Genomic DNA, 57671 nt, shown 5'->3' on the forward strand with positions numbered 1-57671 from the left:
CGCTCGAGCAGGCGCGAGCGCAGCTGCGCCGGTGGGGCTATAGCGACGGCGAAGACCCAGTGGTGGCGAAGAACTAGCTGTAGTCGTGGCCCAAGCGGAGCGCGGCGCGCCGAGCGCTTTGATAGCGCTCCTCGAGCGCGGCGGCACGACGATCGGTGATCGCCAGCAAAGACTCCAGTTGCGGGATCGTATCGTGGGTTTCCAGCTTGGAGTTCAGGCGATTAAGGAAGCGCTTGGCCGTGGAGTACTCGTGGTGGAACTCTTCAATGTCTGGGTCCGTGCAATCGGGATCGGCCAGCGCCGGGCGCTGCAAGGTGCGATCGGCAATGGAATCGGTGTCCGTGCCGGTGAGAAAGCGCTCGTATTCGCTGATGGTGTCTTGAATATCCTCCGCGGAATAGCGGATGGAAGAGACCACGGCGGCGGTATCCTTGCTATCGGGGCGATTGCGCAGGGTATACCACACCACGCCGGAGACGAGCAGCACCAAAATGATGCCTTCGAAGCGCAGGAAGACGATGAGGGCGACACAACACACCAGCAGTATGTAGTGGGTCCAGTCGAGGGACGGCCAATGGTTTCGCACTGCGCTCCTTTCTGTTCTCGCGGCGGCGAGTAGCTCACTCGATTATGGGGGACATGGGGGCAACGAGTCGTGCTGGCGAATTGTTCCCCTGCCTCCGCCCAGCCGGTTAGTGGCTGCCGCAGCCTCCCGAGCCACAACCGCAGCCGCCGCCGGAGCCGCAGCCGCCGCCACTGGGGGCGAGGATGGATGCGGTCAGGGACACGCGCCCGGCGATCACCGAGCCGGGTGTGGGCAGATCGGAGTCGGCGGGCAGGCACAGATCCATGGGGAAGGGAGAGGAGACGCGCACATAGATGAAGCGCTGGCCGGTCAAGGCATTGGTGCGGTACTCCGAGTGAGAGACCTGGAAGGCGATCTGGGCGGCCGAGTCGGGCGGGGTCGAGCCATCCCCGGCGGCGATCACCTCGGCGCCGTGGGAGAGGACCGTACCGAGCTTCAGCCCAGAGCTGGAGGCGATATAGCTATCGGGATCGCTGAAACCGGCCAAAGAAATCCCCAGAGCGGTAATGGATAGCTCTTGGAAACGCTGCTGGCCGTCCTCGACGAGCAGCGGCCCCTGGGCGATATTGGCGGTGAGGGTGGTGATGGGCTCGTCTTGATCATCGAGCACCTCGATCTGGCCGAGTACATCGTTGACCATGGTGACATGACCGCGCGCCACGAGCGGGGAGAGGAAACCCGCATAGGTAGAGAAGGGCTCGGCGGCCAGAATGTTGATCTGGGCGCCGGAGGCGTCGGTGAACTGCACAAGCTGGCCATCGCCGACCTCGCCGGTGACGGCGAGCTGGTTGGAGGAGATAGCAGCCTCTACTGCGTCCTGCCACTCGGGGAAGTCCATGCCGATACTTTTAAGGTCACTGGTCATGAGACTCATGGTAGGCAAGGACACAACGAGATAAAAATACAGCCCACGGTATTTTCCCTAGATAATCCGTGGATTTCTGTGGTAATAACCACAGCTCAGTATGACCTGCGTTTTCCCTCTCAGAGGGTGGGGTAGAAGCGAGTGGCGAGGCGGGGGCACCCACGGGTCCGCGGGCGGCAGCGGGGCAGTGCGGGAAGGGGTGTGAGGACCGTTATGTCCCGCATCGACTGTGATCCATTAATGCTGGGTAGGTGAGGCATTACTCACTGAGAACATTCTCATACTTGGCCAGCATAGCCTTGGCTTGGCGTGTGGCGTTAGGATTAAATAGTTCACCCTTTGAAACGGATAAGAGGTTATCTATGATTGCAATTCTCGCCGAGATGGAGAAAGGTCAGCGCGGCCGCCTCGATGGCATTGACTCCGATAGTGTCAGCCCCGAGTGTTACCGCCGTTTTTCGCAGCTCGGATTCCGTGAAGGCTGCTCGATTGAGATCACTCACCACACAGCCGGCGGCGGCGTTGTTGTCCGCGTCGGTTCCGCTCGCTATGCGCTTGATGCCCATACCGCGCGAGCAATGCGTCTGCAGGTCTAATACGCCCAGCCTTAGCTAAGGAATGCGTACTGTCCCGTGCATGCGTCTCGCTGCGTGGCTGCACACGGAGCCGGGCCGCACCATCCTGCGCTCCGCCAGAGCTTATCTTCCCGACGGAGTGTGTCGTTCACCCCTAACTTTAAGAAAAGAGGCCAGCCTGTGGCTTCATCACCGTCTTGTCACAGCTCCACTCACGGCGTAGCCGCCCCCGAAGGAACCCCTGTGGTGGCTCTCGTTGGATCCCCCAACGCCGGCAAATCCACCCTGCTCAATGCCCTCACTGGCACCAAGGCCCGCACCGGTAACTGGCCGGGTACCACCGTGGAAACCTCGCGCGTGCTGTGGAAGCACAACGGGCATAAATATGATCTCATCGATTTTCCGGGTGCCTATTCTTTGGATCCCGTCAGCCCCGATGAACAACTCACCGCCGATGTGCTTATCGACGGTCCCGATGAGGATAAGCCCGACTGCGTGATCGCTGTGGTGGATGCCTCCAACTTGGCTCGCAGTTTATACATGATCTCCCAGTTGGCCGAGCAACCCCTACGCGTGGTGGTGGCCCTGAGTAAAAATGATATGGCCGCCGCCAAGGGGGTGCCGGTGGATGCCCGCGCCCTGTCCGCGGCACTGGGCATGCCGGTGATCGATGTGGATCCACGGCACATGAAGAATGTCGACGCCGTGCCTCAAGCTGTGGAATTAGAGCTCAACACGGCGAAGACACAGCGTCGACAAGCACCCGCGGATGAGTTCGAGGCCGCCGATGAACGCTTCGCCTATATCGACGCGGCCGTCCAGGCTGCGGTGAACAACGAGGGCGAGCTCGGACCTAGTGTGTCGGAGAAGATCGATGCCGTGACGCTGAATCGCTGGGCGGGGCTCGTGGTGTTCCTCGGGGTGATGTGGCTGGTATTCCAGATCACTACCACCGTGGCGGTGCCACTGCAAGACGCGCTCGACAATCTCTTCAACGGGCCTGTGAGCTCTGGTGCCCGAGCGCTACTCGGCGCAGTGGGGCTTGGCGGAGGAGTCATCGAAGGCTTGCTGGTCGACGGTATCATTGCCGGCGTGGGCATGGTGCTTACCTTTGTCCCGCTGATGGCGTTGATGTTTATTTGCTTGGCCATTTTGGAAGACTCCGGCTACATGGCCCGTGCAGCCGTGGTGACTGATCGCGTCATGCGTACCATCGGCCTACCCGGCACCGCCTTTATTCCATTGATTGTGGGATACGGCTGCAATGTACCGGCGATCTCGGCGACGCGCGTGCTGCCCAATCCGCGCCAGCGGCTGCTCACCGCGCTTCTTATTCCCTTCACTTCGTGCTCGGCGCGCCTGACGGTGTATGTGATGCTCGCGGCCACCTTCTTCCCGCAGCACGCGGGGACGGCGGTATTTGCCATGTACCTCATCTCGATCGCGTTGATTGTGTGCACCGGTTTATTGATGCGTGGCACCCTATGGCGCAATATGCCCTCGGATCCGCTGGTGATCGATCTGCCCGACTACCAGGTGCCTCGGCTGCGGCTGACCCTGGCCTCCGCCTGGGTGCGGCTGCGCGGCTTCTTGCACACAGCCGGTACGATCATCGTCGCCATCGTCACCGTTGTGTTCCTACTGCAATCCATCCCCGTCACCGACGAGTACTCCTTCGCCGATGAGAACCTCAGCCCCCGCGAAAGCGTCTATGGCCAGGTCTCCGAGACGATCGCGCCTATATTCGAGCCGGCCGGTTTCGGCTCCTGGTCCATCACTGGCACGCTGATTACCGGTTTCGTGGCCAAGGAGGCCGTGATCGCCTCATGGGCGCAAACCTATGCGCTCGACGACGTCACCGATGAAAGCCCGACGGAACAGGCCTCCTCGCCGCTGGCGAAGGCCGTCCGCGGCGACTTCGAGGAGACCTCCGGCGGCCATACCCTCGCCGCGGTGTGGGCGTTTATGATCTTTATTCTCGCCTATACCCCCTGCGTGGCCACGCTTGCCGCGCAGCGCAGAGAAATCGGCCTGAAGTGGACCGTGGTGGGCATCGGCTTCCAGCTACTGACCGCGTGGGTGTTGGCCGTGGCCGTCTTCCAGGTACTCAAACTCATCCTCTAAACCCACCGCCGCCGCGCCCGCACGCTGCGTATCGACGCACACCTCGTGGCCAGCACCATTGGCTGCGAGGCAAGCGGCGCGGCCCTATCTCGGCCCCGCGATATTTCGCCTGGCCAGTCCTTATCCTCTCCTATCAAAGACAGCGACATTGTCATGACTGCACCATCGTCGTCGACTCCCGCCGAAGCCAGCGCTGATTCCTCTGCGCCGGTACGCCCGCTCAGCGCCATCCGTACTGCCATCCTGCAGGGTGCCAGCACCATCGGTAGCATTTCCGCGGCCACCGGCTTGAACGCCTCGGTTATCCGCGCTGGGCTCGACCAGCTCGAACGCATGAACCTGCTCACCCGAAAACTACAAGTATCCGCCTGCTCCACCTCCCGCTCCTGCGCGAGCTGTAGCGACCACGGCTCCTGCGAGGTCCCCACCCACAGCGACAGCAAAGGAGGGATCGTCACCCTCACCCTCAGCCCGCGGCCACCGCGTGGCTAAGACGTCGATAAGCGGCGGCAGGGGAGGGCGCACTCCCCACCGCGGGCGCGGGAGGGCGCACCCCAGAAGGAATGTCGCAGGTGAGACGAGCACTACTGTAGGATCGCGGATACGATGACAGATTCTCATGATGAACTTATGACTGAGGCATTCCGCGATCACCGGCCCACCGTTGTGCCGGAGGAACGCGACGCCGGTCGGGACCACACCGGGCTCATTTCTGCCAACCCCACCCCGGCTGCCGCCACCGAGACCCCCACCACCGGTGAGCTTGAGCTCGAGGAGCGCGGCCGCTTCCGCCACATCACCCGCGACACCCAAATCCGCCGCACCGAGCGCGATGACGGTTATGACGTGGAGTACCGCAAACTCCGCCTCGAGCGCGTCATCCTCGTCGGCGTATGGACCGAGGGCACCAGCGCCGAAATCGAGGCCACCCTCGCCGAGTTGCAAGCCTTGGCCGAAACCGCCGGCTCCGACGTCGTCGAGGTGCTCTACCAAAAGCGAGACAAACCGGACCCAGGAACCTATATCGGTGCCGGTAAGGTCACCGAGCTGCGCCACCTCGTGGAAGCCACCGACGCCGACACAGTGGTCTGCGATGGCGAGCTCAGCCCCGGTCAGATGATCGCCCTCGAAAAGGCCCTAGACGTCAAGGTCGTCGACCGCACCATGCTCATTCTCGATATCTTCGCCCAGCACGCGAAGTCCAATGAGGGTAAGGCGCAGGTGGCGCTCGCCCAGATGGAATACCTCATCACCCGCGTCCGCGGCTGGGGTGGGGCGCTGTCCCGCCAAGCCGGCGGTCGCGCCGGGTCGAATGGCGGCGTCGGCCTGCGCGGTCCCGGTGAAACCAAGATTGAGGCGGACCGCCGCCGCCTGCGCTCGGACATGGCCAAGCTGCGCAAGGAGATCGCGGGGATGAAGACCTCCCGCGATATCAAGCGCGCCCGCCGCCAGCGCTCGACCACCCCGCAAATCGCGATTGCCGGCTATACCAATGCCGGCAAGTCCTCCTTGATCAATGCCCTCACCGGCGCCGGTGTGCTGGTGGAGGATGCGCTCTTCGCCACCCTGGATCCCACCACCCGGCGCGCCGAGCTCGCCGATGGTCGCAGTGTGATCTTCACCGATACGGTCGGTTTCGTCCGGCACCTGCCTACCCACCTAGTGGAGGCGTTTCGCTCTACGTTGGAGGAGATTCTCGAGGCCGATCTGCTGCTGCACGTGGTCGATGGCTCTGATCCCTTCCCGCTGAAGCAGATCGAGGCCGTCAACGAGGTGATCACCGATATTGTGCGCGAGCAAGACACCCAGGCCCCGCCGGAGATCATTGTGGTGAACAAGATCGACCAGGCAGATCCGCTGGTGCTCGCCGAGGCCAAGGCCGTGTTGGATGATTGCGTGTTCGTCTCCGCGCACACGGGCGAGGGCATCGCGGAGCTACAGGCCCGCATCGAGCTATTCCTCAACAGCCTCGACGCGCACGTGGAGATGCTCATTCCCTTCACCGATGGTGATGTGGTGGCGCGCCTGCACGATCAGGCCACCGTCTTGGGCGAGGAGTATGGCGAGGAGGGCACCACCATGGATGTGCGTTTGCCCCGGCAGCTGGCCGCGGAGCTCGCCCGCTACGTGGTGCACACGCACTAGGGCAGAAGCGCTTATCGACGCCCTCTCGCTGGATCCGCTAGCGCCATCGCCGAGGAGGGGCCCTCGAGCGGTGGCGCCCCGTCTAGGCTGAGGCACTCTCTGCTGCGCATCCTGCGCGTTATAGAGTGGAGGTTTGTGAATAATCCCGCGAAATCTCAAGACACCTCCTCCCGCTCGAGCGATAGCGCCGGCCGCGGCGGAACGGGGCCGATGGGCCTCGGCTGGGCGGTGCATGGCGATGGCAAAAGGATCCTGCCCGGCGCGGTGGTGGCCCCCGAGGAGCGACTGAGCTGGTTGCGCACCATCGGCATCGGCATGCAGCATGTGATCGCCATGTTTGGTGCGACGCTGCTGGTGCCCACCCTCACCGGCTTCCCCGTGAACACCACTTTGTTGTTTTCGGGTCTGGGCACGATGCTCTTCTTGCTCGTCACCCGCAACCGGCTGCCCTCCTATTTGGGCAGTTCTTTTGCGTTCATCGCGCCGCTGAGCGCTACCCAAGGATCGGGTATCGGCACCCAAATCGGTGGTGTGCTCATCGCCGGTCTCACCCTGGTGCTGGTGGGTGTGATCGTTAAGGCCGCCGGCAAACAGGTGATTGATGCGGTGATGCCGCCGGCAGTGACCGGCGCCATTGTGGCGCTGATCGGGCTGAATCTTGCCCCCACGGCGGCCGGAAACTTCCAAACCCAGCCGCTCGTGGCCACGGTGACGCTGCTGGTGATTCTCGGTGCCACCGTGGCCGGGCGCGGTATGGTCGCCCGCCTCGGCATCCTCATTGGTGTGCTCGTGGGATGGATCTTCGCCGCGCGTACCGGCAACCTGCCCGAGGGCGCCGTGGACACTATCGACGCCGCCCCGTGGGTGGGGCTGCCTACATTCCATAGCCCGCACTTCGAGCTCAGCGCGATTCTCGTGACCCTGCCGGTGGTCATTGTGCTGATCGCGGAGAATGTGGGCCACGTCAAAGCCGTGTCCGAAATGACGGGCCGGGATATGGATGATCTGGCAGGCGATGCGCTCATGGCCGATGGTATGGCCACCATGCTCGCGGGTGGTTTTGGCGGCTCCGGCACCACCACCTATGCGGAGAATATCGGTGTCATGGCCGCCACCAAGGTTTATTCCACCGCCGCCTATTGGGTCGCTGCCTTTACTGCGGTGGCACTCGCCTTCATCCCGAAGTTCGGGGCGCTGATTTTCACCATTCCCGTCGGCGTCTTGGGTGGGGCCACCTTGGTGCTCTATGGCCTAATTGGCATGCTGGGGGTGCGGATCTGGCAGGACAACCGCGTCAATTTTAATAACCCCGTCAATCTCATGGCTGCGGCGGTTGCGCTGGTCGCCGGTATCGGCAATCTCACCTTGTCTATTGGCTCGATCTCGCTGGAGGGCATCGCCTGGGGCTCTGCCGGGATCATCGTGTTCTATCCCGTGATGATGAAGCTCTACCGCAGCCTCGGTGAGGGGCGCTACGTCCCGGCCGAGCGCCCCGCCTAGACCCCGTCGAGGATTGTCCAGAGCGGTGTCATACACAACTGCCGCCCACCATGTGGTGGGCGGCAGTAGATGTATCTGCGTGAGCGAAGGATTACTCGGCGTCGAGATCCTTCTCGATCAGGGCAGCAATCTTCTCCACAGCCTCGGCGTTGTCGGAGGTGACAACAACCTCGTCGCCCTTCTCGGCGCCGAGGGCCATGATCATCAGGGAGGAGGCGGCGTCGGTGTCCTCGTCGTCGTCACCAACGAGGTTGAGGAAGATGTCCTCATCGAACTCACCGGCAGCCTCGGCGATGATGGTGGCGGGGCGGGCGTGGAGGCCGACAGCGGAGCCGACAGTCACGGTCTTAGAAGCCATAATGGATAATGTCCTTTCTATAAAAGGGTGTCTACGCTAGCCCCACTGTAGAAGCAAGGGGCCTTAATAGTTCTCACCCAAGGATAGTCACATCCGTGGATAAAAGCAGCTTGCGTAACACCCGAGGTGGGATGTTTTAGCAGAGATGCCGCAGCTTAAACCTGCGCTGTGGCATTTCTCTCGTGACCAGAGTCCGCGCCGGCGGCGCCGAGCGGCGCCGAGCGAGACCTGATCAGAGTCTTAGTAGCGATCACGCACACCGCGCTCACTGTTACTCCGGCGAGCAGAGAGACGAGAAAGCCGGTGATCGGCGTGATGGCGAAAAGTACGAAGATGCCGCCATGTGGGGCGTGGGATGCCACGCCCAGGCCCATGGATAGCGCCCCAGTGACCGCACCGCCAGCCATCATCGAGGGGATCACGCGCAGCGGATCGGCGGCGGCAAAGGGGATCGCCCCTTCGGAGACGAAGCTCAATCCCAGCACCCACGCCGACTTGCCGTTATCTACCTCGGCCGTGCTAAACGCTGAGGCCCGCAGCCAGGTGGCGAGCGAGAGCGCGAGAGGCGGAACCATGCCGGCCGCCATCACCGCAGCCATGATGTGCAGCGAGGCCTCATCGCCGGTGGACAGCCCCGCGGTGGCGAAGAGATACGCCGCTTTGTTCACCGAGCCGCCGAGATCGACGCACATCATCACTCCGAGCACAATGCCGAGCAGCACCGCGTAGGATTCGGACATGCCCGCCAAGCCCTCGCTGAGCCCCGTCATGACCGCCTCGAGGGGACGTGCTAAAAGCAAGAACATCACAAGCCCCACGCTGAGGGTGCTCAGCAAGGGAATGATCACCACCGGCATGAGCGAGCGCAGCACCTGCGGTACCCGCCAGCTGGTGATCCAGGCGCTCACCGCGCCGGCGATAAGGCCGGTAACGAGCCCACCGATGAAGCCGGCCCCGACCGCCACGGAGATCGCGCCGCCGACAAAACCAGGGGCGATACCGGGGCGATCGGCGAGCGCATAGGCGATATAGCCGGAGAGCGCGGCCACGATGAAGCTCATCGCGGCCTGACCGGTGGCGATAAGCACGGCGCCGATATACACCGCGAGCGCGGGCCGGTCGAAGGAGACGGCAGCACCAGTCTGGCTCATAAACTCCGTCGGCGGCAGAGTACTAAGCGAGTACTGGGCGAGGATGCCCTGCCAGTAGCTGGAGGTCTCCACCCCGCCCACCAGATAGCCGAGAGCCAGCAGCAAACCGCCGGCGGCAACGAAGGGGATCATATAGGACACCCCAGTCATCACCGCCTGCTGCATGCGGGTGAGCCAGCCCGCCTGCCCAGCACTGCGCTCGGGGGTGGCGGCGGGAACGGATTCAGCCTCGGTGGGTGCCGCGGGGTTGTCCGCCGCAGCAAGCGCCTCTTCCAGCATCGCGGCGGGTTCGTTGATGGCTCGCTTCACCCCGGATTCGACCACGGGGGTGGAGGCAAAGAGCTGGCTGTCGTGTATGCCCACATCGCTGGCAAAGATCACGGCATCGGCGGCGGCGATCACCGCCGGATCGAGTGGCTCGAGCGAGGAGGATCCCTGGGCCTCTACTTGCAGGTCCACATCCGCACGTTCTGCAGCGGCGACTTTGAGAGCATCGGCGGCCATGTAGGTATGCGCGATCCCGGTGGGGCAGGCGGTCACCGCCACGATCCGGCGGACTCGCGGCTGCGGGGATGCGGTGGCGCTGCGTGGGCGGCCCTGCGTGGCGGCGAGAGCACCAGTGACCGCACGCACCACCTCCTCGGGGGAGGTGGCGTCGCGAAGCGCGGTGCGGAACTCCTGCTGCACCAACGCCCGCGCCAAACGCGAGAGGATGCGCATGTGCTCCGCGCCGCCATCTTCTGGTGCGGCGATGAGGAAGATGAGATCGGCGTCGCCATCGGGGCCGGAGAAATCCACGGGACGGCTCAGCCGCGCGAAGGCCACGGTGGGCGCGGTGACGGCGGCGCTGCGGCAGTGGGGGATAGCGACGCGGCCGGCGACACCGGTGCCGGCGGAGTCCTCGCGGGTGAGGGCAGCGTCAGCCAGCGCCGCGGCGGAACGTGCTCGCCCGGCATCGGCAATGCGCGTGGCCAATGCGGAGATGACCTCTGCGGGCCGAGCCCCCAAGTCGACGTCCACAGAGACCACGGACGCGGCGATGATGGAGTCTGTCATGAAGCGGTGTGTCCTCGCTCTATGGTGCGCTTTATAGCTTGTCGACGTCCACTCGGATGGCTGCGGCATCCGCGGCGCTAGGAATCATCGTGCCAGGCTTGAGGGTCGCTGCGGTGCCATAGGACACCGCTAGCTTCAGGGCATGGCAGGGGCTATCACCGCGGGTGCGGGCCATGGCATAGCCGGCAAGGGTACAGTCGCCGGCCCCCACCGTGGAGACAGGAGTGATCGCCTCGCTCCGGGCCACCCACGAGCCTTCTGCGGTGGTCAGTACCGCACCAGCCGCGCCGAGAGTGGTGATGCAGGTGCTCAATCCGCGGGCGATGAGATGGCTGGCGGCCTCGGCCACCGGTGCGTAGTCGCCCGCGTGGGCGCTGGCCTCGAGGCGGGCGCCAGAGACGCCGACAATCTGCCCCAGTTCCATGCCATTGGGCTTCAACACATCAAGCTGGAGCGATTCCAGCTGCGGTGCGAGGGCGCGCAGCGGGTCATCGGAGGTGTCAATGGCGAGCGGGAGCTGCGGGACGGCGTCGTGAAGCGTGCGGGCGAGCGTGCAATAGAAATCCACGTCCACGCCGCGGGGCAGGGAACCGGCCAGCACCATGTAATCGGCCTCGGCGGCATGCTCGATGAGTGTGGACAAGGCGGCATCCACATCGAGCGGGCTGAGCACCGGGCCCGGGCCGTTGAGCTTGGTGGTCTCCCCAGCGCTATCGGTGATCGTGATATTCGTGCGCACCGTACCCGAGGAGGGAGTGGCCTCGAAGGGGATAGGGGTTTCCTGCATGACCATGAGAAAAGGATCGGTCGCGCGGGCAGGTAAGACGGCGAGGGTATCCTCCCCGGCGAGGGCGCAGGCATGGGCCACATTGATTCCCTTGCCGCCGGCGAAATCGATAGTTTCGCTCAGACGCTGCACAGAGCCCGGGCTGAGCGGCTCCTCGAGCGACAGCGTGCGATCCAGGCTCGGGTTGGGGGTGAACGTGACGATCACGGGTGCACGACCTCAATTCCGTGGGCTTCTAGAGTGTCTCTGTAGTGGCTGTCGACGTTTTCATCGGTGACCACATAGTCCACATCACTCATATCGGCGAAGGTGACCATGTAGTCCTGCCCGAACTTTGACGAGTCACAGAGCGCAATCACTGTGGAGGCATTTTGCACCATCATTCTTTTGATCGCCGCTTCAGAGGGATCGGGGGTAGACAACCCATGTGCCTCGCTGAGGCCGTTGGTACCCATAATGGCGATATCGGCGCGCAAGGCGGAGATGGTGTCCACGGCCTGCTCCCCAATGACCGAACGGGTGAAGGCGCGCATCGTTCCACCCACCAGATTCACCCCAGGCACGCCGGCGGCGGCCAAGGTGATGCCGATGGACAAGGAATTGGTCACAATCGTCCACGACTGCTCACTGTAGCGCTCAGCCATCACGCTGGCGAGGGTATTGGTGGAGGTACCAGCGTCCATGAAGATAGCCGCGGGCCCGTCCGGGATGAGGGTGGCCGCGAGCTCACCGATGGTGCGCTTTTCGCGGGAACGCTCGAGCTCGGCGGCCGCATAGGAGCGCCGCGACTGCTGCCCAGACTGGTGTACCACGGCACCGCCATGGACCCGCTGCAATAATCCAGCATTCTCCAATTGTTTGAGATCCCGACGAATCGTCTCTGGGGTGACATTAAAACGGGTCGCCAGCTCAGCCACCGAGGAGTGGCCCTGCGTGTTCGTCAGCGAGGAAATCTCTCCTCTGCGCTGATGGACAGAAAGCATACGTGTCAGCCCTTAGTGATCGTGTGGGGAGGGGTGGGGCCGTACGGTCGGGACGCGAAGATAGTGGTGGTGTGCTGAACACCACACATGCCGTTGTGTCCGCGCAGACGGTGCAGTCCGGGAAGGGCCACAATGCACAGGTGACGGGCCCTACACCCCTTCTCGGGAGGGGACGTCCTGAGAATGTTGTTCAATCTATCTGTTTACGCCCATTTATGTGGTTTTGTCAAAAGTGTGATGTTGGATTCTGTTCCATTCTTTGCCGCTCGGACATTCTAGGCGTGCTATATTGAGTTCCTAGGCTCCGAACACAATGTTCCTGTCATAGTGACTGGCATCAATCGGTGCGACAGACTATCTAGATATCACCGCCTCGCGGTGCAGTGTGAGCAGCGTGACACTGCTCGTAGCATCCCTCACATAGGATGGACAGCACAGATAGTAACTAAACCATCACACGACGCCCATATTTAGAAAGGTGTCCCCGCCTCATGACTGATACCTCCCAGGCCACCACATACAAGGGAACCGGCGTTGTGCCGGGCGTATGCTACGCCGAGGCTGTGTGGATTCGTCCACGCCCCGCTTTGCCCACCTCGGGTCCCGTTATTGAAGAGGAGCAGCGCGACGCCGAGTTCGAGCGCTTCCAAGCTGCAGCCGCCACCGTGGCGGAACGCCTCGAGAACCGTTCGGCCGATGCGGTCGACCACGCCAAGGAAATTCTCAAAGCCACCGCCGGAATGGTGCGGGACAAGGGCTGGCAGAAGACCGTACGCAAGGCCATCCGCGGCGGCCACCCGGCCGAGTACGCCGTGGTGACTGCCACCAATAAGTTCATCACCATGTTCGAGACCGCCGGCGGAGTGATGGCGGAGCGCGTGACCGACCTGCGCGATATCCGTGACCGCGTGATCGCCGAGCTGCGCGGCGAGCAAGAGCCCGGCCTGCCGGCCGTGAACAAGGAAGTCGTGCTTTTCGCCGATGACCTCTCCCCGGCGGATACCGCGGCTCTCGATACCACCTACTTCACCGCGCTCGTCACCGAGCTGGGTGGTCCCACCAGCCACACCGCTATTCTGGCCCGCCAGCTGGGCGTGCCCTGTATCGTTGCTGCGGGCAAGGGCATCCACGAGGTCGAATCCGGCACCGAGGTGCTCGTCGATGGTGCCATGGGTACCGTCTCCACGCACGCCGATCCGGAGTTCGCTGCCGCCGAGGTACGCAAGTCCCGCGAGATGGCCGAGCGCGTCGCCCGTTGGCGCGGTCCCGCCCAGACCATGGACGGCCACCGCGTGCAGCTCTTGGCCAACGTCCAGGATGGCAACGCCGCCCGTGTGGCCGCCCAAACCCCGGCCGAGGGCATTGGCCTTTTCCGCACCGAGATGTGCTTCTTGTCTGCCACCTCCGAGCCCTCCGTTGAGGAGCAGGCAGAGGTGTATAAGAAGGTGCTGTCGGTGTTCCCCTCCAACAAGGTTGTGGTGCGCTCTCTCGATGCCGGCTCGGATAAGCCGGTGGCCTTCGCCAATATGGCAGAGGAAGAAAACCCCGCCCTTGGTGTGCGTGGTCTCCGTATCGCCCGAGCGAATGAGGCCCTGCTCACGCGCCAGCTCGACGCTATCGCCCTAGCCAGCGAGAGCCTAGGCCGCGACGAAGCCGCCCCCACCTGGGTAATGGCGCCGATGGTGGCCACCGCCCGCGAGGCCAAGTGGTTCGCCGGTCTGTGCCGCGAGCGCAACCTCATCCCCGGCGCCATGATCGAGGTTCCGGCTGCCGCTTTGATGGCGGATAAGCTCATGCCGCATCTGGACTTCGTCTCCATCGGTACCAATGACCTCACGCAGTACACCATGGCCGCCGATCGCATGTCACCGCAGCTGGCCTACCTCACCGATCCGTGGCAGCCCGCCGTGCTGCGCCTGATCGAGCGCACCTGCGAGCAGGGCAAGGAAACGAACACCGCCGTGGGCGTGTGTGGCGAGGCTGCCGCCGATCCGGCACTGGCCTGTGTGCTCACCGGCCTCGGCGTTAACTCGCTCTCTGCCGCCGCCACCGCCATTGCCGGCGTTGGTGCCCAGCTGGCGCATGTCACTCTCGAGGAGTGCCAGCACGCCGCTGCCGTGGCACTGGACTCCGCCGGCGCCACCGAGGCCAAGGGCGCAGTGCGCGAACTGCTTGGCCTCTAAGCTGCCGCAGTCTCTACGCACCGCGCCGGCGACTACCTGATTACCTCTCGTAGTCGCCGGCGCGGCGTTGATGTCTGTGGGGCGCGGAGCGTATCGACGCAGCCCTAAAGAGGGAGTATCTCCACCTGGTCACAGCGGGCGCCATCCTTGGTGGGCATGAACGAATGCAGACTATCGCCCTCGGCTGCGCCGAAGGCGACGGCGAGCCGCAGCTGCTCGTCTAAGGGCGCATCCTCGCACACCCCGAGCTGGAAACCAGCGACTAGGCTATCGCGCCAGGGGATAGACATATAGCCCGGCGTGCCGATGTAGCGCCCGAGCGCGCTCATGGATTCCGTCAGCAGCAGGCTGTGACGGCGATCAATACCAATGAGAAGGGTATGGATGCCGGCATCGAGCAAGGGCTGACAGGTGCGGGCCAGCTCTTGGGCGCTGGACTCCGGTTCGTCACGGAGGCGGGAGCGCAGCTCATCGATGTCGCCGCGGGCCCATGTGGCGATGTCTTCGAGGTGGCACATCACGGAATGCGGAGCAATCGTGCCCACTTGGCGCAGCACGGCCTGCAGCGCCGGCCCCGTCGAGGCGATAGAGACCTTCTTGGTGGGGTGGTAGAGGCACAGGCTGCGCAGCACATCCGAATACCAGCCGTGGGTCGCCACAATGGGCAGCGGGCCGGTAAGCAGCACCGATCCGCGATGCTCGGCCGCGGCGACCGTCTTATCCCGCAGCATCGCCAGCTGGTGGCTATCGAGCGGCATCGGCGGATCCCTGAACTCGGTGGTGGTCAGATCCGACTCGATCACGGCAGAGTGCATGGGAATCGGGCCGGGCACCTCAATAAAGTCATGGGCCAAGCCCATCTCAGTGATCAGGCGCATGTAGTGGCTGATCTGTGGGGCCGGGAAGAGAGCCTGGGCGGACTGGCCCGCTAGATAGAGGGCATAGGCCACATTGGTGCCGGTACCGCCGGCGGTAATGCCTACATCGTTGAAGTGGTTGACCTCGCCGGGAGCAATGGGGGAGGAGATCCGCGCCGCGCGCTGAAGCACGGGGGTGGGGGTGACGCAAAGAATCATTGGGCGCACACCACATGAACGCCGCGTTCGCGCAGATTATCCACGAAGGTCTGCGGTGCGCCCGCATCGGTAATGAGCACATCAATATCGGTGATCGAGGCGAAGCTCACCAAGTAGTCGCTGCCCAGTTTGGTGGAGTCGCACAGCACAACAACCTTGCGGGCGTTGGTGATCATAGCGCGTTTCACCGCGGCCTCTTGGGAGTCCGCAGTGGAGAGGCCGTGATCGAGTGTTAAGGCATTGGTGCCGATGAAGGCTACGTCAGCACGCATCAGCGCGAGAGTCCGCAGTGCGGTATCGCCGACCACAGCTTGGGTGATGGCACGAACGGAGCCGCCGAGGAGCTGCACCTCGTCCAAACCGTTACTGGCGAGGTGCATCGCGTGGGCGAGGCAGTTCGTTACAATCGACCACGCACGGGCATTGGGGTGCTCGGAAATAAGTTCACAGAGGGCGGAAATAGAGGTGCCGGCGTCGAGAAACATCCCGCCCGAGCGCTCGGGGAGAAATTCCATAGCAGCGCGGGCGATGGCGGATTTTGCCCCAGAGGCGGAGCGGGAGCGGGCATCCACACTGAACTCGGTCGTCTGGAAGCTTTGGCTCGCCACCGCACCACCATGCACGCGGTGCACGGTGCCCTCGGAGTCAAGGACGGCGAGATCGCGGCGAATGGTCTCTGCGGTGACACCAAACTTGGTGGCCAATTCCGTGACATTCACGCGGCCTTCGATCGATGTCAGGGAGGCAATTTGTCTCCGGCGTTCTTCGGCGTACATCGGTGTCCACTTCTCCTCAAGTTAGAACAAACGCGTCCGCATACAGCCGCGCTCGCGCCAACAGCTGGGGCAGACCATATACAGATAATCACCCACTGTGCGGGGCACCAACGGCGAGGCTGCGTGTGTGAAAATAAAAGTTCGCGGCGTGCACTATGTGGGTTTGTTATCGAATTATGTAGATCCATTTTCGCACGATCGGGCGAAAAACTAGAAAGAATCGGGCCAAATTCCACACATGGGTGTGGCATTTCTCCGCATTGTGTCCGGCCTCCGCTCCCGTAGGATGCTCCATCGCTAGGCGCGCAGGCGTGTGTGCTGCTGTGATGAGCTGCGGTGACTCTGGTGCTCGGCGTGAGAGCACGGAATGTGATGTCCGATGCTGTTATATTGGCAACAGCGGGCCGCGTGCACAGTAAAAACCCCACGAATGAGGGTAATTCCCTGTTCGTGGGGTGAGAAGTATGTGGCCTCAGGCGCTAGCTAGGCGTGGATTGTGCCCCGTTTCTCGGCGCTCAAGTTGCCACACACTGCCCGTTCTGTGGGAATCGGGCTACTTAGAGCTTGCGCATAACGGATACGACTTTGCCGAGGATCTCTGCCTCATCGCCCTTGATCCAGTCGAACTCCATATTGTGCGGAACCAGCCAGACGCCACTGCGATCCTTGTGGAACTCTTTCACCGTTGCTTCGCCATCGATCATGGCCGCCACAAACTCGCCGATTTCGGCGACGGGCTGGGAGCGGACAACCACCCAGTCGCCATTGAGGATGCCGGCATCTTTCATGGACTCACCAACGACCTGGAGCATAAAGAGCTCACCATCGCCCACAATGTCCTGCGGTAGTGGGTAATAGCTTTCAACGTTTTGCTCGGCGAGGATCGGCGAACCTGCGGCGATGGAACCCACGACCGGAATATAGGTGGTGCTGGACGTGCTTTCCGGAACCTCATCGGCGGGGGAGGGCTTCTGGGTGCGCTTCGGTTTCGGTCCGGGGCGCTTCGCCGACTCCGGCAGGTGGCGCACGTCGACGGCACGCGGCTTATTGGGGTCGCGCCGCAAAAAGCCCTTCTTCTCCAGCTCTTTGAGCTGATAGGCCACGGAGGAGGTGGACTGCAGTCCGGCGGCATCACCAATCTCGCGAATGCTCGGCGGATAGCCGCGGAGAACTACGGCATCCCGAATTACTTCGAGAATGCGCCGCTGGCGCTCGGAGAGGGCGCTGTAGTCAGGTTCGGAGGGGGTGCGGGCCATGAGGTGTCCTTCGAAAGTTGTCTGGCGATGAGCGTGCAGGTGCAGGGTGCGAGTGGAGCCGAGGTGGCCCACCGGGCGATGCGGCCCGAAAGGGTGCGTGGTATTCGAACACGCCCAATCGAACATTTTCTCTTCGAATCATACGGCTGTTCGCCCAGCAGGGCAAGCATCAGTGCGGTGTTCGATTCCACTTGCGCGCTATCGAACACACTGGCTATAGTCGAACATGTGAGTGAAGGATTGTGTCGAACGTCCCGCGCTCTGCCTACAGTGGCCCCCAGTGATGTACTCGCTCAGTGAAAGGACTTCTCATGACTCTCTCCCTCAATCCCGTATCTGCATCTCGAAGCACTCGTGGAGTGGCTTCTTCGCGCTCCCAGCCTTCTCCGGTGGTGGTGTCTCCGGCGGCAACCTGGAGTGGTGTGCAGCGTCGAGAGCTCTCCCTCTCGGCATGCGGTGTTCGAACGCTTTCTCATTCAGATAGAACACCACGGCGATCCTGTGGGGCGGGCGGTGATGCCCACGGGGTGCATACTGCTTCGGTTTCCAGGCTCGCGTGGGATACGTGTGATCGTTCGAATGGCCGCTCCGCGGGTATAGCGAAGAAGGCGCACGGCGCGCCGTGGCGTGGCGTGCTGAAGCAGGCGCTCGTGTCCACCTGTGTGGGCGTGCTCTTGGCTGGTGGCTTCCATGCCGCAATGAGCGCTCAAGATACCCAGCTTTCACACACCCCGCCGAACCTCATTACCCAGAGCGCGAGCATGCGGTAGCACAGCAAGCAGGGGCGACGCCGCGGCGGCCACCCAGCGCGGTGGCTGGTCTCGGCGCTGGGTCGCGCTTCGCTAGACTGTCGTGTCAGATAGCGGTGTGAGGTGAGGTTCTCAGAACCGCTGTGTCGGCGGTGTGTGCCGGCAACTGATCGGATTGGATATTGAGGATTCGCCACCATGCACTGTCCCTTTTGCCAGAATCAGAGCTCGCGCGTGATCGACTCGCGAGTCATTGATGCCGGATCGGCCATTCGCCGTCGCCGCGAATGCTCTGAGTGCGGTGGTCGCTTCACCACCATCGAAAAGGCCATGCTGTTGGTGCTCAAGCGCAATGGCGTCTCCGAGCCCTTTAGCCGCGAGAAGGTGATCACAGGTGTGCGACGCGCCTGCCAAGGCCGCGATGTCTCCGATGATGCACTCAAGCGGCTGGCCCAAGAGGTGGAGGAGACGGTGCGCAGCCACGGCAGCTCACAAGTCAATGCCAATGACATTGGCCTAGCGATTCTCGAGCCTTTGCGCGAGCTCGATGAGGTCGCCTATCTGCGCTTTGCCTCCGTCTACCGCTCCTTTAGTAGCGCCGATGACTTCGAGGCAGAAATCCGCAAGATGCGTCGCGTCGCGAAGAAGTCAGACTCCTTCTAGGATGCGGCCACCACCAGTCCGCAGCCGGCTCGGCCCGCTATTAGCGCAGGCGGGCGATCGCTTTCTCGATGCGCTTTGCCGAGACTGGGCCAGAGGTGCCGAGGCGCTGGGCAAAAAGCGAGACCCGAAACTCTTGAATCATCCATCGAATATCTTTCACCTCGCGGGTGCGGGCGCGATTATCCGGTAGAGAACTGAGCCGTTTCTCTAAGGCGTCCTCCACAGCCTCGATCTCATCGAGCAAGTCGAAATCACGGTCAGGGTCGCGCTCCATATCGTCGAGCCGGATCCGCATCGCGGCCAGATAGCGGGGGAGGTGGCGGAGATGTTCGATACCGTGTTTGGCCACTGCTCCCTGCGGCAGCAGAAACTCCAGCTGCTGTTTCATGTCCGCAATGGCGTCGCCTGTCCACTGCTCGAGCTCGCTCGCCAGATAGGAATAGTCCACTAGGCCCGGAGCGAGTGCCACGATGATGGAACGCACTCGGCCGGGCACCTCGGGGCTCACAGCGGTGCTGAGGGTCTCGAACTCTTCTGGGGTGCGTACCGGCCCGCCGTGGGCGAGCATGAGGTCGCGAATCGCGGTTACCCGCGCATCCTCAATCAAGCCCGCAGCCTTGCCGTGCGGGTAGTTCTCCACGGCCACGCGCTGCTTGAGCGGCAAACCATTGAGCATCTGGCGCTGATTCACGGATATGGAGCGCATCAGCAGAGTCAATTGCGCCGTGAGCATCGCCGCATCGGCGGCCTCCTTGGTGGGCATAGCCTCCACCACCAAGCCGCCATCTTTGATGACCAGCGCCGGGTAGGTGGTAAAGCTCTGCCCATCCACCTGGGTGTCGTGGGTTTCCGCGATCTCACCAATCGAATTCTTATCCCAGCTGTGCACGGGAGCGGCAGCGCGGGAGTGGGCGCGCTTGCGCACCGAGGACTGAATCCGGCCGGCCTGGCGCTTCTTCAACGCCTCCAGATCCTTATCGTGATCCACCACTTTTCCCCGCTTATCAATGGCGGCGAAGGTCATCCGCAGGTGCGGGTCTAGCTTCTCGAAGGAGAAATCACCGGGATTAATCCCAGTGGCCCCGAGCTTGTTCAGCCCCTCGGCCAGCTGCTGGGTCACGGTAGAGGTATAGGGCACCAAGCTCGGCAGCACCCGTTCGGCGAAGGTGGGTGCCGGGACAACACTGCGGCGTAGATGCTTCGGCAAGCTGCGCAACAGCTCGGTAAGGAGCTCGGAGCGCAGACCAGGTACCAGCCAGGCGAATTCGGCAGCCTCCACGCCGGCGAGCACGGGGATGGGGATACGCACGGTCACGCCGTCGAACTCGGAGCCCGGCTCGAACTCGTAGCTGAGGTCGAACACCAGCGAGCCCTGCTGCCATTTATCGGGGAAGGCCTCCTCGGCCACATCCTCGGCGTCAGGGTTCACCAGCTTCCCCGGATCGAAGTCCAAATAGTCGGCGGCGGCCCGCCGTTTGCGCTTCCACCAGCCATCAAAGCTCGGGCCCGTGGTCACATCCTCGGGCAGTCGCTCATCATAGAAGCGGAAGAGAGTGTCTTCGTCCACCACGATGTCACGGCGGCGGGCCTTGGCCTCGAGGTGGGAGGCCTCGTCGAGCTTGGCGGCATTCGAGTGGAAGAACTCGTGGTGGGTGTTCCAATCGCCCTCGATCAGGGCGTGGCGGATAAACATATCCCGCGCCGCGGCCCGATCAACCGTGTGATAGGCCGTCAACCGATCAACCACCACGGGCACGCCCCACAGCGTGGAGCGCTGATAGACCATCGCGGCGGCCCGCTTCGAGGACCAATGCGGCTCGGAATACTGATGGCGCAGGAGATCTTTGGCTAGCTTTTCCACCCAGCGCGGATCAATCTCGGACACGGTGCGCCCCCAGAGGCGGGAGGTCTCCACCAGCTCGGCGGCCATCACATAGGCCGGCTGCTTTTTCGCTACATGTGAGCCGGGGAAAATCCTAAAGCGGGTGGTGCGGGTGCCCAGATACTCCTTGGTTTTTTCCTCGCGCACACCGATATGAGAGAGCAAACCGGCGAGCATGCTCATGTGAATACCCGTGACATCGCGATGCTCTGTGTCCTGATTCCGGGCGATCACCTCCTCGGGCGTGGCCTCGGGCTCGGTGGGGGCGTCGTGGCGCTTCCAGCCCAGCTGGCGGGCCACCTGCTCCAGCTGGCGCACCAGATCCCACCACTCGCGGATACGCATATAGTGCAGATACTCGCTCTGCATTTTCTTGCGGAACTTATTGCCCGAGAGTTCCGCCCGCGAGGCTTGGATGTAGTCCCACAGGTTGAGCAGGCTCAGAAAATCGCTGCTGGTTTTCTTGAAGCGGGCGTGGGCCTGATCGGCTTGGGCCTGCTTTTCGAGGGGGCGTTCCCGCACATCCTGAATAGTCAGGGCTGCCGTGAGCACCATGACATCGCGGGCGACTCCGCGCTCATTGCCCGCAATGAGCATACGCGCCAAACGGGGATCCAACGGGATACGCGCCAGCTGTCGGCCGATCGGGGTGAGGATCGGGTTGCCCTCCTTTTCCCCCTGCTCCAGCGCCCCGAGCTCGTGCAGCAGCATCAAACCATCGCGAATCGCCTTGTACTCCGGTGCTTGCACGAAGGGAAACTCCGTGATCGCGCCCAGCCTTAACGACGCCATCTGCAAGATGACGCTGGCGAGGTTGGTGCGCAATATCTCCGGGTCAGTGAACTCGGGGCGGGAGAGGAAATTCTGCTCCGAGTAGAGGCGAATCGCAATACCTTCAGCCACACGGCCACAGCGGCCAGAACGTTGGCGGGCGCTCGCCTGGGAGATCTCCTCGATGGGAAGCCGCTGCACCTTGGTGCGGGTGGAATAGCGAGAAATACGAGCCGTGCCGGTATCGATCACATAGTGAATACCGGGCACGGTCAGGGAGGTCTCGGCGATGTTGGTGGCAAGAACGATGCGTCGTCCCGCATGCGGGGAGAAGACGCGATGCTGCTCGGCATTCGATAGCCGGCCGAAGAGGGGAGTGACCTCTACGCCGCGATAGCGCTTGGCCTCGATGGCCTCCATGGCGTCGCGAATATCGCGCTCGGAGGGGAAGAAGCACAGGATATCGCCCGGCCCCTCCTGCATTAATTCCTCAATCGCCTCGAGCAGCCCATCGAGGGGATCAATATCAATGGTTTTCTCCCCTTGGGTGATCTCCAAGGGGCGGTAGCGAATCTCCACCGGGTAGGTGCGCCCCGAGACCTCAATGATGGGTGCCGGGGTGGATTCGCTGCCAAAGTGCGTGGCGAAACGCTCGGGGTCGATCGTGGCGGAGGTGATGATCACCTTCAAATCGGGGCGCTTCGGGAGCAGGCGTTTGAGATAGCCGAGAAGAAAATCGATATTCAGCGAGCGCTCATGGGCCTCATCGATGATGATCGTGTCATAGGCGTTGAGATAACGATCGCGCTGCATCTCGGCCAGCAGGATACCGTCGGTCATCAGCTTGACCGCAGTGGTCTCCGAGACGCGATCATCGAAACGAATGGCATAGCCTACCGAGTCGCCGATCTGCTGATCGAGCTCGGAGGCGATGCGCTCAGCCACGGTGCGGGCGGCCAAACGGCGGGGCTGGGTGTGGCCGATCAGTCCGCGCCGACCCCGGCCGAGCTCGAGACACATCTTCGGGATCTGGGTGGTTTTACCCGAGCCCGTTTCACCCGCGATGATCACCACCTGGTGATCGCGGATGGCCTCCTTGATGTCCTCGCGCCGGGCAGAGACGGGCAGGCTCTCGGGATAGCTCAGCGTTGGTACCCGCTCGTCGATGGCAAGCACAGAAAGCTCAGCGGAGTCGATATCGGCGGCAATCGCGTTCAACGCTCGTGGGGAGCGGGCCTTGCGCAGTCGCCGCCGGAAAGAGCGCTCGGCGGCAAGCGATACGTTCTCAAGCCGCGCGAGCAGGTCCTTCTTACTCGGTGCGGAAGACGATGCTGCAGGGGATCCGTGTTCAGAGCGAGGCATAAGAACTTAGATTCTAGCCACTAGCAGTATCCAAGGGCGAGTAGCCCGCACCCTGTGATCGTCTTAGGCGCTGGGCGAGTCCTCGCGGCGATCCTCGGCGGTGGCGCTGATCGTGGCCTGGTAGGCGCGGGTGATCTCCTTGCCGAGCGCGGCGAAGTCCTCGCTGCGGAAGGAGGAGGCCCGATAGACCAAGCGCATGGTGCGCTGGGCTGTCACCGAGGGGGCGAAGTGGGCGATGGCCACGCCTTGCCGGCTGCCCTCGGCTTTCAGGGCGGAGGCGGGGATGAGAGTCGAGCCGAAGCCGGCGCCCACGCACTGCAGCACCGTGGTGAGGCTGGTGGCGCGGGTGAAGGTGGAGGATTGATCTTCTGGGTCAGTCTTGGCCACGCGGCAGAGATCAATGATCTGATCGCGCAAGCAGTGGCCGTCGTCAAGCAAGAGCAGTTGGAGTTGCTTTAACGACGACAGCGTGACGTCAGTGCGGCCGGCCAGTGGATCTTTGTCGTTGACGGCGATAACGAAGTTCTCGTCGTAGAGGGAATAGCTCTCGAGACCGCTGCGGCTTACGGGGGTGGCCAGTAGGGCGCAGTCGATTTGGCCATCACGGAGCATGGTCTCAAGATAGTGGGTTTGATCTTCGACGATGCGCGGTTCCAGCTCGGGATAGTCCTGATAGAGCAAGGTGAGCAGCTCAGGCAAGAGATAGGGCGCGGCGGTGGGAATAATGCCAATCGTTAAGGGGCCTTGGAGTGGTCCATCGGCGCCGCGTGCTTGGGAGAGGAAGGAATTGGCCTGCTCCAGGGTGGCCTTGGCGAAGGGGAGCAGTTTCGCGCCTATCGGGGTGACGATGACCTTACGGGTGGAGCGTTCGATCAGCTGTACTCCGAGCCCGGATTCGAGGGCGGCGAGCGCCTGGGAGAGCGAAGGCTGAGAGATGTTGAGTTTGGCGGCGGCGATGCCGAAGTGCCGTTTTTCCGCGATGGTGACGAAGGTGCGCAGCTGCGCAAGAGTCGGGCGGTAGTCTTTATTGTTCATACTTATTACTCTATAACAAGACAAAAAGTTTTACCTCTTGACGTCAGCGGAATATGTGGCATACTTATGGCAGCAACGCAGATGGCGGGGCAGGAGCTTATAAGCCCACTGCATCCCGTGAGGATGAGCTGCTTTTCCCAGAAATGGGAGGCCTAAAAGCCCAGATTGCGGCTCTTTCGCCACGATGCGGCAGCGACCACAGCCAGACAGAGGTGAGATGCCTCACGTTATGGTGCACAGTCGCCCGCCGCGCCCATCGGTGTTGCACACTAAGCCCGCGGACAGTTGTTGTCTGCACTGCGGACATCAGCACAGCTGTCTGCACCGCTTGTACATTGCTACATCGCATCAGCGATATTTGGAGGAAAACACATGGCTATCATGACCGTTGGAGAAAAGTTCCCTGAGTTCGAGCTCACTGCTCTTAAGGGCGGCGACCTGCACGAGGCCAACGCCACCTCTCCCGAGGATTATTTCGAGACTGTCTCCCTCGACAAGTACGAGGGTCAGTGGAAGGTTGTGTTCTTCTACCCCAAGGACTTCACCTTCGTGTGCCCGACCGAGATCGCTGCCTTCGGCAAGCTGAACGAGGAGTTCCTGGATCGCGACACCCAGGTGCTCGGCGGCTCCACCGATAACGAGTTCGCTCACTTCAACTGGCGTGCCACCCACCCGGAGCTCAAGGGCGTTCCTTTCCCGATGTTCTCCGACGTCAAGCACGAGCTTATCCGCACCCTCGGTGTGGAGAACGCCGACGGTGTTGCTGACCGCGCCACCTTCATCATCGATCCCGATGGCGTGATCCAGTTCGTGTCCGTGACCCCGGACGCTGTGGGCCGTAACGTCGACGAGGTGCTGCGCGCCCTCGACGCTCTCCAGTCCGAAGAGGTCTGCGCCTGCAACTGGGAAGCTAATGACCCCACCAAGAACATCAACAAGATGGACGTGCTCCAGGAAGGTCTGAAGTAATAGATGTCGATTGATAACCTGCGTTCGTCCCTGCCCGATTACGCCAAGGACGTCAAGCTCAACCTGGGTTCCTTGACCCGCACCTCTGAGCTCAACGAGCAGCAGCTGTGGGGCGCCCTCGTGGCCTCCGCCGCCGCTACCCGCAACGAGACCGTGTTCTCCGAGATCGCCGACGAGGCCAAGGAGCACCTCTCCGAGGAGGCTTTCGACGCCGCCTTGGGTTCCGCCACCATCATGGCGATGAACAACGTTGCCTACCGCGCCAAGGGCTGGCTGGGCGATGACTACGCCAAGGTGAAGTTCGGTCTGCGCATGAACATCATCGCCAAGCCGGGCATCGATAAGGCCGACTTCGAGCTGTACTCCCTCGCCGTGTCCACCATCAACGGCTGCGAGCACTGCTCGGTTGCCCACGATAAGACCGTGCGCGAAGAGGGGCTCACCAAGGAGCAGGTGTGGGAGGCCGTGAAGGTCGCCGCCACCGTCCAGGCTGTTGCCCAAGCTGTAGAGATTGAGGCTGCTCGCTAAGAGCCGAGTCTCGCACCTAGACGACGCCCATCAACATCGATGGAGCGTCGTCTTTTGTGTGTCTACACACGACACCGCGCTGCCCAGTACCGATCCTGGTCATAGGCAGCGCGGTGATGTCTCAGGTGGGTGCTGCCTAGTGATAATCGAGCTGCAGGGCGCTGAGCTGCACCTCGCCGGCTGCATCCGAGGCATCGAGATCCACGACGCCCTGGAGCGCGAAGGAGTTATCGCCCTCGGGGTCTTTGAATATTTGCCGTACCGACCAGCTGCGCCCATTCTGAGTGAGGTGGAAGTATTCGGGGCCGCGCGCCTCAGGTCCCACATCCATGTCCGCGTATTCGTCGAAATAGGCGTCCATGGCAGCGGGGAAGTCTGGGGCATCGTCGAGATAGGCCACCATCTGCGCGAGGGCGTCCTCCTCCTCATAGGCGAAGAGCTGGGTGAGGCGGAAGAAGTAGTTGCGCACCATGATGGTGAAGGCGCGGCGATTGGCGCTGAGCGCGCTCGGATCCTCCACCCCAAAGGCCACCTGCTGATCCACGGTGTCCTGATCGATGGGCTGGTCGGGATCGGCCATATGCGCCCACTCATCCAAGAGCGAGGAATCGACCTGGCGCACCAGCTCGCCCAGCCACACAATGATGTCGTCGACCTGCTCGTTGCGATACTCCGGCGGCACCGAGTGCTCGAGGGTGCGCCACGCATCGGTGAGATACCGCAATACCACCCCCTCCGAGCGGGCCAGCTGATAGGTGGAGACGAGATCGGAGAAGGTCATGGCCTTTTCGATCATTTCCCGCACCACTGATTTCGGCTTTAACTCAAACTCTTTCACCCAGGGCTGGGTTTCGGCATAGGTGTCGTAGGTCTGCTCCAGCAGCTCCTTCAGCGGCTGCGGATAGGTGATCTCCTCGATCATCGCCATGCGATCGTGATAGTCGTAGCCCTCCGCTTTGAGCGCCTGAATTTCCGCCCCTCGCGCGGCGCGTTCCTGGCCGACCAGCAGCTGTCGGGGATTTTCCAGAATCGCCTCAAATACCGAGATCACATCGAGCGCGAAGGTCTCCGACTCTGGGTCCAATACTTCGAGTGCGGCGATGGCAAAGGGCGCCAGTGGCTGGTTGAGGGCAAAGTCTCGCTGCAGCTCGGCGGTGAGCTGATAGCGCTCCTCATGCGGGTCACTCCCAGCATGCTTATCGACGATACCTGTCGCCACCAAGCCCTTAATCAAGTCGATAGAAGTGAGTAGCTCGGTGTTCTGTTTAGCGCGCGGGTCGTGGGTGCGCCGGATCAGCTCCGTGATGTGGTGGAGCCCATCGCCCTCGCGGGCGAGCAGGTTGAGTAGCATGGAGTGCGACACCCTAAATTGGGATTGCATGTTCTCTGGCTCGGCGTCGATAAGCCGCTCATAGGTGGTATCCGTCCACGTCACCTCGCCCTTCGGGGCGGCCTTTTTGCGGAGCTTCTTCAGCTTCGCCTCATCCTGGCCGGCGCGCTTGCGCAGCTTATAGTTTTCGATCTCATGCTCCGGCGCTTCAATAACCACGGTGCCCACCGTGTCGAAGCCGGCCCGGCCTGCGCGCCCGGCGATCTGGTGGAACTCCCGCGATTTCACGAGGCGTTGGCGTTGGCCGTCGAATTTCACTAGCCCCGTCATCAATACAGTGCGAATGGGCACGTTGATACCCACACCCAGGGTGTCGGTGCCACAAATGACCTTCAATAGTCCGGTCTGGGAGAGGCGTTCGACGAGGCGGCGATACTTCGGCAGCATGCCGGCATGGTGGATGCCGATGCCCTTGCGCAGTAGCGAGGACAAGGTGGTGCCGAAACGAGTAGAGAAGCGGAAGGAGCCGATCTCCTCGGCGATCTTCTTCTTTTCCTCATCGTTAATAACCTTCAGCGAGGTCAGCGCCTGGGCGCGCTCGGTGGCCTCGCGTTGGGTGAAGTGCACCACATAGATGGGGGCTTTGTCCTGCGAGATCAGCTTCTCGATGGTCTCGTGCACCGGGGTATAAACATAGGAAAACTCCAGCGGAACGGGTCGAGTCGCCCCCGCGACCAAGGTGGTATCTCGCCCCGTGCGCTCGCTGAGGTCCTTTTCTAGGTGCGTGGTATCGCCCAGGGTGGCGGACATCAACAGGAACTGCGCTTTGGGCAGCTCGAGCAGTGGCACTTGCCACGCCCAGCCGCGTTGGGGATCGGAGTAGTAGTGGAACTCGTCCATGATCACCTGGTCGATGGCGGCATCCTTGCCATCGCGGAGGGCAATATTGGCCACGATCTCCGCGGTCGCGCAGATGATGGGGGCCGAGCCATTGACGGTGGCATCGCCGGTCATCATCCCCACCTGCTCGGGGCCGAAAATATCGCAGAGGGCGAAGAACTTCTCGCTCACCAGCGCCTTGATGGGGGCGGTGTAGTAGGAACGCTGGCCGCGCGCCATCGCGATGAAGGCCGCGGCAATCGCCACCATGGACTTACCCGAGCCCGTGGGGGTGGCGAGAATAACATTATCGCCAGCGAGAATCCCCAGTGACGCTTCCTCTTGGGCGGGGTAGAGGCTCATCCCGCTATCGTCTACCCAGCGCAGATAGGAATCGAATACTGATTCATCGAGCAGCGACTCGGGTACTTCGGCGAGATCCGGCAGGAACTGAGTTAGCGTCGTTTTCACACTTACTCAGACTACCTAGCCCCGCTGCCGCGGCGCGGGAGGCCCCTCGCAGCCGCGTGAGGAGCAGCCGCAGCGGGGCGTGCGCCCGCTTAGTGGGAATTGCCCTCGCCGCCGTCGGCGTCTTCGCTGGCATCCTCCGCAGCGGAGTCCTTCTCACCCGCCTGATGCTCCTCCTGCTGGGGCTGATCCTGCTGGGGCTCGGCGTGATACATACTGTGCTCCTCGCCACCGAGACGCTCCAGCATGGCCTGCCAGCGGGTGCGGGGCTGGCCATCCTCGGCGGCGTCTGACGCAGGCTCCTCGCCGTCGGCGGCAGCTGAGGTCTCGCTGGCAACGGAGGCAAGAAACTCCTCAAACTCCGCGCCCAGCTCCTCGGAGGAGGGGATCTCCACGTTGCGGGGGATAAGCGCTTGGGGATTGGCTTCGCGGAAGCGCGCCAGCTGCTCGTCGTACTGCTCCTCCAGGGAGGAGACCACCTGCTGAATCTCCTGCGAGTTAAAAGTCTGCTCCGCCAAATCGCGCTTGACCCGCTCGGCATCGGCCTGCAAGGACTTCAGCGGCAGCACCAGCTCGCCGACATCACCAATGGCGTGCAAGAGGCTCAACGCCGCCTCTGGGTACTCCGAGGCGGAGACATAGTGCGGCACATGTGCGGTATAGCCGGCAACATTACGGCCCCGCTTATTAAGCAGCCGCTCGATATGCAGCGCCGCCGCGCCGGGCACGATGATCTGAGAATCCATGGTGTAGAGCGGCTGAACCAGCTGCGGATCATTGCCGTGCGCCGAGACGATCAGCGGGCGGGTATGCGGCACTGACATAGGGGCCGCGTAGAGCGCAATAGTTTGTTCGACATTATAGCGCTCCACCAGATCGGCCACAGCCTTGCTAAACGCCTGCCAGCGCAGATCCGGCTCCGGGCCGGAGAGCAGCAGGAAGGAGCGCCCGTTAGTATCGCGCACCACATTGAGCGTGAGCTTGAGATCGTCGATCTCGACTACGCGCTGCTGATCGATCGCCACCGGCGGGCGGCGGGAGCGATAGTCAATGAGTTCATCGTTGTTAAACGAAGCAATGAGGCGGTGATCCAATGCGGAGAGCAAATGCCGCGATACCATCTCCACGGCGCGGCCGGCATCGGCGTAGCCCTCCAAAGCAATCAACATCGTTAGCCCCGGAGTGCTATTGCCCTCGCTGTCTCGCTCGGCGGAAGAAGACAGCTCTGGAGAAGGGTACTCCAGTTCGTACATCGAGAAATCGTCTCGTGCCATCGTGCCTCCTTAAGGTCATAGAGCGGGCGGAACACACCTGCCGGCGCGCTAGTTACGCCTGTGTTATTAGCTTAGTGTCTGTGTCTCTCCCGCATCGGCGTCCAGCACCGTGCGGATGCTGGCCTGATGTGAGCAACAACGCCACAGACGCCCCTGCTATTCCCAGTGCGGGCCAACGCAGTGTGGTTCTGTGGCGCTATTTTCGCATACCGCATAGCCGGATAACCATAGCGCATCTCTCCCCACTGGCAGGGCTGTCGCTCAGCGGAAGGCTGTGGATAACTCGGCCCCATCCACAACGCGGCGCCGAAAAACGTGCACTGGGCCGTGCTGACCGCGATCCTCGGCAACGATACCTGCCATGAGCACACAGCATTTCACTCCCGGTTCCTTTCTCGCCTCCATCCCCGCCACCCTCGGCTTCTTCCCGCACGACTCCTTAGTACTGGCCGGCTTCCATGTCAGCGCCCCGCAGCCCGGCCAGACGACAGCTACGGTCACCTCCGGTCCCATCGCGCGCTTAAGCCTCAGCGATCTCGAGCGTATCGACGCCATCTCTGAGACCCTCGGCGCCCTCGATAGTGATTTCTTCCTCGGTTTCATCGTCCGCCAAGGCTCCAGCCAGGAGATCGCGCAGCGGGTGGACGAGCACTGCCGCGACGCTCAGATCCCGCTCGGGGCAGTATGGTCCACCTATGAGATAGCCGCGGGCGAGCAGGTGCGGTTGGAGTTCGTCTCCGATTCTGTCGCAGTGATCTCCTCCTGGAAGCGCCACCTGCGCGATGATGTGATCCCACCGCTGGAGCGCACTTCATCGATGCGGGAACTCATCGCCCGCGGCGAAGAGCTCCCCGAGCTGGATCGCGAGAGCTTCCTCGAGCAATTCCGGCGAGATACCGAGACCATCTCCGAGGAGCAGTCCCGCCTTTGGTCCTGGGCATTGGAGAACAAAGTGATGGATCTCTACGACAGCGCGGAGAAAGACAGCGCCCCCTATGCGCTCGTGGAAGACTTCTTCGCCTCGCTCGATCGCTTGCCAGCCGAGACCACGGTGGAGGAGATCAAAGAGGATCTCGCCTTCCTCGAGTTGCTGGGATCCTGTCTCGCCGATCGCACCCTGCGGGATATGGCCATCGTCGCGGTAGGCAACACCACCTCCATGGTGCTCTACCGCGCCCTCCAAGCGGCCGTGCACGTTTTTTCTGGCTCGATTCGGGCCAATGCACTCAGCCTGCTCGCCCTCGAAGCAGCGGCCCGGCAGTGGATGACAGTGGTGCCCGCCGCATTGAGCTGTGCACAAGAAGAAGAGCAGGGACACACCCTAGCCCAACTACTCTTTAACGCCTATATGCATGGGCTCATCACAGACTCGGTGACCGCCTGCACCGAGGCCGCCGAGCAGCTGTGCTCCAGCGTCGGCATTCACCGCGCCCGATGCAGCTAGCCGCAGAGGCAATACCCCAAGCTGGCTCGAACCGAGGCGGTCGAGTAGTGCCCCGACAGCGCGAGAGGCGACAACCACACTGGGCTGCCGCCTCCCGCTATCGCTGTGCACTATGGGCTGTGCCTCGGCGCAGACACGGTCGTTATCGCCGCGCGCTATAGGCCCGATCTCCCAACTGCGAGGTAAACGACCACGCATCCTGGACAATGGTGCGCAGATCGGTGCGGGTGGGGCTCCAGCCGAGCTGCTCCATCGCCTTGGCCGAGGAGGCGATGAGTGTGGCGGGATCGCCGGCGCGCCGGGGCGCGACTTCGGCGGGGATCGGTTGGCCGGTCACCTCGCGGCAAGCGTCGATCACCTGGGCCACCGAGTAGCCCTCACCCGAGCCCAGGTTGAAGATGCGGTGCTCGCCGGACGTATTGGACTCCAGTGCCAGCAGGTGGGCGTCCGCGAGGTCGCGGATATGAATATAGTCGCGCACGCAGGTGCCATCCTCGGTGGGCCAGTCATCGCCGAAGATCATGATCTTGTCACGGTGGCCCAGCGCCACCTGCAGTACCAGCGGGATGAGGTGGGTTTCCACCTCGCGGTTTTCGCCGATCGTGCCATAGGCCCCCGCCACATTGAAATAGCGCAGGCTGGTTGCTCCCAAGCCATAGGCGTGGCAGTAGCTGGTGATCGCGTAGTCGATGGACAGCTTGGTCGCGCCATAAGGATTGGTGGGGGCGGTGGGCATGTCCTCGGTGATGGGCACTGTCTTCGGCTCGCCATAGGTGGCGGCGGTCGAGGAGAACACCAGATTGTTCACCCCGTTTTCGCGCATGGCGTCGAGAAGCGCGAGGGTGGTGACGAGGTTGTGCTGCCAGTACTCCTCGGGCTTCTCCACAGACTCGCCTACGAGCGAGCGGGCCGCAAAGTGGGCTACGGCGTCGATCTTGTGCTCTCGGAGCACAGTGGCGGCGACATCGCGAACATCGCCTTCCACGAGCGTGGCCTCGGCGGGCACAGCCTCGCGGTTTCCGGTGGAGAAGTTGTCGATGACGGTGACGGAATGTCCTTGTTCAATGAAAACCTGAGCGCACACGCTACCTACATAGCCGGCGCCTCCAGTGACCAGAATGTTCATAGCCTCCAGACTACTCATTTTTAGTTACACGTCGGACGTCTGCCGATAGGGCGCTGCTCACACTACGCAGCGGAGCTATACACATAGCTCTCCGCCCCTCGCGGGCACTGAGGTGGTACCGGCGAGGGGCGGAGAAATAAGGAATAAAACTACAAGGGGAACTAGGCCTCTTCGACACGCACGGCGTGGCTCAAGGCAGGGGAGAGGCGTACCTCTTTATCCTCGGTCTTGAAGGTGACGCCATTGCGGTCGTGATAGACCGTGACCGTGCTTCCGGTGCAAATTCCCGCGGCGATCAGGCGCTTCATCTCGTCATCATTGACTTGGAGGATCTCATTGACTTGCACGATCCGCACCTTGTGATCGGTGTTTTCTGCCAAGTCCACGATGCGGGTGCCGTGATCCGGTTCGACGTGATCGCGGCGTCCTAGGCGATCAAGACCTGGGATCGGATTGCCGAAGGGGGAGCGGTCCACATTGGGCAGCACATCGAGTAGGCGACGTTCGACCTCGTCGCTCATCACATGCTCCCAGCGACAGGCCTCATCGTGAACCTTCTCGATGTCGTAGCCAATGACGTCAGTAAGAAGGCACTCAGCGAGGCGGTGCTTGCGCATCACCGCGATCGCCCGCTGGCGGCCATCGGAGGTCAAATGGAGGCTGCGGTCATTGGCGACCACCACCAGCCCGTCGCGCTCCATGCGGGCTACCGTCTGACTTACGGTGGGGCCGGACTGCTCCAAACGCTCGGCGATACGTGCTCGAAGGGGAATAATGCCCTCTTCTTCGAGTTCGTAGATCGTCCGCAAATACATCTCGGTGGTATCGACAAGATCCTTCACGAAGCTATAGCCCTTCTCTGTTCGCTCCCCTTATAGCCATACGGTCTGCGGCAATAAGGAGACATCACAATTGTTAGTCCCTGTAATTTAACCTAGCTTACTGCGTGCACCTATCCGGTGCAGAGACGCGCGCTGGGGCCGAGTGCGGCCCAGCGTGCGGCTCCGCCTGTCTAGAGCGCGTAGGCGCGTAGCTTGTCGGCGCGGTCGCCGTCACGCAGCTTCGACATGACTTCCCGCTCGATCTGGCGGACGCGCTCTCGGGAGAGCCCGAAGCGGCGGCCGATCTGATCGAGGGTGCGAGGCACGCCATCGTCCAAGCCATAGCGCAGCTTGATCACATCCTGCTCGCGCTGCTCGAGAGTGCCGAGCACCGCGCGAATATCGGAGTGCCGCAAGGAGGCCACCACGGCGGTCTCGGCATCGGTCGCGTCATAGTCTTCAATGAAGTCTCCCAAAGGGGCTTCTTCATCGGCGCCCACCGGCATGTCGAGGCTCACCGGGTCGCGCGACTGGCGCAGCAACAGCTCGATTTTGGCCTCATCAATGCCAGACTCTTCGGCCAGTTCCTCATTGGTGGCCTCGCGGCCGAGGTGCTGGTAGAGCTCGCGCTTGATGCGAGAGAGCTTGTTTACCTGCTCCACTAAGTGCACGGGCAGCCGGATGGTGCGGGACTGATCCGCCATGCCACGAGTAATGGCTTGGCGAATCCACCAGGTGGCATAGGTGGAGAATTTAAAGCCTTTGGCGTAGTCGAACTTTTCCATGGCACGGATCAATCCGAGGTTGCCCTCTTGGATGAGATCCAGAAGCGGCATGCCGCGACCGGTGTAGCGCTTAGCCAAAGAGACCACGAGGCGGAGATTCGCCTCGAGCAGGTGGGCGCGCGACTTGCGCCCTTCCTTGGCCAAGATCTTCAGATCGCGTTTTTTAGCGCGGGTGAGATCCGTGCTGTTTTTCAGCAAATAATCGGCATAAAGACCAACCTCGATCGCCTTGGCCAGTTCTACTTCGTCTTCGGCGGTGAGCAGCGCGGTTTTGCCAATACCATTGAGATATACGCGGACGAGATCGGCGGCAGGATTGTCGTTCGTCTGATTGCGTCGTCCTCGGGTATCACCGGCTTCGTTATCGTTCGCTCGTGCGGCTTCAGCTGCAGAGCTCATTGGCGCCTCCTGCTCCATCGAGAATGTCATTTTGTTTAACGCCACGACTTCCGAATTAGTTCCACCACTAGCAAAACTGCTGCCCCTACGCCGCGAGCTGGGGTGATGCGTTCACCACGCTCCCCCTATTTGTGGTTAGTCGCCTATGAAGTGGTGTCCACCAACACCGTAAACGGGCCATCATTAACGGAGGACACTTTCATATAGGCGCCGAATTGTCCGGTTTCTACTGGGATGCCCCGTTGCTGGAGGAGAACGGCAATCGCCGCGATACGCGGCTCGGCCTCGGCGCCACCCGCCGCATCGGACCACGAGGGACGTCGCCCCTTTTTCGTCCGCCCCATGAGGGTGAATTGGCTAACGAGCAACACTGGGGCGGAGCAGGACTCCACGCTGCGCTCGCCGTCGAGAATCCGGAGTTCAGCGATCTTGCGGGCCATGAGTTCCACATCGGCCTCGGTGTCCTCGCGAGCGACTCCTACTAGGGCTAAAAGCCCGCCGGTGTCGGGGCAGTCGATAGCCCCGACGGTGCGGCCCTCGACGGTGACGGCCGCCTCGGTGACGCGGGTCAATACTGCTTTCACGGCGCTATAACTCCTTCAGACATAAGGGGGCGGGGTTAATCGGCGAGCAGCTCGGCGGGAAGCACCAAGCCATGGCGGATGAGATCCACCATCACGGCGATGACCTGCTGCACGATCTCCGCGGGATCGATCTCTTCGGTGGCCGCGTAGAGCTCCACGATCTCTGCCAAGGGAAGCCCCTGCGGGTGCAACCCGGCCACGAGGGAGGCGACGGCCTCGTCGATTTCGTGGCTAAAGCGGGGGCCCTCGGTGCGGGCGATATGGATGCTCTCGGCCTTCATCCCGATACCGGATTCGGTGTCGGCGCGACTGATGCGGTCAATGCAGACCCCAGGGCGCAGCTGATAGCGGCTGGACAGCATGGAGGTGGCGTCTTGCTCGCGCAGCCACGAGGTGCGGAGGAAATACTCCTCGACCTCCTCACCCAAACCGGTAGTGGAGGCTGTCGAGAAATCCTCACACATCACCTCGCTCGGGGTGTCCACCGCGAGCCGTTGGATGTGAATGAACCCGAAGCCCACCCCCGTGACGCCGTGGGCATCGAAGTGGGAGAGCCACTGCTCGGTGCGCCGCTGCCCCTCCTCGCTGCGCGGGTCGATGGATTCATCCTTCAACCAGGTGGAGACGTAGTGCGGGGCGTCCACGCGATCGCGCTCGAGCACCCAGACGGCATAGCCGGTCGGGGGAACCCACGAGCTCACGCGCTGCGCCCAGCTGTCTGCGTTCAACACCCACGCCCCCACTAGGTGGGCGCTGCCTTCTTCCTCGAGATGCTCGCAGGCCTGGCGAACCACGAGCTCAGTGGCGCCGTCGAGATCGGCGCCAGAGTCCCGGTAGACGTGTTCGATGGCCGCGGGCCCCACTACGAAGGGGGGATTGGCCACGATGCGCTCGAAGCGACGCTGGTGCACCGGCTCGAACCACGGCCCCTGGAGCAGCTCCGCATCCACCCCCGATGCCGCCAGAGTGGCATGGGCAAAGCGCAGCGCCCGCTCCGATATATCGCTACCGGTGAGCGTCTCGGCATAGTCGGCCTGCAGCACCAGTTGCACCCCCGAGCCGCAACCAAGATCGAGCACGCTGGACACCGAGGAGTGGGGCACGGCTTCAGCCAAGGACAGGGATGCGGCACCCACACCGAGCACATGCTCCTTGCCGGGAATGTGCTCCACCATGGAGGCATCCATATCGGAGAACACCAAACCGCTACGTGTGCCGCGATCGATGGGGCGGATATCAATGAGCACCCGCAGGCCAGTGGTGTCCTCCTCGGCCCAGGACAGCTCGAGGAGGGCGTCGATAAGCGCCCTGCCCAGGAGAGTCTCGCAGCGCGCGCGGGGAAGGGGATCGTGCAGAATAAAGAGTCGGATGGCGTCGTGCAGCGCTGTGGAGGCTAATACGCGGCGCACCGCGGCAGGTTCGCCGCGGCCAAGGGCGGCGTAGGCGGCGGGGCCGAGGGAGCTGGCAATACCGGCGTGGCTATAGCCGATGCGGGTGCATATATCGCCCAGATCGGCTCCCACGCGCGCGGCGAGAGAGGTAGTCACTACATAAGGCCTTGTCTAGTCGTCGTCTGCGTCAATAATGATGTACTCGCCGGTGCCCGGGCCCAGCTCGCGGCGCAGCGAGTGCTGGTTCAGGGCGTGATGTTCGGCGGCGCGCTGGGCGCGGCGCACCTCCGGTTTGTACTGGCGTGGATGCCGCTTATCTTCCGGCTCGCCGGCGCCATTGGCAATCACCACCGCCACCCACGGCAGCAGGGTAGAGATCACAAAGAGCACACCGGAGACCACCATATTCTCCCAAAAGAAATAGGTGGCGGCGCTGAGGAACAAAAAAGGAATACGGGAGCCCTGCAAAATCGCGTACACGGTCTTACGGTGGCGATAGTTTTGCGCTGGGGTGCGGCGGGCATCAGTGATGAGCTCTGCTTTGCGCATGCGGCGTCGCAGAGCGCTGAGGCGGCCGCGTGTCGACGCCGTCTCCTCGGCCGAGCGATCCTCGGCCGGTTGAGCAACGTTGTCCTCATCTTCAGTCATCGTGTTCCAGCCTAGCCCTTCCTCTTACGGGGGAGGATGAGAAGACGACACTTTTCGGGCATGATGGTTCAGGTGAGTACTCAGACAACTACCATCGAGCGTCCCGACATCAGGGAGAACACCGGCACCGACGACGACACGCCGAAGTTCTTCCACTACGTGAAGAAGGATCAGATTGTCGACTCCGCCGTGAGCGGCAAAATGGTTGTGGCCCTGTGCGGGGAAACCTTTCCCGTGACCAAGCAAGCCAAGCCGGGTTCTCCCGTGTGCCCCGACTGCGAGCAGATTTTCCGAGGTCTGCGTCGCAAGTGAGTGCTAACCTTCGTGCCTGGCAGCAGGCCGCCCTCACCAAATATGAGCGCACTCAGCCCAAGGACTTCCTTGCGGTCGCAACCCCGGGTGCCGGTAAGACCACCTTCGCGCTGCGGCTCGCCTCAGAGCTGCTCGACAAGCGCACGGTAGATCGCGTGATCGTGGTTGTTCCTACCGAACACCTCAAGGTGCAGTGGGCGGGCTCGGCGCAACGTAATGGCATCACCTTAGACCCCGCCTTCTCCAATAGCGGTGCGATTAACCCGTCCTATCAGGGGATCGTGGTCACCTATGCCCAGGTGGCCATGCACCCCTATAAGCACTATCAACTCGCTACCAACAAGCGCACCTTGGTGATTCTGGACGAGGTGCACCACGGTGGCGACGCGAAAAGCTGGGGCGATGGCATCGCCACCGCCTACCGCGACGCGGAGCGGCGACTATGCCTCACGGGTACCCCCTTCCGCTCCGACGATGCCGCCATCCCCTTCGTGCGCTACGAAGACGATGGCGAAGGAAATCTGAAATCGGCGGCGGATTACACCTATGGCTACTCCAATGCGCTGCGTGATGGCGTGGTGCGCCCAGTGGTGTTTTTGGCCTATTCGGGCGAGGCCCGCTGGCGCGATAGTGCCGGCGAGGAATATGCCGCCCGGCTCGGCGAGCCACTGAACGCGGAGCAGACCGCCCGCGCCTGGCGTACCGCCCTCGATCCGAAGGGGGATTGGATTCCCGCGGTGCTGCAGGCGGCGCACACCCGGTTAGGTCAGCTGCGCCAGAACATGCCGGACGCCGGCGGGCTGGTGATCGCCTCCAATAAAACTGCGGCGCGCGCCTATGCCCGCGCCCTGGAAAAACTCTCCTCCACGCCGGTGGCGGTGGTGCTCTCTGATGAAGCAGGGGCCTCCGAACGCATCGAGGAATTTTCCAACTCCACCGATGAGTGGATGGTGGCAGTGCGTATGGTCTCCGAGGGCGTGGACGTGCCCCGCCTCGCGGTGGGTGTCTATGCCACCTCGGCCTCCACGCCGCTGTTCTTCGCTCAGGCCATCGGGCGTTTCGTGCGTTCGCGCATGCCGGGCGAAAACGCCTCGGTGTTTTTGCCCTCTGTGCCCGTGCTGCTCGACCTGGCCGCAAAGCTCGAGGTCTCCCGCGATCACGTGCTGGGCAAGCCCGACAGGCCCAAGGAGGGCTGGGATGATGAGCTGCTCGCCGAGGCCAATAAAGAAAAGAACGAGCCCGGCGAAGAGGATCCCTCCTATCAGTCTCTTGGCGCCGAGGCCGAGTTGGACTCGCTCATCTTTGATGGCTCCACCTATGGCACCGCCAGCATCGGCGAGGCGGAGCAAGACTATCTCGGCCTCCCAGGGCTGCTCGATGCCGAGCAAATGCGGCAGCTGCTGAAAAAACGCCAAGCCGAGGAGATGTCCCAGTCCGCGCAGTCCGCCGCTCATCCGGTGACATCGTCCTCGTCGGCAGAGAGAATGCAGGGCAGCGAGCAGACGTCGACACGCGGCACAGAAAACTCGGATGAGGACGCCGCTCTAATCCCCGAGCTCCGCAAGCAGCTCAATGCGGTGGTCTCCATTACGAGTTCGCGCACGGGCCGGCCGCACGGCGCTATTCATAATGAAGCGCGGCGAGCCTGCGGCGGCCCGCCCACGGCATTGTGTTCGGCGGAACAACTGCGGGCGCGTATTAATTTCTTGCGCCAGTGGTAAACCCCGCTCAGCTGGAGCCCGTGGGGCTGAAATGTAGCGCTGCGAATACAGCGCATATGACGTCGCGATGCTGAGGTAATGATAAACTTTTGTAGATAACACTGCCCTAGACGGAATAGTTTCTCAGAAGTACTCCCGTCGCTCGGGCCGCATACAGTCTGGAAGGACAACACTCGCATGACAGACAACAACGATCGCAACTCCAACAACGCTTGGCAGGATGGCGAGTGGCCGAATAGCCAGCCACAGCACCGGATGCCGAATTCGAGTGACTCCTTCTCTGGGGATGTGCAGAACTCCGGCCAGACGGACCAGAGTGGCTATCCCAGTGGCTATCCCAGGCAGGGCAGTTATCCCGGTCCGGGCGGCTACCCCAATCAGGGCGCGTATCCCAATCAGGGTGGCTACTCTGACCAGGGCGCTCACCCCGGCGGCCACTATGGCTATCCCGTGGAGCAGGTGAACAAGATTGCTCCGTGGGCACTGGGCGTGTCCATCGCGGCCGTGGTTCTCGCGGCCACCGTTGTTGGTCTGGTGGTAGCCCCATTCCTCGCAATTGCCGGCATTGTGCTGGGCATTATCGCGTGGGTGAAGGGCCGCAATATGCAGGGGCTGAAGCGCCGCGTGACCATGTCCATCATTTCGGTGGTCATCTCCGTGCTGCTATTGGTCATTGTCGCCGTGATCACGATCGTCTTCGGTTCCTTCGTCAGCGGTGTTGTTGAAGAATGCCAGAATGTTCCCGAGGATCAGATGGAAACCTGTATCGAGAACTACATGAATCAATAAGCACGTGAAGCAGCCGCGTGAGTATGTCTCCCGCGGTTTTTCTTGTTTCCTGCCCCCACCTTCGAGGAAGTAGAAAGAGCGTCACCAGCGATGAGTGCCCCGACTACTGCGGCGTCCTCTCCGACAGATCCACCCCTGCGCAGCGCGGCGACAGTGCGCATGCTCGCCCCCGATCTCGCCCGCGGATTCACCCTGCTCGGCATTGCGATCGCGAATCTCACCACAACGTGGCTTGCCGGACCCGCTGGGGCCAGCGTCCAAGAACTCGGGGGAGTGGTGGATGGCTCTACGGCGGATAAGGTCGCTGTGGTTGCCGGATCCATGCTGGCGCACGTGCGCGGATTGCCGATGTTTTCCACCATGCTGGGATTCGGCGTGGGCCTGATCGCCATGTCTTTGGCTCGACGACGCTACCCACTCGGCGCAGCCCGCAGAACCATCGCGATGCGCTATCTGTGGCTCGCTATCTTCGGCGCCGTGCATATGGTGTTTCTCTACTTTGGCGACATCATGGTCTTTTATGGCATAGCTGGGGCAGTGCTGGCGCTGATGATTAACTTCCGGGATAAAACCCTGCTCATTATCGCCGGGGTGTTATCGGCAATGTGGATGATAGGCAATCTGATCATCGCTATTGTCTTGATGATTGCCGATTCCCAGTTTGATCTCTTCGGTCCCGAGACCACGGCATCGGGTGGGATGCCGCTCGCCTCGAACTTCCTCGACAGCTATCTTTCTCAGCTCGTCGGTGGCGCGCTATTCCTGGTGCTGCAGCCGCTGAACCTGGGTACCGAGATCCCCATGCTCTTTCCCCTGATGCTGCTCGGATTCGTCTGGGCGCGCCGCGGGGTGCTCACCCACCCAGAGGAGCATCGGCGCACGCTCTGGATCGCGGCGGCTGCCGGCATTGTGGTGATGGTCGCGGTGGGGCTTCCCATGGGGCTCAACGCGATCGGCGTATTCGGCAACGAGGATAGCCTCGCGACGTGGATGGTGCTCAACACTGGCTTTGGTGTGGCCACCGGCCCAGGCATCGTGGCGATTATCGTTCTCGCCTGCGCGCCGATGCAGCGCCGGATCACGGAAAAGACGGCGCAGGGCACGAGCTATGAGCGCGCACTACCGGTGTGGATCGCGCCAGTGGCGGCACTGGGGCAGCGTTCGATGTCCGGATATGTGGCCCAGTCCCTCCTCGCTACTATCTTCGTCGCCTCTTATGGGCTGGGCTGGGGGCAGAGCTCCGGCGCCGCCGTGGCCACCGGCTTGGCGGCGGCGATCTGGGCGGTGACGGTCCTTGGAGCCTATGCGCTGCAGCTCATGGGGCGCCGTGGCCCGCTCGAAACGCTGCACCGCCGCATGGCTTATGGCAAGCAGGGGTTGGCTGCAGACTATTGGGCCCGCCACCCGCAGCCGCACCTCGGCGTCCCGCCGCAGGGGGCGATGGCCGCTGGTAGCCCAGCAGCGCCCGGGCAGCAGCCACCGGCGCCACCGGTGCTGCCGCCACGTTTCAGCCACCAGTCCCAGACGCAGCCGGAGCAGCCCCGCACCGCTGCTGCGCATCCAGAGCGGCGCGATTCGGGGCCAGCTGCGCCCTAGGTGTTACAAGCCTCGGACATACGACTACGGCCCTCGCTGCGTAGTAGCAGCAGGGGCCGTAGTCGTTGACCTTAGGCGAGCGTCTAGTCGAGGTAGTCGCGCAGTACCTGAGAGCGAGAGGGGTGGCGCAGCTTCGACATGGTCTTGGACTCGATCTGCCGGATGCGTTCGCGGGTCACGCCATAGACCTGGCCGATCTCGTCGAGGGTGCGCGGCATGCCATCGGTCAGCCCGAAGCGCAAGCGCACCACGCCGGCCTCACGCTCGGAGAGCGTGTGCAGCACGTCCTGCAGCTGGTCTTGCAGCAAGGTGAAGGACACCGCATCCACGGCCACGACGGCCTCGGAATCCTCGATGAAGTCACCGAGCTGGCTATCGCCCTCATCACCAATGGTCTGATCCAGCGAGATCGGCTCGCGGGCGTACTGCTGGATCTCCATCACCTTGTCCTCGGTGATGTCCATTTCCTTCGCCAGCTCCTGCGGGGTGGGTTCGCGACCCAGATCCTGCAGCAGCTCACGCTGGATGCGGCCCAGCTTGTTAATCACTTCCACCATGTGCACCGGGATACGGATGGTGCGGGCCTGATCGGCCATGGCGCGGGTAATGGCTTGGCGGATCCACCACGTGGCGTAGGTGGAGAACTTGTAGCCCTTGGTGTAGTCGAATTTCTCGACGGCGCGAATCAGACCCAAGTTGCCTTCCTGGATGAGGTCCAAGAAGGCCATGCCGCGGCCGGTATAGCGCTTCGCCAAAGACACCACCAGGCGGAGGTTGGCCTCCAGCAGGTGGTTCTTGGCCTTGCGGCCATCGCGGGCAATGGAGCGCAGGTCGCGCTTCATAGCCGGCGTGAGCTTGGCGTCCTTATCGCCCTGGGCATAGGCCTCAGTCAGCTGCTCAAGACGGTGGGTGGCATAGAGCCCGGCCTCGATGCGCTTGGCGAGGGAGACCTCCTGCTCGGCGTTGAGCAGCGCCACCTTGCCGATCTGCTTCAGATAGGCGCGCACCGAGTCAGCCGAGGCGGTGAGCTCGGCGTCCTTGCGGGCCTGGCGCAGGGCGGCAGACTCGTCCTCATCCCAGACCGAGGAGCCGTCATCTTCTTCTTCCTCGTCCTCGGCACTGTCGTCCTCGGAGTCGGTATCAGCGTCACCGTCGGCGAAGGGTTCGTCGTCCTCGCTGGGGCTATCCGGATCGTAGTCCACATCGGCATCATCGAGATCGGTGTCTACGTCTTGCTCGTGGAGCTGATCCTCCTCGAGATCCTCATCCACCACAACCTTTTCCGCAGCGGTGGCCTTGCGCGTCGACTTCTTCGCTGTTGTCTTGGTTGTCTTTTTAGTTGTCTTCTTGGCCGTCTTTTTCGCGGTCTTCTTAGCCGTTTTCTTGGCGGTCTTCTTCGCAGCCTTGCGAGCGGTCTTTTTGGCGCTCTTCTTGGCGGACTTCTTCGCCGTCTTCTTGGCTGCTTTCTTCGTCGCTTTCGCGGCGGTGGCGGCGTCCGTGGTCTCGCCGGCAGTCGAACTCGATGCGGGGGCGGTTGCCTCGCTGCGTGCGGCTGTGGTGTCTGCCGGGGTCGAGGTGTCAGCGGTGCGGGCCGCGCGCGGGGCTGCCTTGCGTGCTGCCTTGCGTGCGACCTTCTTAGCGGTTGCCTTCTTCACAGTCGTGCCTCCCGTGGCATTATCACGCCCAGTTGTTGCTTTGGAACCAGCCTCGGCCGGAGTGCCGGTGTCCGAAGGATCAGTGGCTGCCACGTACGCCCTTTCTCGTCTGTCTCGCTCGTCTTTCCCCTCGGGGATCTCCCCGAAGTGTGCGGTGTGTCGAGCGCTGTGTCTTCGTGTGCGGTTGTGCGGTGCCGGCGACGCCACGAGGTGGTGTCGCTGAATCACTAACCAGCGCAACCGCCGGTTTCGCCCTAATGGCCAGCGAAAACGCTAGCCGGTAGTGCGTACCAGCGGCGCAAAGAGAGGCCGTCATTCGGCCTCGGTTAAGAACAACCGCCCAGTATATAGAAGTATCCCCATGTACTGCCACTAGCCCCACCCCCTAAGCGTGGTACTGACGGGGCAGCGTGGGGAGCTACGTTTAAGGAGTGATGTTGTCCTCGGCCGCGAGTGCCGCGCCCACGATACCGGCTCGGTTGCGCAGCTGGGCGGGGATCACGGGGGTATTGACGGTCAACAGCGGTACCCATTTATCGGCCTTGCGGGAAATACCGCCGCCGACGATGAAGATGGACGGATTGAGCAGGCGCTCATACTCGTTGAGTACCTTGCTCACGCGCTTGCTCCACTTCTTATAGGACAATTCCTCCCGGTCCTTCGCCGCAGAGGAGGCGAGCTGCTCGGCTTCTTTCTTGCCCACATTCATGTGCCCCAGCTCGGTGTTGGGGAAGAGGATGCCGTCGACAAGCATGGCGGAGCCAATGCCGGTGCCGATGGTCAGCAGGATGGCTGCACCTTCGCGGGCGCGCTCATCGCCGTAACGCACCTCGGCCAGCCCGGCGGCGTCGGCGTCATTGAGCACCACGATCTGCTCGTTATCGATGTGGCGGGAGAAAAGATCCGAAACGTCCGTGTTGATCCACGAGGGATCGATATTGGCGGCGGACAGCGCCACCTGATTTTTCACGATGGCGGGAACCGTAATGCCCACCGGGCCGGTCCATTCGAAGTGGGCGATGATCTCGGCGACAACCTCGGCTACTGCCTCTGGAGTTGCTGGCTGCGGAGTCGATATTTTGAGGCGTTCGCCAATAAATTCACCCGTGTCAAGGTCAACCTTGGCGCCTTTCACGCCCGAGCCGCCGATGTCAATACCAAAACCTGTGCGCGTCATAGCCCCCATCTTACAAAACGACTCCCGTGCTGCAGCGGTGGTCACCCTTCTATCGCGGCCGCTCTGCCAGCGTTTCTGCGCGCCGCGCGCCGGACGTCCACGGCGGAGCGGGGCGGCGAGCGATTCTCTTTGTCGCCGTGACGGTCGATCATGGCCTGAGCCAGCAGGGCGTCCGAGGTGCACAATAGAGACCATGTCTGCCACATCGCACACCCTGAGTACTGATACTGTTCACGAGCTGCGCCGCACCGCGATCACCGTGGCCTATGAGGCCCGCGAGGTGATTATGCGCACCCGCGCCGAGTTCGATGGTGATCTCCGGGCGGTTACTCGCACCAAGTCATCGGCCGTAGATCCGGTGACGATCGTGGATGAGACAAGCGAAGAGTTCATCGCCACCCGCTTGGAGCAGTTGCGCCCGGGCGATGGCCTCATCGGTGAGGAAGGCGCCCAGAAACGCAGCGCCACGGGGGTGGTGTGGATTGTCGATCCCATCGACGGCACTGTGAACTTCCTCTACAACCTGCCGCAGTACGCGGTCTCCATTGCCGCCGCCATCGATGGTGAGGTGGTGGCTGGGGCCGTGCTCAACGTGGCGACCGGGGCGTGCGCGAGCGCCGGGGTGGGGCTGGGGGCTGATATGCGTGACGACGCCACCTCGCAGCACCCTCGCCCGCTACAGTGCGGGGATAGTGCCCATCTGGCCACCGCGCTGGTAGCCACTGGGTTTTCCTATTCCGCCGAGCGCCGTGCCGAACAGGCCGCGGTGTTGGCCACACTGCTGCCGCAGGTGCGCGATATTCGGCGCATGGGCTCGGCCGCCTTGGACCTGGTGGCCGTCGCCGCAGGCATGGTTGATGCCTATTATGAGCGCGGTTTGAATGCATGGGACTATGCGGCCGGCATGCTCATCGCGCGGGAGGCTGGCGCCACGGTGGATTGTCCGCCGTTGTCTACGTCCAGCGCCGATAATGCACTGGTCCTTGTCGCCCAGCCGGGCGTTGCGGCTCAATTAGCGGGGGTGGTCGGCACCGCTACGAATGAGCGGTGAGCTGCTGAATCTGTGCTCAGCCACGGAAACGGGGGTGGGGTGTGCCGAGTGTGTCCGAGTGGGAAGGTGACAAAGCTCAGTATGTGTTTTAGTATGCGCGTCGATAGCGAGTTCACCACCTGTTCACCCCTTCAAACGCGTATGGAACTCGCCAGAAGTGTGACCTGACCGTCTAGCCCGAGACACACAAGGAAGTTTCCCCATGGCTACTGATTACGACGCTCCACGCGGCCGAGTTGAAGACGAGCTTGACGCGGATTCTTTGGAGAGCCTGAAGGCCGCCGCTGATACCAGCTCCTCGAATATTGATGATGATGGCGAGATCGTGGAGCCCTTTGAGCTTCCGGCGCTGGATCTGTCCGGCGAAGAGCTCAACGTGGACGTCAAGCCTCGTCAGGAGAACGAGTTCACCTGCGGGAGCTGCTTTCTCGTGCAGAAGCGCAACCGTATGTCTCACGTGGAGTCTGATGGCTCCGAAATCTGCCTCGACTGCGCCTAGTACGGAGAGATCCAACGGGGATGCGTCGATAAGCACAGCCCTGTGCAGACAACAAACGCCGGCGATGAGAATGTTTCATCGTCGGCGTTATGCGTACTGCGGAACTGACGGTGCTAGCGCTGGCCGCGGCGTAGCGGCGCGGTGGCGGCGTCGGCCTGGTCCGGAACAAAGGCTTCGAGAACGGCGGCCGGGTCCTTGGAGCTAACGAGCCAGTAGGGGGTGGGATCGTCGCTATCATCCAGCACCAACATCACCATTTGGGGCACCCAGCCGTGGGAGACCAAATAGGCTGCCGGATCCAGCTGGCGGCCCATGGCGTTTTGCTTCGCGGAGGCGGGCACGGCCAAGGAGCGATCCACCACAGTGTGTGGCAGGGAAGCGCCATCAGTGCTGAGCCACCGCACCCCGTCGGCGTCTTCTTCCACCACCACGGTGGTCGAGGAAATCCACCACAGGTACCAGATCACTGCAGCACCCAGAATGATCTCGGGGATAATGAACCACCAGACATTGCGGTTGAACATCAACTGCAGGCAGAACACTGTCACCATCGTGAGTGCCAGGACCCACCAGTACCACGGAACCCATTGCCGTTCGCGGTAGAGGGTCGCGGCGCGCTTCTCCGTAGACGTAGTCACATCCCTAGAGTGTAGTGCAGTTATCACCACGTCCAACTTAGCCTCACCACTCATAATTTCCTCTCAGTATGTACTCAGTATTTCCTACGCTGCGGTGGTGCTGAGCTGCGCCCAAGGCTCACGCTGCGCCGCTGATCACGGTCCTTAACGTCCGCGGCTAGGCGCCAGAGCTGCGGTCCATCGACCCGCTGTCTCTTCGGGGGTTCAGGGGCGGAAGGACTAGGCTGTGTGCTGTGTTTAAGATCAAGCGACTCGATCCCGACTTGCCCTTGCCCACTCGAGCCCACCGCGGCGACGCCGGGGTGGATCTCTATGCAGCAGACTCTCTCACCCTGGAGCCAGGGGAGCGCGCGCTCATCGCCACTGGCATCGCTCTGGCGCTGCCGCTGGGATATGTGGGGCTGATTCATCCGCGCTCTGGACTCGGTGCGAAACATGGCATCTCCGTGGTCAATACCCCAGGCACTATCGACGCGGACTATCGCGGCGAAATCAAGGTATGCCTGATTAACCACGATCCCCACGAGAGTTTTTCCGTCACCCGCGGGATGCGCATCGCCCAGCTGGTGATTCAAAAGGTCGAGCTGGTGGATTTCGAGGAAGTGGAGGAACTCGACGACACCGTTCGTGGCACCGGCGGCTATGGTTCGACAGGGCTGAATTAAATAGTAGGCTCGGCAAAAGTAGTACCCCTATAGCAAGAGACCCGAATAAACGTTAGGTAGTGACGCCCATGTGGCCATTTGGCAAGAAGAACGAAGAGAAGCACGCAGCAGCTGAGGAGACGGGGGCCCACGCCACCGCCACCGAGCAGCCCGACGCCGCCTACGGTGACTCCGCGGTTGATTCTGATAGCAGTGCCGCCGGCGAGGAGTATGGCCCCTTCGATGGCCAGAGGGTCGATATCGAGGAATTCGACTTCTCTGATTTCTCTGTGGGCACCTTGGATCTGGGTTCGATGAAGATCGCCCTGCCCAAGCCCAGCCAAGTGCAGGTGGAGATGGGGGAGAACGGCCCCCGCATGCTCCACATCGTTACCGAGCACGGCCGCATCACCCCGGTGGGCTTTGCTGCCGCCGCATCCCAGCCCCAGTGGCCCACCGTGATCGATGAGATCCGCGCCGGAATGGAAAACGATGGACTCGCGGTGCACACCGAGGACGGCCCGTGGGGCACCGAGCTCGTCGGTGTGACCGACCAGGCCCAGATCCGCATGATCGGCTGCGATGGCCCCCGCTGGATGCTGCGTACCACGCTCGTCGGCCCCAAGGATCGGGCCGATGATCTGCGAGATCTCGCCCGCGATGTGCTCGCCCGCACCTTCGTTTATCGCGGCGATCAGCCGATGATGGCCGGCACCTCGTTGCCCGTCGTGCTGCCGGAGCAGCTCGTCGCCCAGGTACAAGAGGCCATGGTCAAGCGTAAGAATGACGCCCAGCAGGCGCAGCAACAGAACCAGCAGCGGCAGGCAGCCCAGGCGCTGGCGCAGTACAACATGGCCCAGCAGAACAGCGGTGCCGGACAGCAAGCCCAGCAGCCGCAGCAACCCGTAGCGGGCGGCGAGCCGCAGGTGCCCTCCCCCGAGGAGTCTGAGCCTGGCAGCGGTGTGCAGCAGATCAAAGAGCTGAACAAGGATAACTAGGTTCTTATAGTGCTCGACGTGCTTATAGGCTCCCGCGTGCGCGTGCAGGTGATGCGCATGGCCCATGGCGGCGAAGCGATCGCTCAGCTCTGCGACGCAGACGATGATCACCGCATCGTCTTCGTCCGCGATAGCGTGATCGGCGATGAGCTCGAGGTAGAGATCACCCAGGCGAAAAAACGCTTCCTGCGGGCGCGCGTGCTGCAGGTGCTTAGCTCTGGGCCGGACCGGGTGGAGGCCCGCTGCCCCGCAGCCGCTCAGGGCGGCGGTTGCTGCGACTTCGCCTATCTCGACCCCGCCGTGGAGGCGGAGACCAAAACCGGCATTGTGCTTGAGCAGCTGCGCCGGCTGGCGAAGCTCGACGCCCCAGATCAGGTCACCACCATCGATCTGGGGATGGATACTGGCTGGCGTACCCGCGCCCGGCTCGGCGTGGACGGCCACGGCCGCATCGGCGTGCGCCGCCGCGGCTCCCACGAGGTGGTGCACGATCACCGCTGCTCGGCTTTTGCGCCGCGGCTTCACGACGCCATCTCCGCGCTCACCCCGCCCCGAGCCAGGGAGCTCAGTGTCTGCCTCGATAGCGCGGGGCAGGTGCACGCGATGGCGAAAGGGCGGGTGCTGCTGGGCAGCGGCCAGGCTCAAGAAACCATCGGCGGGAGGACATTCATTCTCCCCGCCGATGCTTTCTGGCAAGCCCACCGGCGCGCGCCAGAGACCTATCAGCGCCTTATCGCCGAGACCCTCGCTGATATCGGCGGAGACATCGCCTGGGACCTCTACGGCGGTGTGGGTCTCTTCGTGGATCCACTGCGCGGTGGCTCCGGGCGCGAGGTGCACTCGGTCGAGCTCGCCGAGCACGCCGCCGAGTGCGGCCGCCGTGCCTTCGCCCAAGACACAGGCGTGCACTTTCACCATCGTGATTGCGCCGAGGCCGTCACCACCGCGGGTGTGCTGCCCGATCCCGATGTGGTCGTGCTTGATCCGCCCCGCATCGGCGCGGCAGAGGCAGTGATCACCGGCACGGCCGCCCGCCGCCCCCGAGCCGTGGTGCACATCGGCTGTGACCCCGCCACCTTTGCCCGTGACCTCGCGCGATGGGCCGAGCACGGCTATAGCGTGGAGCAGCTCAGCGTGGTGGATGCCTTCCCCGGCTCCCACCATTGCGAGAGCATCGCACTGCTGCGCCCCGCCCCAGCGGAGGCCGACACCAGCGAGCGTGACTACGCACGTTAAAGGCGTGCGGCTACCGCTCGGCAACCCGAGCGGAGCTGCCTAGTACAATAGACAGGAATGAAACTGCGGCCTTGCGGCCCGCGCGTGAGTTCGCGTATGTTCACCGCACCATGAGCCCCGCCGAGGGCACCATGTGAGCCTCGCGGACGTGGAAGCACACTGTGGGCACCTTCGCTGTGCCACGGCCGAACACGGCGCCGAGATCTTTTGAAAGGAAGACCGATCCATGGGGTTCTTGGAACACATCTCGACTCCGGATGACGTCAAGGCATTAACCATCGCCGGCCAAAAGGCGCTGGCGCGCGAGATTCGGGAATTCCTGATTCAGCACGTCTCCCAAACCGGCGGCCATCTCGGCCCCAATCTCGGCGTGGTGGAGCTGACCATCGGTTTGCACTACGTATTCAACTCGCCGCACGACCCGCTCATCTTCGATACTTCGCACCAGTCCTATGTGCACAAGATGCTCACCGGGCGCCGCGATGATTTCGACACCCTGCGCCAAAAGGGTGGTCTCTCCGGCTACACCGATCGCGGAGAATCCGAGCACGACTGGACCGAATCCTCCCACGCCTCGGCATCGATCTCCGTGGCCGATGGCCTCTCCAAGGCCTTCACCCTGCAGGGAGACACGGACCGCTGTGTGGTCGCCGTCGTTGGCGATGGCGCGCTTACCGGCGGCATGTGCTGGGAGGCATTGAACAACGTGGCTGCGGATAATGACCGCAACCTAGTGATTGTGGTCAATGACAACGGCCGCAGCTATTCACCCACCATCGGCGGCTTCGCCAATAATCTCGCCGAACTGCGCATGCAGCCCTTCTATGATCGCGTCATGGAACAGGGCAAATCCACCCTGAAGAACATGGGCTGGGTGGGCCGCCGCGCCTTTACCACCATGCACGCCGTCAAGGAGGGGCTCAAGGACGCTGTGCTGCCCACCGTGCTCTTCCCCGAAATGGGAATCAAATATGTGGGGCCTGTGGACGGCCACGATCAAGAGCAGGTGAACTCCGCGCTGAAATACGCCAAGGAGTACGACAAGCCGGTGATCGTGCACATGGTCACGGAAAAGGGCCGCGGCTATGCTCCCGCCGAAGCCAACGTGGCCGATCTCATGCACTCCACCGGCGCCATCGACCCCACCACGGGCGAGCCATTGGCCAAGTCCGCGCCGGGCTGGACCAAGATCTTCAGCGAAGAATTGATCAAAGCCGGCCAAGAACGCACCGATATTGTGGCCATCACCGCCGCCATGGCGGGGCCCACCGGCCTAGCCGAATTCGGCGAGATGTTCCCCGATCGTTTCTTCGATGTGGGTATCGCCGAGCAGCATGCCACCACCTCCGCAGCGGGGCTGGCGCTCGGTGGGACACACCCGGTGGTGGCCATCTATTCCACCTTCCTCAACCGTGCGTTCGATCAGCTCTTGATGGATGTGGCGCTGCTGAAGCAGCCCGCCACCTTTGTGCTCGACCGGGCGGGTGTGACCGGCTCGGACGGGCCCAGCCACAATGGCGTGTGGGACATGGCAGTCACCGGCATCGTCCCAGGGCTGAGGCTCGCCGCACCCCGCGATGCGCAGCAGCTGCGCGAGCAATTCCGCGAGGCCCTTGACGTCAGTGATGGCCCCACCGTGGTGCGTTTCCCCAAGGGGGCGCGCCCACCGCAGCTCGACGCTGTCGGCACGCTCAGCGATGGGGTAGATGTGCTGCGCTATCATGACGATGAGCACAACGACGCCCCCAAGGTGCTGTTCATCGCCGTGGGACCGATGGCCCATGCGGCCCTCGACGCCGCCCGTGCCCTCGAGGAGGAGGGAGTATCGACCATGGTGGTCGACCCGCGCTGGGTGATCCCCGTGCCGGCCTCGCTCATCGGGCTGGCCGCCGATCACGACCTAGTGGTCACTATCGAAGACGGTGTGGCCCACGGTGGAGTGGGCTCCAGCATCGCCCAGGCCCTCAACGCCGCCGAGGTGGATGTGCCCACCCGGCATGCGGCCGTACCGCAGCGCTTCTTGCTGCACGCCTCCCGTAACGAAATTATGGAGGAGATCGGCCTCGATGCCAACGGCATCGCCGCTTCCACCCGCGGCTGGCTCGACGGCATTGGCGCCACCGTGAGCGGCGCGGAGAGCCCCGAATCGGGCATCGAAGCGGACCCCGTAGCAGACGCTGATTCCGCCGACAGCTAGCTCACCCCCACGCGGGGCGCTTATCACTTTCTCCCCACGCCACCTATACTGTGAGCTCGTGGCTGAGAAAGAAAACTCTGAATTAAAAAAACGGCAGCTCAAAGAGCATAATCAGGCGGAGCACGCCCGCGGCGGGGAAAGTCTCGAAGAAGAGATCATCGACGCCTATGTCGATGCCGCCGCCACAGGCGCGGAACGCCTGCAGCGCTCTTGGCGGGTGATGACAGCCACGGGTTTATTGGGTGGTGTCGAGATCACCTTCGGTGTGCTGGCCTATCTGCTGACCTTGCATGAAACGGGCAGTCACTTATTGGCGGCCTTGGCCTTCTCCATCGGTTTTGTGGCGTTGCTCTTGGCCCACTCTGATCTGTTTACCGAAGGCTTCTACTATCCCGTCGTGGCCGTCGCCGCCGGCAAGGGCAGCTGGTGGGAGGTGCTGCGCATGTGGTCGATCACCCTGGTGACCAACTTCCTCGGCGGTGCCTTCTCCATATGGTTGGTGCAGCTGGCCCTGCCGGAATTGCACGGCACCATAGCGGACAGCGCGCATAGCTTCCTTGAAACTGGGCTGAGTGTGCAGGGAGTAGCCTTGGCATTTCTTGCCGGCGGGGCTATCACCTTGATGACGCGCATGCAGGTGGGTTCCCAAGACGGCGCCACCACCATTGCCGCCGCTGTCGCCGGCGCTTTCCTCCTCGCCGGTCCGCCGCTATTTCACTCGGTCCTAGATTCGATCATCATCTTTGGCGCGATCTTCTCCGGCGCACCGGAGGTGAGCTTCCTCGCCTGGATCGGCTGGGTGTGGTGGGTGATCCCGCTCAATGTGCTCGGCGGCCTCATGCTTACCACCTTGCCGCGCGTCCTGCGCGGCTGGCGCGCTGGCGCAGCCGATCAATCCTAAGCTGGGCGGGCCTTAACTAGTAGTTGCTGGAGGCCTGGAGGTGCCGGTGGAAGACGGTGCGGGTGAGCTCCTGCTGCCAGGGGCGCACCCCGAAGCGCTGATAGTCGGCGGCAAGGGTGGAATCATCGAGGGGGCCGATATTCACGCTGTGCGCGACGATCTTCTTCATCGCGCGGGCGTCGATAAGCAGACTCCGATCGAGGTGCAACTCGTGGCCCAGATCGTCGAGTTCCTCGCGCACGGCCTGCAGGCTCGCCCTGTAGAGGGGGTCACTTTTTTTCACCCAATACTCGGGAGGGCGGGGGCCATCGCTGGGGCGCTGCGGCCAGCTGTCCTTTTTCAGGGAGCGGGCACGGCCGAGCGCCATGCTGAGCTCATCGAGTAACTCCATGCGTACCCGCTGGGGCAGATCTTTGAGTCGCCGCTGCGGCTGCACTGCCTCTTTGAGTTCTTTCTTGCTGCGCGGTTGGCGCCGTGCCACATCCAGCACGAGCTGATTGGCGAGCACCTTAAAGGGCGGTAGATCGTGCTTTTTCGCAACGGTGCGCCGCGCCAGCCAGATTTCGCGAACATAGGCGAGTTGTTTGCGGCTGCGGACCTTGCCCACGCCCTTGACCTCGGTCCAGCTGGGGGAAGGGGCGTCGACATCGCATAGCTCGAGCGTGTGGGCGCACTCTTGGGCCATCCACTCGCTCTTTCCGGCCTCCTTAAGCTGCAGCGCTTGGGCCTGCGCAAGCTCAATGAGCAGCTCGACATCGAGTGCTGCGTAGTTACGCCACGAGGAGGGTAGGGGCCAGCGCGACCAATTTTCTCGACCATGCCCCTTAGCAAGAGAAATGCCGAGGAAGTGCTCGAGAGAGGAGGAGAGATTAGGTTTGTCCAAGCCGAGCAAACGCGAGGCGATCTCGGTGTCGATGAGCCCGCTGGGATATACCCCCAATTCGCGCAGCATGGGCAGATCATTGTGGGCGGCGTGCAGAATCCACGTTTCTGGGTTGAGCACGCGGCCAAGGATGCGCGCGACCTCGCGGCGATGGCGCTCGGGTGCGATGAGAAACGTTCCCGCCCCCGCGCGGCGGAGCTGCAGCAGAAAAATACGATCGTCGAAGCGATAGGTTTGGGCCCGCTCGGTGTCTACAGCGATGGGGCCGGAACCGGCAGCCAAGGCAGTCGCGGCGTGCTGAAATTCGGTGGGCGTGGAGAGAACAGGGGGCAGGCCGTCTCGGGGCTCGTCAAGCTGCACTGTGCTTCCTGAGGTTGGCGTCGATAAGCAAAATGAGCCGCACCAGCGGCTAAGACATGGCTGGCTCCAGAAGCATTCTAGTGCTAGCGCAGCGTGCGGACTCCCTCGGGTGGCAGTCCAGCCACGAGGGCGAGCACATTGGCAAAGGCCCGCACGTGATCGCTGAGGTCCTGATCCAGTGCCGTCCACGAGGCGCGCATCTCCAGCTGGAAGGAGCGGGGAGAGCCGCCGATATCACCGAAACGCACAGAGGCGGTGGAAGTCACCGTGCCGCCCACATCGGTGATGGAGGCGCCGGAGTCGTCGAGCCCCTCGGATAGCCACTGCCACGCCACCTCGGGAAGAAGCGGATCGTTGGCCACGGCATCGTCCATATCGGCCTGAATATAGGCCACGAGGCGCATATTTCCGTTCCAGCCATCCTCCGAGTTGGGATCGTAAAGCACGATCAAGCGGCCAAAGGCGTCGCCCTCGGACTCGGTGGGAATAGGCTCGTTCTCGCGAAGGGGATGTTCGACCTCCAGCCCGATCGCATGCGAATACGGTGCGAGCTTTTGGGGTGGGCGAATCGTACCCAGAGAAATCTCCGGCCGCAGCGACACGCTATGCAGCGACTCCACAGCCGCAGCAAATTCCTGCGGGTAGCCCTGCGAGGACGTCCTATTCGGGGCGGATGCCAGGGTTGCGTCAGATTCCTTCACGTGATCCAAGCTAGCTTCTGCACGTGTGGCTGCGCGGGAGGCGCGCCGAGTCTCGCCACCGCTCTCCACGGCCGCTATGCATGCTTATCGACGCCATCTCGTCGCCACATCTGTGCCGCCGCTGGGCACTGAACGCGGGGTGGGTATGGCTAAACTGCGTGGAGGTTAGCTAGACTTTGCACAGTCAGCAATCGCGTGGATAGTCCACTGTTAGATACGCAGGAAATCCCGTGGTTTCTCCCCACGCGACCAGTACTTTTCTCAACAGAGTGAAAAGAGGTCTTTTTCGTGAGTGAACGGCCAGATTACGCCAAGCTCAACTCCATCCAGCGCTACACCCAGTGGGCGGTATTCCGGGCCATTCCGGGCGCCCTCGGTTCCGAGCGCGAGGAAGTGATCGCCGAAGCCCGCCAGTTCTTCGCCAGCATTGACGACGGCGATCAGCTGGTCGTGCGTGGTATCTATGACATCAGCGGTATTCAGGCCGATGCGGATTTCATGATTTGGTGGCACGCCGAGGAATACCGCCAGCTGCAGGAGGTGTACAACCGCTTCCGCCGCGAGACCACGCTGGGTCAGCTCACTGAGGTGGTGTGGACCGGCAACGGCATGCACCGCCCCGCGGAGTTCAATAAGTCGCACCTGCCCAGCTTCATCATGGGCGAGGAGCCAGGCGACTGGATCACCGTCTATCCCTTCGTGCGTTCCTATGACTGGTACATCATGGATGAGTCCAAGCGGCGCAAGATCCTCGCCGAGCACGGCATGGCGGGGCGCAACTACCCGGATGTGCGGGCAAACACCATGCCGGCCTTCGCCCTCGGCGATTATGAGTGGGTGCTCGCCTTCGAAGGCCCCGAGCTGCACCGTCTGGTGGACCTCATGCATCGCATGCGTTACACCCAGGCCCGCCTGCACGTGCGGGAAGAAACTCCCTTCTTCACCGGCCGTCGCGTTGCCGATATCGAAGAGATCGTGAGCATGCTGCCCTAAAACGCAGCGATGCGGCCGTGCACGCATACATAACCGGCGCCCAGCGGTGCGAAAACTATTCGCCGCTGGGCGCCGGTGTCTATTCTGCCGTACCTATGCTAGGCCTCGGGGTCGCTTTCGAGGGTGAGGCAGATGGAGTTGATGCAGTAGCGCAGATCGGTCGGTGTGTCATAGCCCTCGCCGGCAAAGACGTGGCCGAGATGGGAATGGCAGTTGGCGCACAGCACCTCGGTGCGCACCCGGCCGAGGCTATGGTCCTCGCGTTCGATGATGCGCTCCCCGGCGAGCGGGGAGAAGAAGGAGGGCCAACCACAGTGCGACTGGAATTTCTCCGTCGAGCGAAACAGCTCGGTACCGCAGGCCTTACAGGAATACACCCCGGCCGTGATGGTGTCGGTGTATTCGCCCACATGGGGAGCTTCGGTGCCGGCCATGCGCAGCACGCGGAACTCCTCTGGGTTGAGGCGGCGCTTCCATTCGCTGTCGCTGAGTTCGCGATAATCCGTCATTGTGTCTGTTCCTCTCGGTGGGCGATACTCGGCCCGGGCTGTGTATGGGTGTGGTTCGCGGCGTGGCTGCTGGCGTGGGCGCTTCGCGCTGCGGGGACGAAGGTGGGGTCTCCCAGCCGGCCGGCACATGCCGCGGCCCGATCGGGCTCCCAGAATAGCCAGCTCACCGCGGTGGTGGCAATGACCACAATGAGCAGCACCCAGCCGGCGTAGCCGATGGTGGTGCCGACCAGATAACCCCAGAGGGAGACGCCGAGATCATCGGTGCGGAAGTGGAAGTAGAACAGGAACATCGCCAAGATACTCAGTGGATTGTGCAGCATGCTGCGGTGCATGCCGGCGGTGGCGACGAGCGGCAGCAGCAGGATCGAGTAATACATCTGCCCCAGCGAGGACAGCACGAACACCCCGACGAGCAGCAGTGAGCCGGTGGTGAGCAGCCACACCACCTGATTGCTGGTGCGGATGGAAAGCAGGGCGATCAATCCGGCGCCCACAAAGGCGGCGAGCAGTAGCCACAGCGCCATGGCCACGACAGGGTGCACCCCGAAGTAGAGGGTGAGCCCGCGCAGGGAGGCGTTGGCGTAGTCGCGCACCTGGCTGAGATAGGGCACGACCACGGAGAAATACTCGCCCGCCCCCGTCACAATGCGCATGGCGATGAGATTCGCGATCACCGGTACCCCGATCGCGCCGATAAGACTCGGCCAGTGACTACGCAGCAGCACCACAGGAATGAAGATCAGGGGCGCGAAGAGGGGTTTAATCACGATGGCCAGGCCGAGAACCAGCCCCGCCGCCCAGGGCTTGGTGGCGTGGGTGAGGGCGTAGAAGCTCACCAGCGCCAGCAGTAGTAGCCCGTTGATATTGGAGAACAACAGGGTGTTGATCACGGACTCGGTACACAAAGCCAGGGAGATGGCCAATGGCAGCCACGGGGTGCGGATAGAGCGCCCAGTGAGGCGGAAAAGCAGCACGATCGCGGCGATAATGGCCACGGCATTGGCGCAGATAAAGAGCATGCGTGCGGTGGTCCAGTCCGTGGACCAGCCGAGCGGGGAGAGAATGAGCGTGGCCCCAGGGTTATAGAGGTAGTGCGGGTCCACGGTGGAGTAATCCTCGCTATAGACGTTCACTCCGTCGAGGTGGCGTCGAATAGCGAAATAGACAGTGGAAAAATCATCGGCGCGGCCGCCGGCAGCGGCTTGAATGGCCACGCGGTAGGCGATGATCACGAGCGCGATCGGCCACAGCGCGATCATCAGGCCACGATGCTGGAGGGAATTGGGTGTGATCACTCCAGTGAGTGTAATCGCTTAGCCTCGCGTTATTCGCTGCGGCACACCCAGTGGCTGAGACACTGTGGTCATAACACCAAATCATGCCGGGCTAGGTGCGTGGCAGGCGGTAGCGGGTGAAAAGATAGCCCTCTTCATCGTGGTGGACGGCATCAAGCTGCAGCTGGGTGGGCGCAGCAGGATAGCTAAACAGCGGCTGATCCATGGGGGTGATCACCGGGGCGAGGCTTAAGTGGAGATAATCGATCAGCCCTTGGGCAAGCACATGGCCGTAGACGCTGGGGCCGCCCTCAATACTGATGCGGTGATAGCCACGCTCCCGCAGTGCTGTTATGGCGTGGTCGATGGAGAGCTCCTCAAGCAGCACCAGCTCCGCGCCGGCGGCCGCGAATTCGGCTGCTCTTTCCGCATTGTCTGCGCCAGTGATCACGATCGGTCCGGTGGTGCTGTCGCGAAAGAAGCGAGAGGTGGTGTCCATCTCCGCCGAGCCGGTGAGTACAGCCAGCGGGGGAGCTCCCGCCTGCCCTAAGGCGCGGCGGTGCTGGCGCTGTTGGGGATTAAGCTGCACCCCGCCGTAGTTTTCGGCGCGGACGGTGCCGGCGCCAACGAGTACCACGTCGGCCCATGCACGCAGCGTGCTGAGCACTCGGGTGTCATTAGCATTGCCCAGGGAGCCGGAGGTTCCCTCGAGCGTGGCGGAGCCATTGAGCGAGGAGACGCAGACAGCGCGGATCTCGGGCTGCGAGGGCGGGCACTCGGCGCCGAGGATCTCACTGCGGGTGAGGGGAGTGGGGGCCATAACGGTCATTGTGCCACGCAGAGAAAACTCCCGCCCTCTCCGAGAAGGAGAAGACAGGAGTTCTAAGAGAGCGGATGACGGGACTCGAACCCGCGACCCTAACCTTGGCAAGGTTATGCGCTACCAGCTGCGCTACATCCGCATGCATGTTGTTTTAAAGAACAATGCCTTGTTCTGCGTGCGCG

At 62.6% G+C, this 57671-nt stretch carries 49 protein-coding genes, 2 tRNA genes and 2 pseudogenes (2 of these 53 only partly in view); 24 read left to right on the forward strand and 29 right to left on the reverse strand.

The window, feature by feature from the left end; translation table 11 throughout:
• Window positions 1–77, forward strand: the 3' portion of a protein-coding gene (gene miaA / locus GBB18_RS01450; protein ID WP_151640507.1) for a tRNA (adenosine(37)-N6)-dimethylallyltransferase MiaA. 874 nt of this gene lie to the left of the window's left edge; only the last 77 of its 951 coding nucleotides appear in the window; its start codon lies beyond the left edge, outside the window; its stop codon occupies window positions 75–77.
• On the opposite strand, the gene GBB18_RS01455 is transcribed toward miaA, so the two are convergent.
• Together GBB18_RS01455 and GBB18_RS01460 are read right to left on the reverse strand one after the other, a co-directional pair.
• Window positions 74–586 (reverse strand): hypothetical protein, encoded by a 513-nt coding sequence (locus GBB18_RS01455; RefSeq protein WP_151640508.1) that lies wholly within the window; start codon window positions 584–586, stop codon window positions 74–76. The genes miaA and GBB18_RS01455 overlap by 4 nt on opposite strands.
• A 106-nt stretch (window positions 587–692) precedes the next feature.
• Entirely contained in the window at window positions 693–1451 is a 759-nt protein-coding gene (locus tag GBB18_RS01460) for a hypothetical protein (protein ID WP_151548735.1), read from the reverse strand.
• Window positions 1452–1813: 362 nt separating this feature from the next.
• On the opposite strand from GBB18_RS01460, the gene GBB18_RS01465 reads away from it, so the two are divergent.
• The 5 genes from GBB18_RS01465 to GBB18_RS01485 all read left to right on the forward strand — a co-directional run bounded on the left by GBB18_RS01465 (window position 1814) and on the right by GBB18_RS01485 (window position 7795).
• Window positions 1814–2047 carry a FeoA family protein gene (locus GBB18_RS01465; protein ID WP_151548734.1) on the forward strand — a complete coding sequence of 78 codons (234 nt, stop codon included), beginning with the start codon at window positions 1814–1816 and terminating at the stop codon, window positions 2045–2047.
• Window positions 2048–2269: 222 nt separating this feature from the next.
• Window positions 2270–4150, forward strand: coding sequence for a ferrous iron transport protein B (gene feoB, locus GBB18_RS01470; protein ID WP_192795867.1), 1881 nt, complete (start codon window positions 2270–2272; stop codon window positions 4148–4150).
• 153 nt (window positions 4151–4303) lie between these two features.
• The gene (locus GBB18_RS01475) at window positions 4304–4642 is read left to right on the forward strand and encodes a hypothetical protein (RefSeq protein ID WP_151548732.1); all 339 of its coding nucleotides are present in this window, start codon (window positions 4304–4306) and stop codon (window positions 4640–4642) included.
• 114 nt (window positions 4643–4756) lie between these two features.
• Window positions 4757–6295: a GTPase HflX gene (hflX, locus tag GBB18_RS01480; RefSeq protein ID WP_151548731.1), complete on the forward strand. Its 1539-nt coding sequence runs from the start codon at window positions 4757–4759 to the stop codon at window positions 6293–6295.
• Window positions 6296–6505: 210 nt separating this feature from the next.
• Complete coding sequence (locus GBB18_RS01485; RefSeq protein ID WP_151640652.1) at window positions 6506–7795, forward strand: uracil-xanthine permease family protein; 1290 nt, start codon at window positions 6506–6508, stop codon at window positions 7793–7795.
• A gap of 91 nt (window positions 7796–7886) precedes the next feature.
• On the opposite strand, the gene GBB18_RS01490 is transcribed toward GBB18_RS01485, so the two are convergent.
• The 4 genes from GBB18_RS01490 to GBB18_RS01505 form a co-directional block, all read right to left on the reverse strand.
• Window positions 7887–8153 (reverse strand): HPr family phosphocarrier protein, encoded by a 267-nt coding sequence (locus tag GBB18_RS01490; RefSeq protein WP_151528602.1) that lies wholly within the window; start codon window positions 8151–8153, stop codon window positions 7887–7889.
• A gap of 155 nt (window positions 8154–8308) precedes the next feature.
• Window positions 8309–10360, reverse strand: a complete 2052-nt coding sequence (locus GBB18_RS01495; RefSeq protein ID WP_151640510.1) for a fructose-specific PTS transporter subunit EIIC — start codon at window positions 10358–10360, stop codon at window positions 8309–8311.
• A 31-nt stretch (window positions 10361–10391) separates the two neighbouring features.
• On the reverse strand, window positions 10392–11354 hold the full coding sequence (locus tag GBB18_RS01500; RefSeq protein WP_151548729.1) for a 1-phosphofructokinase family hexose kinase: 963 nt from the start codon (window positions 11352–11354) through the stop codon (window positions 10392–10394).
• A complete protein-coding gene (locus tag GBB18_RS01505; protein ID WP_151548728.1) occupies window positions 11351–12130 on the reverse strand; it encodes a DeoR/GlpR family DNA-binding transcription regulator in 780 nt (259 codons plus the stop codon). The genes GBB18_RS01500 and GBB18_RS01505 overlap by 4 nt, the downstream gene beginning before the upstream one ends.
• Before the next feature lie 491 nt (window positions 12131–12621).
• Here GBB18_RS01505 and ptsP point away from each other — a divergent pair, with 491 nt between their 5' ends.
• Window positions 12622–14313 (forward strand): phosphoenolpyruvate--protein phosphotransferase, encoded by a 1692-nt coding sequence (gene ptsP, locus GBB18_RS01510; protein ID WP_151640511.1) that lies wholly within the window; start codon window positions 12622–12624, stop codon window positions 14311–14313.
• Between the two features lie 104 nt (window positions 14314–14417).
• Here the strand turns inward: ptsP and GBB18_RS01515 are convergent, their stop codons facing one another.
• The 3 genes from GBB18_RS01515 to lexA form a co-directional block, all read right to left on the reverse strand.
• A complete protein-coding gene (locus tag GBB18_RS01515; RefSeq protein ID WP_151640512.1) occupies window positions 14418–15389 on the reverse strand; it encodes a 1-phosphofructokinase family hexose kinase in 972 nt (323 codons plus the stop codon).
• On the reverse strand, window positions 15386–16165 hold the full coding sequence (locus GBB18_RS01520) for a DeoR/GlpR family DNA-binding transcription regulator (protein WP_151640513.1): 780 nt from the start codon (window positions 16163–16165) through the stop codon (window positions 15386–15388). The genes GBB18_RS01515 and GBB18_RS01520 overlap by 4 nt, the downstream gene beginning before the upstream one ends.
• 557 nt (window positions 16166–16722) lie before the next feature.
• Window positions 16723–17421 carry a transcriptional repressor LexA gene (lexA, locus tag GBB18_RS01525; protein WP_151548724.1) on the reverse strand — a complete coding sequence of 233 codons (699 nt, stop codon included), beginning with the start codon at window positions 17419–17421 and terminating at the stop codon, window positions 16723–16725.
• Between the two features lie 947 nt (window positions 17422–18368).
• On the opposite strand from lexA, the gene nrdR reads away from it, so the two are divergent.
• Entirely contained in the window at window positions 18369–18833 is a 465-nt protein-coding gene (gene nrdR / locus GBB18_RS01530; RefSeq protein WP_151548723.1) for a transcriptional regulator NrdR, read from the forward strand.
• Window positions 18834–18873: 40 nt separating this feature from the next.
• Here the strand turns inward: nrdR and hrpA are convergent, their stop codons facing one another.
• Entirely contained in the window at window positions 18874–22848 is a 3975-nt protein-coding gene (hrpA, locus tag GBB18_RS01535; RefSeq protein WP_151640514.1) for an ATP-dependent RNA helicase HrpA, read from the reverse strand.
• Between the two features lie 63 nt (window positions 22849–22911).
• Window positions 22912–23883: a LysR substrate-binding domain-containing protein gene (locus GBB18_RS01540; RefSeq protein ID WP_151548721.1), complete on the reverse strand. Its 972-nt coding sequence runs from the start codon at window positions 23881–23883 to the stop codon at window positions 22912–22914.
• A gap of 372 nt (window positions 23884–24255) precedes the next feature.
• On the opposite strand from GBB18_RS01540, the gene GBB18_RS01545 reads away from it, so the two are divergent.
• Both GBB18_RS01545 and GBB18_RS01550 read left to right on the forward strand, forming a co-directional pair.
• Window positions 24256–24852, forward strand: a complete 597-nt coding sequence (locus GBB18_RS01545; RefSeq protein WP_151548720.1) for a peroxiredoxin — start codon at window positions 24256–24258, stop codon at window positions 24850–24852.
• 3 nt (window positions 24853–24855) lie between these two features.
• Entirely contained in the window at window positions 24856–25380 is a 525-nt protein-coding gene (locus GBB18_RS01550; protein ID WP_151528613.1) for a carboxymuconolactone decarboxylase family protein, read from the forward strand.
• A 136-nt stretch (window positions 25381–25516) separates the two neighbouring features.
• Here the strand turns inward: GBB18_RS01550 and GBB18_RS01555 are convergent, their stop codons facing one another.
• Entirely contained in the window at window positions 25517–28060 is a 2544-nt protein-coding gene (locus GBB18_RS01555) for an RNA helicase (protein ID WP_151640515.1), read from the reverse strand.
• 89 nt (window positions 28061–28149) lie between these two features.
• Entirely contained in the window at window positions 28150–29331 is a 1182-nt protein-coding gene (locus GBB18_RS01560; protein ID WP_151640516.1) for a PAC2 family protein, read from the reverse strand.
• A 361-nt stretch (window positions 29332–29692) separates the two neighbouring features.
• On the opposite strand from GBB18_RS01560, the gene GBB18_RS01565 reads away from it, so the two are divergent.
• Window positions 29693–30775, forward strand: a complete 1083-nt coding sequence (locus GBB18_RS01565; protein WP_151640517.1) for a DUF4192 family protein — start codon at window positions 29693–29695, stop codon at window positions 30773–30775.
• A 142-nt stretch (window positions 30776–30917) separates the two neighbouring features.
• On the opposite strand, the gene galE is transcribed toward GBB18_RS01565, so the two are convergent.
• The 6 genes from galE to GBB18_RS01595 all read right to left on the reverse strand — a co-directional run bounded on the left by galE (window position 30918) and on the right by GBB18_RS01595 (window position 36529).
• Complete coding sequence (galE, locus tag GBB18_RS01570; RefSeq protein WP_151640518.1) at window positions 30918–31901, reverse strand: UDP-glucose 4-epimerase GalE; 984 nt, start codon at window positions 31899–31901, stop codon at window positions 30918–30920.
• A gap of 161 nt (window positions 31902–32062) precedes the next feature.
• A complete protein-coding gene (locus tag GBB18_RS01575) occupies window positions 32063–32743 on the reverse strand; it encodes a metal-dependent transcriptional regulator (RefSeq protein WP_151640519.1) in 681 nt (226 codons plus the stop codon).
• Between the two features lie 170 nt (window positions 32744–32913).
• Window positions 32914–33906 (reverse strand): sigma-70 family RNA polymerase sigma factor, encoded by a 993-nt coding sequence (locus GBB18_RS01580; RefSeq protein WP_151548714.1) that lies wholly within the window; start codon window positions 33904–33906, stop codon window positions 32914–32916.
• 143 nt (window positions 33907–34049) lie between these two features.
• Window positions 34050–34490 (reverse strand): D-aminoacyl-tRNA deacylase, encoded by a 441-nt coding sequence (gene dtd, locus GBB18_RS01585; RefSeq protein WP_151548713.1) that lies wholly within the window; start codon window positions 34488–34490, stop codon window positions 34050–34052.
• 35 nt (window positions 34491–34525) lie between these two features.
• Complete coding sequence (locus GBB18_RS01590; protein WP_151640520.1) at window positions 34526–36037, reverse strand: methyltransferase; 1512 nt, start codon at window positions 36035–36037, stop codon at window positions 34526–34528.
• Between the two features lie 15 nt (window positions 36038–36052).
• Complete coding sequence (locus tag GBB18_RS01595) at window positions 36053–36529, reverse strand: DUF3099 domain-containing protein (RefSeq protein ID WP_151548711.1); 477 nt, start codon at window positions 36527–36529, stop codon at window positions 36053–36055.
• A gap of 72 nt (window positions 36530–36601) precedes the next feature.
• Between GBB18_RS01595 and GBB18_RS01600 the strand changes: the two genes are divergently transcribed.
• The 5 genes and pseudogenes from GBB18_RS01600 (at window position 36602) to GBB18_RS01615 (ending at window position 40947) form a co-directional block, all read left to right on the forward strand.
• The gene (locus GBB18_RS01600; protein WP_151528623.1) at window positions 36602–36841 is read left to right on the forward strand and encodes a DUF3039 domain-containing protein; all 240 of its coding nucleotides are present in this window, start codon (window positions 36602–36604) and stop codon (window positions 36839–36841) included.
• A pseudogene (locus tag GBB18_RS01605) lies at window positions 36838–38263 on the forward strand (DEAD/DEAH box helicase); the annotation flags it as partial. The gene GBB18_RS01600 and the pseudogene GBB18_RS01605, both read left to right, overlap by 4 nt.
• 125 nt (window positions 38264–38388) lie before the next feature.
• A pseudogene (locus GBB18_RS10845) lies at window positions 38389–38562 on the forward strand (ATP-dependent helicase); the annotation flags it as partial.
• Between the two features lie 177 nt (window positions 38563–38739).
• Window positions 38740–39351, forward strand: a complete 612-nt coding sequence (locus GBB18_RS01610; RefSeq protein ID WP_151640522.1) for a hypothetical protein — start codon at window positions 38740–38742, stop codon at window positions 39349–39351.
• A 90-nt stretch (window positions 39352–39441) separates the two neighbouring features.
• Window positions 39442–40947, forward strand: a complete 1506-nt coding sequence (locus GBB18_RS01615) for a DUF418 domain-containing protein (RefSeq protein ID WP_151640523.1) — start codon at window positions 39442–39444, stop codon at window positions 40945–40947.
• A gap of 83 nt (window positions 40948–41030) precedes the next feature.
• Here GBB18_RS01615 and GBB18_RS01620 read toward each other — a convergent pair whose 3' ends face one another.
• Window positions 41031–42695 carry an RNA polymerase sigma factor gene (locus tag GBB18_RS01620; protein ID WP_151640524.1) on the reverse strand — a complete coding sequence of 555 codons (1665 nt, stop codon included), beginning with the start codon at window positions 42693–42695 and terminating at the stop codon, window positions 41031–41033.
• A 331-nt stretch (window positions 42696–43026) separates the two neighbouring features.
• The gene (gene ppgK / locus GBB18_RS01625) at window positions 43027–43779 is read right to left on the reverse strand and encodes a polyphosphate--glucose phosphotransferase (protein ID WP_151548706.1); all 753 of its coding nucleotides are present in this window, start codon (window positions 43777–43779) and stop codon (window positions 43027–43029) included.
• A gap of 193 nt (window positions 43780–43972) precedes the next feature.
• On the opposite strand from ppgK, the gene GBB18_RS01630 reads away from it, so the two are divergent.
• Together GBB18_RS01630 and GBB18_RS01635 are read left to right on the forward strand one after the other, a co-directional pair.
• Window positions 43973–44830, forward strand: coding sequence for an inositol monophosphatase family protein (locus GBB18_RS01630; protein ID WP_151640525.1), 858 nt, complete (start codon window positions 43973–43975; stop codon window positions 44828–44830).
• A gap of 202 nt (window positions 44831–45032) precedes the next feature.
• Window positions 45033–45329, forward strand: coding sequence for a DUF4193 domain-containing protein (locus GBB18_RS01635; RefSeq protein ID WP_151528629.1), 297 nt, complete (start codon window positions 45033–45035; stop codon window positions 45327–45329).
• 113 nt (window positions 45330–45442) lie between these two features.
• Here GBB18_RS01635 and GBB18_RS01640 read toward each other — a convergent pair whose 3' ends face one another.
• The gene (locus GBB18_RS01640) at window positions 45443–46021 is read right to left on the reverse strand and encodes a DUF3093 domain-containing protein (protein WP_151640526.1); all 579 of its coding nucleotides are present in this window, start codon (window positions 46019–46021) and stop codon (window positions 45443–45445) included.
• A 179-nt stretch (window positions 46022–46200) separates the two neighbouring features.
• Between GBB18_RS01640 and dut the strand changes: the two genes are divergently transcribed.
• The 5 genes from dut (at window position 46201) to GBB18_RS01665 (ending at window position 51943) form a co-directional block, all read left to right on the forward strand.
• Window positions 46201–46632, forward strand: a complete 432-nt coding sequence (gene dut / locus GBB18_RS01645; RefSeq protein ID WP_192795869.1) for a dUTP diphosphatase — start codon at window positions 46201–46203, stop codon at window positions 46630–46632.
• A gap of 68 nt (window positions 46633–46700) precedes the next feature.
• Window positions 46701–47609 (forward strand): DUF3710 domain-containing protein, encoded by a 909-nt coding sequence (locus GBB18_RS01650; RefSeq protein WP_151640527.1) that lies wholly within the window; start codon window positions 46701–46703, stop codon window positions 47607–47609.
• An 18-nt stretch (window positions 47610–47627) separates the two neighbouring features.
• Complete coding sequence (locus tag GBB18_RS01655) at window positions 47628–48845, forward strand: class I SAM-dependent RNA methyltransferase (RefSeq protein WP_225990208.1); 1218 nt, start codon at window positions 47628–47630, stop codon at window positions 48843–48845.
• Between the two features lie 226 nt (window positions 48846–49071).
• Complete coding sequence (gene dxs / locus GBB18_RS01660; RefSeq protein WP_151640528.1) at window positions 49072–51042, forward strand: 1-deoxy-D-xylulose-5-phosphate synthase; 1971 nt, start codon at window positions 49072–49074, stop codon at window positions 51040–51042.
• Window positions 51043–51100: 58 nt separating this feature from the next.
• Window positions 51101–51943, forward strand: a complete 843-nt coding sequence (locus tag GBB18_RS01665) for a formate/nitrite transporter family protein (RefSeq protein ID WP_192795870.1) — start codon at window positions 51101–51103, stop codon at window positions 51941–51943.
• 16 nt (window positions 51944–51959) lie between these two features.
• Here the strand turns inward: GBB18_RS01665 and GBB18_RS01670 are convergent, their stop codons facing one another.
• The gene (locus tag GBB18_RS01670) at window positions 51960–53186 is read right to left on the reverse strand and encodes an HRDC domain-containing protein (RefSeq protein WP_192795871.1); all 1227 of its coding nucleotides are present in this window, start codon (window positions 53184–53186) and stop codon (window positions 51960–51962) included.
• A gap of 83 nt (window positions 53187–53269) precedes the next feature.
• Window positions 53270–53887: a DUF3000 domain-containing protein gene (locus GBB18_RS01675; protein ID WP_192795872.1), complete on the reverse strand. Its 618-nt coding sequence runs from the start codon at window positions 53885–53887 to the stop codon at window positions 53270–53272.
• Window positions 53888–54175: 288 nt separating this feature from the next.
• Between GBB18_RS01675 and hemQ the strand changes: the two genes are divergently transcribed.
• Window positions 54176–54880 carry a hydrogen peroxide-dependent heme synthase gene (gene hemQ / locus GBB18_RS01680; protein WP_151548698.1) on the forward strand — a complete coding sequence of 235 codons (705 nt, stop codon included), beginning with the start codon at window positions 54176–54178 and terminating at the stop codon, window positions 54878–54880.
• Window positions 54881–54978: 98 nt separating this feature from the next.
• Here hemQ and msrB read toward each other — a convergent pair whose 3' ends face one another.
• From msrB to GBB18_RS01705, 5 genes are all read right to left on the reverse strand, one after another.
• On the reverse strand, window positions 54979–55389 hold the full coding sequence (gene msrB / locus GBB18_RS01685; RefSeq protein ID WP_151640532.1) for a peptide-methionine (R)-S-oxide reductase MsrB: 411 nt from the start codon (window positions 55387–55389) through the stop codon (window positions 54979–54981).
• Complete coding sequence (locus GBB18_RS01690; RefSeq protein ID WP_192795873.1) at window positions 55386–56687, reverse strand: glycosyltransferase family 87 protein; 1302 nt, start codon at window positions 56685–56687, stop codon at window positions 55386–55388. The genes msrB and GBB18_RS01690 overlap by 4 nt, the downstream gene beginning before the upstream one ends.
• Window positions 56688–56778: 91 nt before the next feature.
• Window positions 56779–57486: a pyrimidine reductase family protein gene (locus GBB18_RS01695; protein WP_192795874.1), complete on the reverse strand. Its 708-nt coding sequence runs from the start codon at window positions 57484–57486 to the stop codon at window positions 56779–56781.
• A gap of 69 nt (window positions 57487–57555) precedes the next feature.
• Window positions 57556–57628, reverse strand: a tRNA-Gly gene (locus GBB18_RS01700).
• A 37-nt stretch (window positions 57629–57665) separates the two neighbouring features.
• A tRNA-Val gene (locus GBB18_RS01705) sits at window positions 57666–57671 on the reverse strand (it continues 66 nt past the right edge of the window).

It is taken from the genome of Corynebacterium sp. 11A, assembly GCF_008930935.1.
Lineage (GTDB): Bacteria > Actinomycetota > Actinomycetes > Mycobacteriales > Mycobacteriaceae > Corynebacterium > Corynebacterium megadyptis.

What these genes read in the sequence shown, in the direction of transcription:
- hflX (WP_151548731.1), top strand. Translation starts at nt 4,757, where the DNA reads ATGACAGATTCTCATGATGAACTTATGACTGAGGCATTCCGCGATCAC.
- GBB18_RS01695 (WP_192795874.1), bottom strand. Translation starts at nt 57,486, where the DNA reads ATGGCCCCCACTCCCCTCACCCGCAGTGAGATCCTCGGCGCCGAGTGC.
- GBB18_RS01565 (WP_151640517.1), top strand. Translation starts at nt 29,693, where the DNA reads ATGAGCACACAGCATTTCACTCCCGGTTCCTTTCTCGCCTCCATCCCC.
- GBB18_RS01595 (WP_151548711.1), bottom strand. Translation starts at nt 36,529, where the DNA reads ATGACTGAAGATGAGGACAACGTTGCTCAACCGGCCGAGGATCGCTCG.
- GBB18_RS01630 (WP_151640525.1), top strand. Translation starts at nt 43,973, where the DNA reads ATGTCTGCCACATCGCACACCCTGAGTACTGATACTGTTCACGAGCTG.
- galE (WP_151640518.1), bottom strand. Translation starts at nt 31,901, where the DNA reads ATGAACATTCTGGTCACTGGAGGCGCCGGCTATGTAGGTAGCGTGTGC.
- hrpA (WP_151640514.1), bottom strand. Translation starts at nt 22,848, where the DNA reads ATGCCTCGCTCTGAACACGGATCCCCTGCAGCATCGTCTTCCGCACCG.
- ppgK (WP_151548706.1), bottom strand. Translation starts at nt 43,779, where the DNA reads ATGACGCGCACAGGTTTTGGTATTGACATCGGCGGCTCGGGCGTGAAA.
- msrB (WP_151640532.1), bottom strand. Translation starts at nt 55,389, where the DNA reads ATGACGGATTATCGCGAACTCAGCGACAGCGAATGGAAGCGCCGCCTC.
- GBB18_RS01520 (WP_151640513.1), bottom strand. Translation starts at nt 16,165, where the DNA reads ATGTACGCCGAAGAACGCCGGAGACAAATTGCCTCCCTGACATCGATC.
- ptsP (WP_151640511.1), top strand. Translation starts at nt 12,622, where the DNA reads ATGACTGATACCTCCCAGGCCACCACATACAAGGGAACCGGCGTTGTG.
- lexA (WP_151548724.1), bottom strand. Translation starts at nt 17,421, where the DNA reads ATGGCCCGCACCCCCTCCGAACCTGACTACAGCGCCCTCTCCGAGCGC.
- GBB18_RS01650 (WP_151640527.1), top strand. Translation starts at nt 46,701, where the DNA reads ATGTGGCCATTTGGCAAGAAGAACGAAGAGAAGCACGCAGCAGCTGAG.
- GBB18_RS01615 (WP_151640523.1), top strand. Translation starts at nt 39,442, where the DNA reads ATGAGTGCCCCGACTACTGCGGCGTCCTCTCCGACAGATCCACCCCTG.
- GBB18_RS01515 (WP_151640512.1), bottom strand. Translation starts at nt 15,389, where the DNA reads ATGATTCTTTGCGTCACCCCCACCCCCGTGCTTCAGCGCGCGGCGCGG.
- GBB18_RS01505 (WP_151548728.1), bottom strand. Translation starts at nt 12,130, where the DNA reads ATGCTTTCTGTCCATCAGCGCAGAGGAGAGATTTCCTCGCTGACGAAC.
- GBB18_RS01540 (WP_151548721.1), bottom strand. Translation starts at nt 23,883, where the DNA reads ATGAACAATAAAGACTACCGCCCGACTCTTGCGCAGCTGCGCACCTTC.
- dxs (WP_151640528.1), top strand. Translation starts at nt 49,072, where the DNA reads ATGGGGTTCTTGGAACACATCTCGACTCCGGATGACGTCAAGGCATTA.
- GBB18_RS01460 (WP_151548735.1), bottom strand. Translation starts at nt 1,451, where the DNA reads ATGACCAGTGACCTTAAAAGTATCGGCATGGACTTCCCCGAGTGGCAG.
- GBB18_RS01580 (WP_151548714.1), bottom strand. Translation starts at nt 33,906, where the DNA reads ATGAGCTCTGCAGCTGAAGCCGCACGAGCGAACGATAACGAAGCCGGT.
- GBB18_RS01545 (WP_151548720.1), top strand. Translation starts at nt 24,256, where the DNA reads ATGGCTATCATGACCGTTGGAGAAAAGTTCCCTGAGTTCGAGCTCACT.
- GBB18_RS01560 (WP_151640516.1), bottom strand. Translation starts at nt 29,331, where the DNA reads ATGGCACGAGACGATTTCTCGATGTACGAACTGGAGTACCCTTCTCCA.
- nrdR (WP_151548723.1), top strand. Translation starts at nt 18,369, where the DNA reads ATGCACTGTCCCTTTTGCCAGAATCAGAGCTCGCGCGTGATCGACTCG.
- GBB18_RS01610 (WP_151640522.1), top strand. Translation starts at nt 38,740, where the DNA reads ATGACAGACAACAACGATCGCAACTCCAACAACGCTTGGCAGGATGGC.
- GBB18_RS01475 (WP_151548732.1), top strand. Translation starts at nt 4,304, where the DNA reads ATGACTGCACCATCGTCGTCGACTCCCGCCGAAGCCAGCGCTGATTCC.
- GBB18_RS01635 (WP_151528629.1), top strand. Translation starts at nt 45,033, where the DNA reads ATGGCTACTGATTACGACGCTCCACGCGGCCGAGTTGAAGACGAGCTT.
- GBB18_RS01465 (WP_151548734.1), top strand. Translation starts at nt 1,814, where the DNA reads ATGATTGCAATTCTCGCCGAGATGGAGAAAGGTCAGCGCGGCCGCCTC.
- GBB18_RS01495 (WP_151640510.1), bottom strand. Translation starts at nt 10,360, where the DNA reads ATGACAGACTCCATCATCGCCGCGTCCGTGGTCTCTGTGGACGTCGAC.
- GBB18_RS01485 (WP_151640652.1), top strand. Translation starts at nt 6,506, where the DNA reads ATGGGCCTCGGCTGGGCGGTGCATGGCGATGGCAAAAGGATCCTGCCC.
- GBB18_RS01490 (WP_151528602.1), bottom strand. Translation starts at nt 8,153, where the DNA reads ATGGCTTCTAAGACCGTGACTGTCGGCTCCGCTGTCGGCCTCCACGCC.
- GBB18_RS01550 (WP_151528613.1), top strand. Translation starts at nt 24,856, where the DNA reads ATGTCGATTGATAACCTGCGTTCGTCCCTGCCCGATTACGCCAAGGAC.
- GBB18_RS01640 (WP_151640526.1), bottom strand. Translation starts at nt 46,021, where the DNA reads ATGAGTGGTGAGGCTAAGTTGGACGTGGTGATAACTGCACTACACTCT.